Origin of the sequence: Nocardioides aequoreus (assembly GCF_000720335.1) — a bacterium.
Classification (GTDB): domain Bacteria; phylum Actinomycetota; class Actinomycetes; order Propionibacteriales; family Nocardioidaceae; genus Marmoricola; species Marmoricola aequoreus.
The window spans coordinates 1-57671 of the sequence record NZ_JOJN01000013.1; the positions used below are offsets into that span (position 1 = coordinate 1).

Consider the following 57671-nt stretch of genomic DNA (forward strand, 5'->3'; position numbering starts at 1 on the left):
ACAGGTTCCTCCAACCTGAGTAGCCAGATGCGCTCAACGCACCCTGCATGCTCAGGTTCGCTTCAAAACCGTCAATTTTCATGCGAACTTCTAACCTGCTCCTGTCATGCGTCCGGTGGTGTCGAAGAGTTCGAGCTCGGCGGGGTGCATCTGGTGCTGGACGACGAAGGAGCGGCTCTTGATCCGCCACAGTCCCTGGCCGGTGCCGAGGGTGGGGATCAGTGACTGCTCGGTGCCGGTGAGGCCGAGCGCGGCCGAGGTCGCGCCGAGTTGGTCGGCTTCCTGGCGGTAGACGATCCGGGTCTCGGCGTTCGCGAGCAGTGACGAGGCGAGCGCCCGCATGGCGGAGCCGGAGTCGCCGACGTTGTCGAGGTCGGTGAGCTTGTGGAAGATCAGCATGTTCGCGATGCCGTAGTGCCGCGCGAGGCGCCAGTGGGCGTCCATCCGCCGCAGCAATGCGGGGTGGGACATGAGCCGCCAGGCCTCGTCGTACACGACCCAGCGCTGGCCCCCGTTGGGGTCGAGGAGTGCCGACTCCATCCACGCCGAGGCGCAGGTCATCAGGACCGAGATGAGGGTGGCGTTCTCGGTGACGCGGGACAGGTCGAGGGAGATCATCGGCAGGCTCGGGTCGAACGCGACTGTGGAGGGTCCGTCGAAGAGCCCCGCGAGGTCACCCGCGACGAGGCGTCGCAGGGCATGACCGACCAGTCGTCCGTCCTCGGCGAGCCGGGCGTCGGGATCGTCGGCCGGGTCCGGGGCGAGGAGCCGGTCGACGACCATCGGGAGGACTGGTACGTCGGCACTGCGGACGGTGCGATCGATGGCGATGTCGACGGCGGTGTGCTCGAGCGGAGTAAGGCGGCGTTCGAGCACGGTCTCGGCCAGCGCTCCGACGAGGTCACGCCGACGGGATGCGATCTGGCTGGCCCACTGAGCGTCGTCGTATCCAGAGGGGCGATGGCCCTCATCGAGAGGGTTGAGCCGGTTGGGCATGCCGTGGCCCAGTGCGATGGCGCGGCCGCCCACCGCCTCGGCCACGGCGGTGTGCTCGCCCTTGGGGTCGCCGGGGACGTAGACGCGTCGGCCGAACGGGATCGAGCGGGTGTAGAGGCTCTTGGCGAGGCAGGACTTGCCGGACCCGACGATGCCGGCGAGGACGAGGTTCGGCGCCGTGATGAGGCCACGGGCGTAGAGGATCCACGGGTCGTAGACGAAGGAGCTGCCGGAGTAGAGGTCCTGGCCGACGAAGACGCCTTCGCTGCCGAGGCCGCCTTCGGCGAGGAACGGGTAGGCGCCGGCAAGGGTTGCGGAGGTGTCTTGATGCCGCGGGAGCCTGAACCTGCCGGGCGTGCGGAGAGCAGCTGGTCCAGGCTCGCCGGCCCGCGGGAGCGTGACGGTGGACCGTTTCTCCGCGTTGAGGGCGTCCGCCTTGCACTTTGCTTCGGTGCGTCGGGCCTCGCGGTTTTCCGACATCCGTGCGCGCGCGGCGGCCTTGCGCAGCTTCCGGTCCCTGCGCCGCTCTAGCCCGGGGGAGACGAGCACCGCTGAATGGAGGCGGCCGTCCTGCCAGCCGGTCACAGCGACAGCCCGCCCTCCGGCCTCGGGCGCGGCACCGGGGCGAGGGACGGGTAGTCCGCGATGTCGTAGGCGATGCTCGCCTCGATCTCGTGAGCCCTGTCGACGCACTCCGCGACCTGGTGGATCATCTCGGCCGCTCGGTGAAGCTCCCACGAGACCCTGTACGACGCGGCACGGCCCGCGTTCGGATCGCCGTTCATCCACGCCTGCTTGCGGGTCGGCCCGTCGTGGAATTCGCCCAACTGATGCAGCGACTGGCTGAGTGACGCGAGTGCCGAGCTGACGGCGCCCAAGACGGGGTAGACCGAGGTGGGATCCTCGATCGAGCGCGTGGCGTGCGCGAGGCCGCGTACCGCCTCGCGAAGTTCGTCCGCGTCTGCGACGGCATCGTTGAAGGTCGGCATCGGGTCCTCCTCGATGAGTGGGTGCTCATCGGGAAGGTGCGCGGGGCGCCCCGTCGTGTCGACGGAATCCCTGTGGCCCCAGACCTAGGCTTGGGACATGGCCGATCTGACGGAGCCCTGTCCGAACTGCAGCACGCTGATGCGGTGGGAGACCTCCCACGAGCGATGCGACGGATGCGGCTACATCCGCCCGTGCTGCGAAGGCGCCCCCTGCAACTGAGTCGGCCTACTCGTCAGCGGCGTCACCGAGGTCGCGGCGCCGAACCCGGCGCTTCTTGCCGACCGTGCGGAGGACCGCCCAGGGCTCACGCGCAGCGCGGCCGTTGCGGCGGTTCTTGTGAGGCTTACAGAGCCGACAGCCCTTGTGCTGCCGGTGAGGTGAATGAGCCACAGTGGCTCCGATCCGCGACCAACACCCGCCACGGAGGGCGGGGTGGGATGGCCTCGGCTCGCATGACGCTGAGAGTACGACGCGGGTCCGACATTGACCACGCAAATGAAGATCCCGCAGGAGTCTCGGGTCTCCTGCGGGATCTGAACTAGATCTCGCAGCGCCTGAGCGCTGCTGTCTCGAGAATCGTGAAATCCGCACCGCTGGCGCTCAATGCCCGTCGCGGTTGCGGCTAGCCGGGGTCGTCGTTCGTGTAGACCAGCCGAGCCGTTCCGCTCTCCTCGTCGAATGTGGCGATGCGACCATATTCGGCGTTGACGTAACGGACGACTTCCTCCGCAGCCTGTGACCAATCGTCGAACTCGTCTTGTGTGACCGCCGCCGACCACTCGGTGCTCACGTAGTCGAGTTCAAGTCCATGCTGAAAGGCTCGGCAGTTTGGCTGACGAGCGAGTGCTGTCGCGAGATCCTCACGCTCGTCCTCGGGCGGGTCGGCCCAGCAGTATCCGTCGAGGAATGATGAGCAGACATCGTCGGGCAGATCTTCCAGGGCCATGCCTGTCTCCTTCTTGTCGGGTCGAATGGCCGCGGTTCGAGGCCGATGCGTCAGAGCTGACGACTGACGGGAAGTGCCGCGGCGGCGAATCCTTGGGCCTGCTGACCCCACAGCCGGCGGGTCTCACACGACGCCTGGATGGCGGCCTGCTCGATCGCTGCGACAGCGCGCTCGAGTTCGTCGGGATCACCGGCGCTGACCGCGACGAACCCAGTCGCTCGCAGGACGCCGTGCCCGGCGGTGAGGTCGGCTTCCTGCTGGAGGACGTCCTGGTACTCGGCGGTCTGCTGGGCGTCCTCGATCTGGCCGATCTTCTGCCGCTGGGCGGCGTCGGAGATGTACTCCGTCTTCTTCTTGCGGATGTCGCGGGCGGCGCGGTCGGTACGCATGGGCGTGTAGAGCAGAGTGAAGGTCCGCCGGATCCCCGAGGACAGCAACAGAGGCGCAAGGAACCCGGGGTACACGAGGGATCGCGGCCACTCACTGATCCAGAGCACGCAGTGGTGCGCGGAGTCGCTGCGCAAGGAGCCCCACGATTCGGTGACCGCCACCGGGCCGGCCGTCGCGAGATCCCGGCCGATGTCGCCTTGGCGCTCAAGTGCACCCGCGACAGCGGGGTCGTACGCCGACCGCAGGATCAGCGCAAGGTCGCCCGGATTGAGCCACTCGCCGGGGGAGAGGTCGGCGGACCGGAGGGCCGCGAGCATGGTCGCCATCTCCTGCCGGAGTACGGCGGCTGCCCCTCGTTTGCCTCCGCCGGCAGCCCGGATCGCTCGCCCGGCCACCTTCATGTCCAACGAGATCGAGACGGTCGACGCATGGCGCTCGCCCGCCGGGCCGGCGCGGTCGACGAGCTCGCCGTACGTCGTCGACGCCCAGGAGCCGGATCGGTCGCCATGCTGCTCCCACCAGTCCGCCAGGCCCTTGCCGGAGTCGGGCAGCGTCCGCTCCATCACCTGGACCGAGGCGATTCGCCCGGAGCGGCATGCGGTCGCGAGGACACGGCCCCACGAAGCGACCCGGCGCTGCTGCTCAGCTGGGTCGAGCAGGACGAACGCGGGGTGGGAGACACTGATGACTACGGTCAGGGTCGCGGTGTGCGGGTCGTGGACCATGACGGCGTCGGTCTCGGGGTCGACCCATTGGCGCAGTCGAGCCGCATCGCCGGGCAGTGCCAGCGTTCCGGCTGGCCGCGGCTTCACGATCCGCCGGCGATACAGCAGTTGTCCGCCCGCAGATCGCCATAGCCACCGGGCACCGATCGGCGCCCACTCGATGAGCTTGCGTCCGCCGACGCCAAGGAACGCAAGCGCGACGAAGAACAGGATGATCGGAAAGGTCATCACCACGGCGCCGACGTACAGACCGATGATCAACGTGCCCGACGCCAGGCTCGCCATCGCGAGTTGGGGGCCGGAAAGTCCGAGCAGGACGCCGCGCCGGGTCAGGCGAGAGAACTTGATCGGGGTCAGCTCCGGCTCGCCGGTCGTGGTGGCCACCGCCGATCACTTCTTCCCGGCGGTGTCGACCAGCGTCGAGTCCGCGACTGGCGGCGGGACGGACGCAGGAGCGGCGGACTCATGCGCCTGTGCGTGTCCGGTCGCCTGGGCGGCGACGAAGTTGCCGAGCCGGGGACCGGCCGCTGCCGCCTCCTTCGCGACCACGACCCCGGCAGCAACTGCGCCGCCGGCAGCCGCAGCTCCTCCTGCGGCAGCGCCGGACCCGGCGCTGCCGCCGCCAGCTCCGCTCGACGGTCCGCCAGTGGACGGTCCCGCGGTCGCGGGCGAGCCGCCGGACGTCGTACCGCCGCCCCCACCGCCACCGCTACCCTCGCCGAGGACCTTGGCCGGCTCGCTCCCGGTGCGGCGCGACAGCGGGATCGGCATCGGCCGGTTGAGCGATGCCTTGGCCTCCTGCTCGGCCGACATCGCGTGGTACATGTCGAAGCCCATGAAGGCGATCGCCTTGTAGGTCAGGTACGGCGCGAACCCGGCCATGAGCATGAGGACGACGCCGGCCATCGGCTGGCTGACGGACTCCAGGTCGGCGTCGATCGGGGCCGACACCTGCGCAGTCGCGAGCAGGAAGATCACCACGAGGACGACCTTGGACAAGATCATCGCGATCACGAAGGTCGCCCAGCGGCTCACCCACGTGCGGGTGTGGTCCCAGCTGGCGCCCGCGAGCGCGATCGGCGCGAACACGATGGCGATCAGAAGCAGCGCCTTGCGGATCAGCAGGCTGATCCAGACGACCATCGCGCCGATGATGGCAAGGCTGGCCAGGAAGATCGTCAGGATCGCGCCCGCGCCCGGAGCGCTCAAGTTGATGGCACCAAGGCCGGCGGCGAGTACGGCGACCTTGTCACCCATCTCGTTCATGTTGGTGCCGGCGGCGTTGACGATGCCGACGCACAGCTGGTCGGTGATCTCGAGCGCGGTCGCCAATAGCGCGAGGGCGACGAAGGATCCGAGAATCGACTTGGCCAGCCCCAACGCGGCTCTGGACAGAGCTGCAGGTTCGCGGCGGATCATGCCGCCGATGACCTGGAGCATGAAGAACCCGAGCATCACGAAGACGCCGACCCCGAACATGATGTTGTAGACCTTCGTGTACTCGACGCTGGTCACGTCGACGAAGGTCGTGGTGTCGATGACCTTCCAGACGGACTCGAACATCCACTCCGCCGCGCCGCCCATGCCCTGAGCGAGCCAGTCGAACGGCGCGGTCACAACAGCCCCAGCGGCGTCGCCAGCGGCGTTGCAGACCTCGTGGATCACCGGTACATCGCAGACACCCATGACTGGCCGCCTCAGACCTGCTGGCCGACGTTCCAGAAGAAGTTCACGAGCGTCACCGAGGCGCCGCAGACGATGGCCGCGCCGAGCGCGACGAGTACGCCGAGCTTGCCCCGGCCCGCCAGGTGCGGGTTCGACGAGTTGGCGCCGAGCGCCCACACGATGGCCGAGATGATCAGCGCGAGGACGGCGAGCACCAACCCAACCGTCATCGAGGCGCCGACGATCTTCTTAAGTTGGCCGATCCCAGGCAGGCCGTTGGAGTTGGGATCGATCTCGATGTCGAGGGGAAGCAGCAGCACGGCTGTGAGAAGGTCCATCGGAGAGGCTCCTGACGTCGAACGGGCGGACGTCTTAGAGGTGTGGGCCGATGTCCAGCAGCCAGTTGGCCCAGGTGAGCGCGGCCCCCGTCAGTGCCGCTCCTCCGATTGCGACGAAGCAGCCGAGCTTGGCCTTCTGAGCCGTGTGCCAACTGCCCGAGCCCGACGCGACCGCCCAGGTCGTGGCCGAGATGACGAGCATGAGCACAGCGACGATCAGTCCGTAGGTCAGCAGAGCACCGACGATGGCGCGGAGATCACCTGAACCGCCGACGGCGCCGAAGTCTGGACCGACCATGGGCTCCGAGCTTTGAAGAGGGGCCATGGCGACTAGGTACTCGGCCGCATCCCGCAGCGCTCATCCACCAGGACTCTCCAGACGCCTGTCCTTCAACACCCTGAGCGGTTGACGCGTCTGGCTACGTTCAGGCAGTTAGCGTCTGCTCGTGGCTAGGTTCACCCCCAAGGTTCTCCGCCTCCTGTCGGTGTACTTGGCCGACGTTGTGATCCGAGACATTGACGCGCTGTTCGGAGACAACGACATCCGACTTGGACCAGAACAGCCAGACCCGAGCGACCCGAGCGAGCGCCGCGAGAGGATGCGTCGGTACCTGGCGACGCTGGACCTCAGCAATCCCGGAGACCACGCGAAGCTGGTCGCCGTCTACAGCGATGTGATGCAGGACATCGGCGAGCGGGCCAAACACGGCGGCGACTACTACGACCTGATGCCGCTGAAGACCAGATGGCTGAACACGCTTGCCGGCGCCGGCTTTGAAGTGGATCCATGGTCGTTCGTCGTGACCGACCGTTCGCGCCCGGCGATCTCAATCAGGTTCTCTGCGGAGGCCCTCGCGGCTCTATCTGATCCGGCAGTGATCCAGGTGGTCAACGTCAAGGGTGACTGAGGCCGGTGCTCACGACCACCTGGGACGCTTAGGCGACACGGTGGAGTCGGATCCCCGACTGGCGGTCAGCACGGCCAAGGCGCTGATCGAGTCCACCGCGAAGTGCGTGCTGTCGGCTCGCGGAGTCGCGTACACGAAGTCAGACGACGTCACTCAGTTGGTCGCCCGATCCCAGCAGGCCCTCGGGCTCGCGGCCAAGGGAGTGAGTGGCGAGGATCAATCGCTCAGGCGCGTGCTGGGGTCACTCGCCACCTTGGCGCAGAACGTGACCGAGATTCGCAACAAGGTCGGCGTCGATCACGGGGCCGAGAGTGTGCCGACATGGGTCCGTCCGCGTCACGCCAGGCTCGTGGTCGGCGCTGCGCAGGTCTGGTGCCAACTCATGCTCGAGACCCTCGGCGACCCCGATGCGCCCTGGCGCCCTGCCGATGTCGCTGATGCAAGCCGCTGAGCGGCCGCACAGCAGCGGCACGGCCCGTATCACTCGCGAAAACCGTTGGCAAGCTCCCGTGCTCCGTTGATCTTCTGACGGCCGATCCTGAGTTCCGACGACGGAGGAGTCGCTGTGACCGCCCATGACGTGCCCGGCGAGGTGTATGAATGGCTCATCTCCGATGAAAAACTTGGTCCGGCTGAGTTCGCTGCGACCTTCGATGACGACCTCAGCCTCCTGCCCCCGAACGCCGACGTCCTCGACTGCTCGTGTGGAACCGGACAACTGGCGGTTGGCCTCGCGGCTCGCGGCATGCGGGTTGCAGCAACCGATGCGAGCGCCGCGATGGCGCGCAGGACGACAGAACTGGCTGGAGAGTTCGCGGTCTCAGTCCGGACACTGCAGGCAGCCTGGGAAGCACTTCCCGAACACTTCGACGACGGGACCTTCGACATGGTGTTCTGCGTCGGCAACTCGTTGCACCACGCCGTGGGAGCTGAAGGCAGGGCGGATGCACTGGAGTCGATGGCGCGGGTCCTACGTCCGGGTGGGCATCTGGTCCTCACCTCCCGCACTTGGGAAGTCGTAAGAGCTCGAGGTTCCCGGCTCGATATCTGGGACCGGCTCGTTCGACGCAACGGGCGTGATGCGGTCGTGGTCTATCGGTGGGAGATTGCTCCGGCCTGGGAAGATGAGCATCGCATCGAGATTGCGATCGCCCAGGTTGATACGCCTGGGTCGGTAGTTGCCCGCTCGGAGCTTCTTTCGTGCTGGCCGTACCGATACGACGACCTTGCGGCGGACTTGCAGCGGGCGGGTCTTCGGATCGAGGGGAGCACATTCGACGGTAAGTCAGACAACTACAAGGTGGTCGCGATCAAGGCCTAGGGCCAGGGCAATCTCTTTTCGGTTTGTGCGTTCGCCTCAGCCGAGTCTCCGCACCGTCATGACCTCGCCCGAGAACTCGCCGATCGTCCCGTAGCGGACAACGTCACCAGTCCGCGGCGCGTGCAGGATCCTGCTGCCGCCGACATAGATCGCGACGTGGTGGGGGCCGCCGGCACCCGGGTAGCTGAAGAAGATGAGATCGCCGGGCCGCTTGTCGGCCCAGGCGACGCCTTGGCCTGCGTGGATCTGGTCGCCGGAGTAGTGGGGGAGTCGGATGCGTCCACCGGAGGCTTGGTAGGCCGCGTATAGGACAAGGCCCGAGCAGTCGAAACCGCCGCCTGTCGGCCCCTCGAAGTTGCCACCGCCCCAGACGTAAGGCTTGCCGAGCTGTGACGCGGCGGCCTTGATGGAGCCGCCGGCGATCCCGGGCGGGAGGTTCAGCGGCACATCGCCTGCCGGCTGAGCACACGCGAGCTCGCTCGAGAGCGAGACGCCACTCAGCGTCGCTAGGACCTTCTCCGCGATCGACTGGTTCACGGCGTACCGGTCGGGATAGGCGGAGACCTGTACGGCCTGGGCCGCGGCTCCGGGGTCCATCGATGCCCATCCATCGATGTCGAGCAGGCCCCGCGGCGAGCCGTGGTTCGGGCCGCTGGTCCCGCCGTAGAAGGCACGGGATGACCAGACGGGGTCCATCAGATTCTCGACGCTGCCCCATCCCGCGGCGGGGCGTTGCTGGAAGAGGCCGACCGAGTCGTGGTCGCTGCCGTCCCCGTCGTTCGGGATGTCTGCCGACCCCGGGTAGGCGCCGGTGTTGGACAGCACTCGCAGGGTCGACTCGGTCAGTGCGGTCATGATCGCGATCATCTGGCCGCGGGCGGGGATGTTCTCGCTCTTCCCGGTGGCGATGATGCTGGCGGCGCGGGTGAGCTGCTGGCGGCTGAGCGTGACGGTCTCGCCGTTGGTCTTGGTGGCACTGAGGTTGTCGGGGACCGGGCCGTTGACGCCGAGGCTCTCGGTCGCCTGGCCGTCCCACATGCAGCTGCCGGAGCCCGCGGCCGCCGGGCTGATCAGCGTCGCGACGCCGAGGACAGCTGCCCCGGGTGCGAGGAGGACCGCGGTCGCCGCCCCGACGGCGAGCATCTTGGCGCCCATGGCCGCGTCACCTGAGCGGCTTGTCGAGCTGTGAGAGCCGCAGGACGTGGCAGCGGTCGAGCGACGGCTCGCAGGCGACGAAGACGGTGAAGGAGACCGGGTACGACGACTCGGCGGTCTCGCCGTTCCACACGCCGGTCCGGTGTCGGATGCCGGTAATAGTCACGGCTGTCGTTCCCGGACGCAGATGGCCGTGGGCCTGGTCGACGGCGGCAGTCCAGGTCTCAGGAACGTAGGCGTCCTCGATCGCGACGGTCTGTCGCACTTCCATGGCTCCGAGATCGAGCCACTGCTCGATAGTGGGGAGGTAGGTTGCGACGTCGGAGATCAAGCCCGGGGTCTCCTCGCCCGATGGATCCGCGTCGGCCAGCACCGCGGCGGTGTAATCGGTAGGCAGGAAGCCGAGGCTGGTGTCCCAGTCGAACAGCGCGGTCGCGACAGCTCGGGCGTAGGTGACAGGATCGCTCGTCCGGGGGAGGGCACGGTCCTCGAGCGTGACGACAGGTGCCGCCGCTTCCGGGATCGCTTCGGCCGCTCCACCCGACTGAGGGCCCGGTGTCGGCACTGTGGGGGCCGGGCCTCGGACGAGTCCGTAGATGCCGACGGCGAAGGTGGCGAAGGCGAGGACAGCGCCGAGGATGACGGCGATCTGGCGCCAGGTGAGGTTGCGCATCGAGGCTCCGAGGTCGAGGTGGCGGACACTCGGGAGGTACGCCGATCAGGCCGACGCGGCTGCCGTGCGTGCTTCGCGGAGCTGGTCACGCAGCTCGATCGTCTCGGCGACGACCCGCTCGAAGCGCGTCCATTCCTCGTCCTTGAGTGCACCTGCGAGTTCGCTGACGTCGTACAACTCGGTCCATCCCTCGAGCTCGGACCACATCAGCACGAACGACCGCGGACTGTGGTGCTTCGGCGCGCGTTTCGCCTTGCTCCGCAGAGCGCGGAGGCGCTTGGCGTTCTCTTCCTCCTGGACGCGTTTCAGTGCCTCGCCAGCGAGCCGTGCGACCTCGTCCTGCTCCTGCTGTGACGGGGAGGGCGACTGGCTCGCCAGTTCGACGGCGGCCTTCACGCGCTTGTACGCCGGAGCGACCGGCGCGTCGTTGTCGATCTCGCGCAGCATGTTGGCGGCCAACTCGCGGACGGACTCGCCGAGGCTGTTGTCCTCGGAGACAGATCTGATCCAGTTGATCCGCTCAAGGCGCTGGGACGCGTTGGTCCCTGTCACGATGTGCGCGGCGATCGAGCGGGACTTTCCGTGCGGTGGTGATGACTCATCACCACCGGTGGCTTCGCCATCACTGCCGGTGCGGCCGAACCACGTCGCTGCCTGTCGCCGCTGCGAGTCTTCCTTCTCCAAGACCTTGATCTCGTCGTACAGGCGTGCGGCCTCGATGGGCGAGAGCGGCTTGCGCTGCTCGTTCTCGTCCTGTTGAGCCAGCAGGTGCGAGAGTTGGTCGGAGATGCCCGAGCGGACCCACACGCTCAAGGTGCGCCGGCCGAGCCGACGCAGCGCCTCGAGGCGGCGCCAGCCGCATACGAGGACACCGTCGGGGGTGACGGTGACGGGCTGGAGGAGGCCGACCTCCTCGATCGACCGCATCAGGGCGCTCATATCGCCGAGGTCGCGCCGATGGCGTACCCCGACGATGATCGAGTCGATCTGGCGCTCAAGCTCGATGTGGCCCTTGTCAGACATCGATCCTCCTCGCGACCTTCGGAGCCGAGTCGCGGATCTCCACCACGACCCCGTCGTCGGCGAGCAGGTCGACGACCTTCCAGTCGCAGACGAGCATGGCGAGCGCGCCGACGCCGGCACGCGTGGCGGCCGTCGCCTTGTCGGGGTTGCCGAGCACGATCCGGAGGACCGTGGCCCAGGAGTCGCGGTCCAGGTCGAGCGCGGCACGGCCGGCCTGGTCGCGTCGGAGATAGGCGTGGGCGACGTGCCTGTTGCCCGCCTCCATCAGCCTTGTTGCGATGTAGTCGAGCGTGCAGGTCGCGCTGTTGGCGGGCCATCCCAAGGCGACGAACATGCTGATCACCAGGTTGAGCGCCCCGAACGCCGTTGTCGGGGCCGTCTCACCGGGCTTCCGCCTCGGCGCGGCCGGGGCCGGATCGACGGTCGAAGGGCCGCGGCTCTCGGCGAGGAGTTCGAGGAAGCCCGTCTCGTCCTCGCCGAAGCGGCGTGCGTCGTGGTGTCGCATGACCTCGCGACGGCGCGCCTGAGCCGTTGAGCAGAGCAGCCCAGCTGCACGTTCCTCGGCGATCAGGCTGACCTGCACGGCGCGGGTGATGACCGCCCACGGGTCATCGGCGCATCTGACTGCGCGCGTGCGCATGGCCTCAAAGGCGGCGTACGCCGAGTCCTCCGGTTCGCAGTCGTGGGTGCGCGCGAGCGATCGGTACTTGCGGATCGTGAACTGCATGAGCCGCTCCGCCTCAGGGTCGTGGCGCCATGCCCAGTAGCCGACGCTGTCTCGGTCGTGGAGGCGTTGGAGGAGTGCGCGGAGTCCATCAGGGGTGGCGAACGAGGCACTCACAGTCCCAGTCCTTCCTGGCTCACGGTGGGCGTCGTCGACCGCTCCGGTCCGCTGTGGCGAAGCGTTCGGGTCGTCGCAGTCGGCGTACGGCGTGCTCGTCGTACGAGCTCGGCCTGGAGGTCGATCCCGCGGCCGACCATCGGTCCGAGGTACGAACCCAGCTCGGTGGGGCGGACCCACGCGACTCGCCTCTGCGTCTGCGCCTGTGACGGCCGGGTCGAGTGGAGTGAGGGGTCGCGATGCCGTGCGAGCTCGTCGCCGCCGGCCGCGCCGCCCTCCGGGACGGCGGGCTGCTCCGGCGGGCAGTAGCTGTGGCGGCGGTACTCGGCGTGCGTGTTCATAGGTGGATCCCTTCACTCGCTGGGGTAGGGCCCGGGCGGCTCCCGGGGCCGAGCCGAGAGGCGATGCGGAACGCGGAGTTGACGGTGGTCTCGATCTCGCGGTCCGGGAGCCCGGCGTACTGGGCGGCCGGCATGAGCCAGCTCAGGGCGTCGGCGTGGCTGAGCCCGTTCTCGGCCATGCGGCACGACGCCCAGAACAGGGCGTGGTTGCGGCCACCCTCCGGGGTCAGTGCGACGGTTCTGGCGAGGGCCTTGGGCCGGCACCCGGTCGCCAGCATGCCGACGGGCGGCCGCTGCGGCGCTGGGCGGGGTGGCTCCAGGAATCGGCGAAGTCCGACTGCATCGATGGGCTTCGGGGCATGGGTGGCGACGGCGATGACCTCGTACGACCGCGCTGATCCCTCGACCGCGATCCGGGACGGGGGAGCGATGACGTAGCCGCCATCGCCCCGGAAGTCGACGTGCGCGGCGGGCACCTGCCAGCTGCGCTGCTCTTGGCCGCGGACGTTCGGGCAGTAGGCGTGAAGACCGCCCGACGGCGTACGCACCAGCCATGCCCACGCGTCTCCGAAGCCCTCGCTGCGTGCTCGCTCGAAAGCAGCGAAGCCGCTGGCCGAGGAGTGGATGTCGACGTCGACCACGAGCACTCCGGTGGGACCGCCGGTGGGGAGTCCGATGTTCGCGTCAGGGGTGCGCTGCCACCACGCGTGGACGACACGGGCGACCGACGTCGCGTCGTGGAAGCCGTTCGGTGTCAACGGTTGCTTCCCGCCGGGCGCGCACGGGAACACTGGGATGCCGAGGTTGGCGTAGCGGAGTGCCGCGGCCGCAAGGGTGGGTTCCTGGGCGACTCGCTGCATCGTCGAGACCGACCACGTCGGGATCCGGTTGTTGGGGTCGAACATGCCCCCGACGATGCGCCGTCAGGTATCCACGATTTCGGGACACCTGCCCGGATTCGAGAGGGGGATACCTGCGTTTGCGCAGGTCAGCAGGTATCCCTAAGTCGTTGCGATCAGCCCGTTGACGGGGCCATCTCCGTCACCCCGTCGCCGTGTCGGCGTCTCGGTGGTGGCTCAGGCCGTTGGCATCGTCGTAGTCCCACAGGGCCCACTCGTACCCGGCGACGTACGCACTGTCGGCCCCGCGCTGCTCCGCGAGCCAGCGCCGCCCGGCATCGACCGAGCCGGTCGTCAGTGCGCTTGTCCGGCCGGCGTTGTAGCCCGCCACGTACTGCTGCTCCCCACTCGTCGCCACACCCAGAGTCGAACATATGTGCGAACGTCGGTCAAGATGGAGTTGTGTCCGCGAATCCGCCGAAGAACGACGCCTGGCCGCAGCCCAGGCGTTGGCGGCACTGCTGGGTTCGCTTCGACCGCCGGAACTACCCGCCGCCCGCACCGGGGTTGATCCTTGACTGGCGGTGCGAGCGTGGGCAGTGGTTCGCCTGGGTGATCTGGATCGACAATGGCAGTCTGCGGGAGGGGGTGCGGCAGGCTTGGCTGCCACTCTCCGTGTTGCGCCCTGCACGGAGCGACATCAACGTCTGGAACGACGGGCCGTGGCGCTAGGGCCGACAGTTCCGACCGGCCGCCTCTGGCTTAGTCCTCCGGCTCGTCGGGGATCTCGACGCCAAGACGGTCAGCGATCTCGTCAAGGTCCACCTCCTGTAGGTCCTCGTCCGTCAACTTCTCCAGGCTTGAGCGCAGTAGGGCTTCAAGTTGGCGTCGTTTCCGCGACTCGTGATGCATGGCCACTCCCACGGCTGCGGCGAGGCCGACCGGGGCCGCGAGGCTCGACACGACAGGCCCTCCACGGATTCCCAAGGTGCCCGCGATCGTGCCGGCACGCAGTGTCGCCATGCTCGCCCCCGCTGATGCGAATGCTTCCCAAGCGCTGGCTCGGTGGGCGAGATCTGGGGGATCGATCCCGAGGCCGGATGCGAGGGCGGCCAAGCTTGCCGCTGAGGGCGCCTTCCGGCCTTGTTCGATCTTCGCGAGCATCTCGACGCTGATCTTGGCTGCGCTGGCTAGGTCTTGGCGGGCCTGGCCTTGCGCCTCACGAAGGGTCCGAACTGTAGCGCCGATGCTCGCGCGCCTCTGGTCGTCCATATGGACACTCTAGTACCAGCTTGGTACTTGTGCGGTACCACTTCGGTCGGGCACACTCTGCGTACCAGATGGGTACTCAACTAGTACTCAATGCGCCGGGAAAGAGGAAGCACGATGACCCAGAATCAGGTTCCAGACCGCTCAAGTAGTGAGCCAGTCCAGCGGGGCGGTGCCATGCGCCCCGTTATCGCCGTCACCTCAGTGTTGGGGCTGGGGATGCTGGCCCTGCACGTAGGGCAGCAGTCCGCTGTGCAGAGTTCATGGCAGCAAGCAGCAACTGACTGCACGAGCGCAGCAAGAGCACTCGGAACGGCTACGAAGGCTGTGTCGAAGGCTGGGCGTTCCGTGATGAGGGCCAGCCAGGAGACAGCGACGGCCTGGAGGCAGTTCGCGAACTGAGGTCGGCCGCCCTGGTGCCAGGGCTACGCCGAGTCGCCGTCGGATCGGTCCGCGGACGCGGTTGCTATCGAGCATTCGGATCCGCGTACTCGCTCGCCGGTGACTCAACCCGTGCGGCGTCGGCCCGCCCTACGATCGCTCTCCCCCTCCACGACCTCTGTCGTCCGAGGAGGCATCTGGATCGGTCCGTAATCGTCATCGCTCCGGTTGGAGACTGCGTTGCGCATCCGCGCGTCGGCTTCGTTGACGTTGCCGATGGCTCGGTCGACCGCGACGCGGTCGAGGTTCGCAACTTCGTCGTACGGCGACGCGGCGAGGGCGACGTTCGACGCGAAGTCGGCCAACTCGAGGTCACCGGTGGCGAGGGCGTGGGTGGTGACGATATGCCCGACGTCGACGATCGCCGCGGTCATGATGTGGTCGAGTCGGTCGCCTTCGAGGAGCCAGCCCCAGCCGTCCTTGCGAAGGTCGGTGAACGGTTCGCCGGTGACGAGGTGCAGCGCGGAGATGAGGTCGGCCATCCCCTCGGCGCCGCGACTCTGGCCGCGAGCCCGCAGCCGCCGGAACAGATCGAGATCGCAGAGCACCCCTTCAAGGGCATACGTCGCGGGGACGCCGTCCTGATGTGTCTGCTGCGCGCGCGGGAGGTAGGGATTGCCAGCCCGGCTCTGCCCGAGCCATTTCCGGATGATGCTCAGATCCGAGCGCGCCTTCTGGGGACGGATGCAGAGGTCCTCGGCAAGCTTTTCGGCGGTGACTCCGTTCGGGTGGAGTGCGAGGTAGGCGAGGAACTCGGCGTAGTAGGGCCGTCGGTGGGCCGTGGCTGTGGCGTCACCGAGGGTCCTGACGGTGACCGGACCAAGCAGGGTGATCTTCGGTGCGACGGGAACCGGGGAGTCCCATCGGGCGAGCTCCTCGTCCAGGTCTGGGTCGACGCCCTGCACAGCCGACGCGGCTGCCGGAGTTGCGTTGGGGGCGAGAGTCTCGACGTCATCGACTGTCGTGGCCGCCCGGTCGGCGTACACATGGGCATCGAACGGCAGGAGCGACGAGGTACCCGCCGGTTCCTCCGTTGGCCGCGGTTCGGTCAGCTCGTCGACGAGCGCCCCAGCGCAGTCCGTCACCGTCCCTTCGCCGGCGGAACGAGGTACTGGCACCACCTGGGCCTCCGTGGTGAGGTCGATGAGCGCGGCGCATGCCTCTGCCTCGGCGGCCGTGAGCCCCGAGGCAGCGAGGTCGAGGTTGAGGGAGGGGATCCGCAGTCGGCCTTCGGCACTCAGGTGGACGTCGACGTACGCCGGGGACGGTTCTCCTCCAACGGTCACCAGCGTCACGCCGGCGCGTCCCGGGAAGCCGACGAGAGCGCGAGCCAAGCGCACCAGATCCGGACCGCTGTCGCCGCCCGCGATGATCGCCGCGCGGAACTCGTCCGGCTCGGCAGCCGGACTGGCAGTCGCGAGCTCGTCGGCCATGGCCCCAAGGAACGCGTCGTCTCCGGAGTCGTGGACGTGGACGAAGTCGCGGTTGATCGCGGCGAGCTCTCCGCCGATTCCCAGCGCTTCGATGTGCACCGGTGAGGCCCACGGATTGACGACCAGTTCAGCCATGAGATGGCGAGCCAGTGCCGCGCTGCGATCGCCGTCGCCGCCCAGCGCCAGTGCACGAAGCTCTTCGAGATTGAGCAGGACGAGCGCTCCGTCCTCTGCCTGGCCGACGCTGACCAGCATCGGGTACGGCGACAGTGCATCCGACGGTGGAGTCCTCCCCACGTCGACCGAGAGCTGCCACGCAGCGCCTTCTCCGGTCCATGGCTGGGGGAGGTCGGCCGGCTCCGCGAGCGTCATGACGATCCGGCTCGTCGAGAGACGGACGGAGAGCAGGCGAGGTGCAGGGTCGAGGCCCCGGAGGGCTGCATCGAGTTCTTCGATCGGGTGGGCGGTGACGGATCCCGACACCTGCACCGACTTCTCGACCGCGAGCAGCTCGTCTGGCGGTGGCGCGATGATCCTGCCGGGCTGGCGATAGCGCAGCTGTGTACGCCGGTGCTGCCGGAGCACCAGCCAGAGCGACCCAGCAAGGAGTGCGCCGGCGCCAGCGAGTCCGGGGAGCAGCCAGGTCGGGGTGATCTCGTCCTCGGCAGATTCGGGGGCAGCGTGCTCGGGGGCCGAACCAGCTACTTCGGGAGCGGGGGGAGTCGCGCCGTCGGTCGGAGGAGTCGTCTCGTCGACAGGTGGCTCCTGTGCGCGCTTCGGCCTCTGCGGGTCAGCGGGGCCCGGCTCTCCCGGGATGGTGAGCTTCCAGCCGGGGAGGATGAGGTCCGGGTCGGAGAGGTGGGCGCCGTTCGGCTGAACAGTGTCGCGCGATGCTCGGAAGATCGACGGGTACTCGTCGGCGTCGCCGAGCTTGTCCTCGGAGATCTCGGAGAGGGTGTCGCCCGGCCGGACGACGTATGAACCTTCGGAAGAGTCGTCTGCGAGGGGGACCTTGAGCACGGTTCCGGGCAGGAGGAAGTCGGGACGCCCGTCGAGGACAGCCTGGTTGAGGGCGACGAGCTCGACATACCGCGTGCCGTCACCGAGGCGTTCCTCTGCGATCTTCCAGAGGCTGTCGCCGCGCTTGACCGTGTAGCGCTCGGTTTCCGGCTGCACAGCCTGCACCTGGACTTCTGCTTGAGTCTCCACGGGCGCCCCCACGGCGACTGCTGCCCGCGGTTCCTGCGGCATGGGTTCTGCGACCGCAGCATGTGCGCGCGGTTGGGGAAGCGCGGCGCTCACGGTCGGGACTGCGACGAACAACAGCGCCGCGGCCGCTACCAGGCGGTCGGCGGCGAGCTGAGGAACGGTGAGACCTGGAAGGCGCGGCGTACGGATTCCGCGAGCCTGCGACACGATCGACGCAAGGAGCTGGCACGTGAAGACGGCCCACGCGACCCAGCAGACCGCGGTGATGACCTGCAGAGCGAGCGTGCCGTCGTCCTGCGCCGTCAGCCTGGACCATGTGAACGCGCTGGGATCGGGCAGAGCATCGATGACGATGAGCACGACCGGCACGCCGACCATGAACCCGACGAGCGTGAGAGTGGCCAGGAGGCCGCGCAGCCTGGAGTCGGTCCTGTTCATTGCTCGCTACCTCCGAGGGTGCGGACGAGTCGCGCGGTCGCGGTGCCGGTGACGCCGAGACGGTTGATGCCGATGAGACCGAGGAACTGGGGGTCGTAGGAGTCCGTCACGGTCACGGTGATCGTGGTCCCGTCTGTGATCGCGACCGTTCCGCTTACTCCGGCCGCGTCGAGATAGCGCTGCGCGGCGGCGCGCGCGGCGGCGGGGGAGATCGCGAGGTCGTGGCCCTGGATTGCGGAGCTTCCCTCGACCTCCTCCCCACCGGCCCGTGCGGCCTGCGCGGCAACGTCGTGGGCTCGCTCATGGGCGTGAACCTGGCCTCCGAGGTCGACCGCCAGACCGACGAGGAAGATCATCACGAAGCTGGACAGAGCCAGCCATATCGTGACGGAGCCGCGCTCGTCCTGGCGGCTCATCGTTCCCTCCACGTATCAAGCGGGCTGGACATGGTTGCCCGCATCACGCGGGACCCAGGGACTCCCGGAACAGCGAGATCCGACAGGTCGAGTCGGCATGAGACAGTCACGCTCGCCGACCCAGGAACGCCCGGTTGCTTGCCGAAGTCACTCGTGTCGACGGCGACGTCGATGGACGAGCAGCCGATCTTCTGGTTGGCGATGCTCGATGTCGCTGCCTCGCGAGCATCGGCTCGGGCGACATCCGCGTTGCGCGCGAGCGAGGCTGACCGGGCGGCATCGGCGGCAGCGGACTGAAGCGCCTGATGGGTGGTTGCCGTACGGCCTCCGAAGATGACCAGGCCGACGAAGAGCGCGAAGGCGGGTACGCCGAGCGCCGCCTCGAGTGCTGCTGAACCTCGTTCGTCCCGGCGGATCACGGTGCCGACACCCTCTCGACCGGCACGCTCGAGCTCTGTGTGATGCGGACCTTCCACCCCGGAATGACGCTCAGGGAAAAGCCGCTGACTGTCACGGTGGCGGTGGTGGCGGTCCGGTTCGCGCTCGTCGAGGTCGAGGTGAGGACGTCATCGCCGCCGGCTTCGGCGAGGAAGTCGTTGGCGGCGCCGACGCCGTCGGACTCCCGGCCCTGCTCGGCCCCAGCGGCTCTGGCGCCCTGCTGCGCTGCGGCGATGGCGACGGTCTTCGCGTGGTAGTAGAGCGCAGCCTGCATGCCCAGGAACATGACCGCGAAGAGTGCGGGCAGCAGAACGACGAGCTCGATCGAGACCGAGCCCCGTTCGCCGCGTGGCTGGCGGCGACTACTTGATCTTGCCCGCTTCTGAGGTGACATAGTTCGTGACCGCGAGGACCACGATCCCGACGATGCCGATGACTGCGACGGCCCAGAGGACGTGCTCCATCGTCACCGACCCGCGTTCACCGCGGCGGGATGCTCGCAGGTCGTCGTACTTGCTGAGTGCTGCGATCTGCAGCAGGACCAGAACCTTCAACATGTGTTTCCTCCTGTGGATGTGTCCTTCCGTTTCACGAGTTCGTGAACATGCGAAGCAACGAGGGCGCGACGAGCAGCGCCATGAAGATCACGCCCAGCAGCGAGCCGGGCATCGACATGCGCTCACCGACGGCGTTGGCCTGTGCGAGCTCGTCGTTGAGCATCGCCGTGCGCATGGCGGCGGACCGGGCGCGCAGGGTCGCGTACACGCCGGCTCCTTCCTCGCCCGAGAGGCGCATGATGTCGGCGAAGTCGTCGAGCTCGGGCAGTCCGAGCTCCTCTGCCAAGGTGTGCAGCGCGTCCCAGGGCGGCAGTCCCGACCACCGCGACCGGGTGAGCTCCTCGGACAGCCGCGTGAACACCCACGAGTCGCCGACCTCAGCCGCAGCCTCCATCGCCTGCCGGTGGCCGATGCCGTTGTTCCGCTCCAAAGCCACGAGGTCGATGTAGGCGCCGAGCGCTCGGGCGAACTCGGTCCGCGCCTTCTTCGCGTCGTCGAGGGCGTTGTAGTTCGGGATGAAGAACATGACGGCGGCCAGCGCGAGCGATGCGACCGCCGGAAGTTGGAACGGGATGCTCAGCCCGAAGGCGTTGAAGAGCGTGACGAGGACCGGCGGGATGACGAGGCCGAGCCCAGCGAATATCAGCTTCTCGCCGTAGAACTGCGCGACCGGGATCCGCAGGAGCGCGAGTTCGCGAGTCGGCGTACGAACCCAGAGCCCGGGCGGCAGGACACGCAGGCCCCACAGGCCGAGCCGCTCCTTGCTCGACCGCGCGGGATCGGAGGCGGTTGAACGCGGACGAGACGAGGAGACACGCTCGAGCGCATCGGCGAGGTCGGGCTCCGCGGGCAGGAGGCGGGCGACGAGAAGCACGAGGCCGAGGCCGACGAGGCCCCCGGCAAGGATCGCCAACTGCAGCCCGGTGATCATCGCGGCGCCTCCGCGACTGCGCGGGTCGCCAGGAACCGGGGGAGAGGCTTGCCTGCGGCCATGCGTCGCATCCAGACCAGGGTCGCGACGTACGCCGACAGGAGAAGCACGAGGAGCACCTGGCCCACCGGGGTGCGGTACGGCTCGACGTACGTCCCGGACAGCGCAAGTACGACGAGCACGCTGGCGCTGATCAACGTGACCCACCGCGCGGTCGCTCGCGGCTTGGCTCGGTCTGCCTCGACCTGGCGCCGAGCACGCACGTCGGCGCCGACCGACTCGGCGAGCCCTTCGAGCACACTCGCGAGCCCGGCGCCGCGTCGACGGGCGCCCAGGATCAGGTTCGCTGCGATCAGGTCGCCGGTCGCGTCGTCGAGTTCGTCGGCGAATGCTCGCAGAGCCTTCTCGGTGTCCCACCGTGCCCGCAGCCGGGTCACCAGTCGGTGGACCTCATCGGCGATCGGAGCAGGTGTCGACCGCAGAGTCGCGACCAGCGCTTGTTCCAGGCCGATTCCGACGGTGAGGACTCCGGAGAGCGATCGAGTCCATTCCTCCATCGCTTCCAGGCGTGCGATCTGCGTTGCGGCCGGCGGCGCGCTGAGCAGGATGGGCAGCCCGATGACTGCGACCGGCGCGATGACGAGCGCCAGGACCCAGCCGGTGATGAGCCATCCGACGAGGCCGAGCGCGCCACCGGCAAGAAGCAGGACTCGGGTTCGCCGGTTGAGGCCGCGGCGCCGATGGGCTGCCGTGGGTTCCCGCGGCGGAATCGCGGTCGGGCGAAGGCCGACGACCACCCCGAGGAGCCCCGAGGCGACGAGTCCACCCGCGAGTGCGGGAAGGATCGTGGTCATGTCCGGGCTCCCAGCGGTTGACTCGCGAGGTACGCCGGGAGGTCGAAGCCGTGCTGCGCGAGCCGTCGGTACTCGTCAGGGAGGACGTCGGGGACTGCGACTCCCGTGGCATCGGCGCGGAACACGTGCGTGGTCGCGTAGCCGGGCTCCTTCTCGCCCGGGGCCAGCGCGATGACCTCCGCGACCCGCCTCGCCCGCTGAGCCCCGCCCGGCGCGACCTTGGTCTCCAGGCTCAACTGGACGATCAGGTCGACGGTCGCGGCGAGCTTGCTGGTGGCCAGACCCTGTGTGACGTGCGGCCCGGCTTCCATCGCGCAGGTCACGAGCTTGCGTACTGCGGCCACCGCATCGGCTGCATGCGTTGTGGAGATGGATCCGGTGCCGGACTCCATCGCCTTGATCATCGCCCAGATCTCCTTGCCGCGGACCTCTCCGACGATCTGCCGCGACAGGTTGAAGCGGAAGGAGTCGACCAGTGCCTCGTCGAGCGTGAACTCACCCGACTGTCGCCCTTCGGGACCGCGTTCACCCGATCCCGGCCGGGCCTCCCATGGAATGACCACCTTGTGCCGACCGAGCTCGTGGAGGTGCAGTTCGTACTCGGTCTCGAAGGTGCCGATGGCCTCGAGCTCGTCGATCTCGGCGCAGAGGGCGCGGACCAGCGTGGTCTTACCCGCCCCCTGCGCCCCGGCGACCACGATCGAGCACCGAGCCCGCACCGCGGCCCTCAGAAATGAGGCGACGACGGGCGTCATCATGTCGCGCTTGACGAGGTCGTCCAGGGTCACCCGCATCAGCCGGTGCCGACGGATCACGACGGACGGCCGGGTGGTTACCCACGCCACGGCCGCCAGCCGGGAGCCGCCGTCCAGCCTCATGTGGAGACTCGGTTGCGCCTCGGAGAAGGACCGCGCATTCACCTCGCTGCGAGAGGCAAGGAAGACGAGGAAGTCGATCAGCTCCTGATCGGAATCGGCCACCGACGGCCCGGGAACGAGCGTCCCGTCGATCAGCTCGAGCTGCACGTTGTCGTGGCCGACGATGACGATGTTCTCGATCCGATCGTCATCCACCAAGGGCTGCAGGCGGCCCAGGCGGAAGAGTGAGTCGAACACGGCCTGCGCGGTCGCCTGCTGCTTCGCGGGACTCCACGACCCGAGCCCGGCGTCGACGGCCTCTGCCATCGCAGACTCGATCAGGTCCAGCACGATCGATCGGCCCAGCTCCTGCTGTGCCTCCTTGCCGAGACGGGCACGCCCGGACTGCACGGCCTGGCTCAGCTGCTCGGAGGCCTGGGCGCGCAGTGTCGAGACGAGCGCCCAGTCGACATCGGAGGTGGCCGGGGGCGGCGATGCAACGGTCGTGTCGAGACCGCTCGGCACCTCGTGGGGGACGCCGTTGGTCGTCTGGCTGAAGAGCGGCAGGCGCGTCAGGTCGCCGTCCTCGTTCGAGAATCGGTAGGTCTCGGTCATGGCCGCGCCTCCTCGACCAGCGCGAACCGACCACGGGCGATGTGCGCCTGGACCGATTGGACCGTGGCCTGGAGCGCGCGGATGTAGGGGCCGGTCTCGAAGTGCTTCGGAGGCGCCGCGCCGCGGTGATACACGGCCGCGGCTGCCGGATCGTCCGGCAGGTCGGCGACGACGGGCATGCCGAGAACCTTGGCGACCTCGGTGGCTCGATAAGGCCGGCCCTCGGCGATGAGAAGCAAGCAGGGGTGACGCCATCCGGTGGCGGGCTGCCGGACGGTCTCCGCCCACGATCGAGCTGCCGAGATCGCCGGCAGGGTGGCTCTGGTGACCAGGAGCGCTGCGTCGGCGGCGTCCAGCAGCGGGGTCGGCGAGCCCATGAGGCCGAGCCTGCCGGCGTCGACGATGACGTCCTGGCCGTTGTCATCCAGTTCGCGAAGTGCGGCCGCCAACGGCTCCCAGATGTCACGGAGCGCCGAGGCCTGAGCGTGCGATCGGATGCCGGCGACGAGCGAGACGTTCGGGCTCAAGGGCCGTACGACGTCCCGCAGCGCGTCTGCTGTGCCGAGGGGTGAGAGGGCGAGCTCGATCAGCCCGGCGTCGTACGGCGTGGTGCCGCGGAGGAACCCGGCGAGGACGCCGGATCCGCCGGTCGGGTCGGCTTCGACGAGGAGCACGGGCCGTGGCCAGCTGAAGGCCATGCCCACTGCTGTGGTGGTGACGCCGGGCGAACCGGAGGCCGAGGTCAGGCACACGACCGCCATCACTGGGCTCCCGAGTCGAGGATCAGCGCGACGTTGCCGGTGGCAGCGCGGGCCGCGAGGACGCTCGCGTCGGCGTACGGCACCAGGACGTTGACGACGGTGTTGCCGGTTGTCTCGTCGATCGCCGTGTCGACGACCTCGGCAGCGGTGAACTGGGGCGCGCCGTTCGGGGCATCGCCGTTCGCAGCAGGGGTGACGATGATGCGGACCTTATCGCCGCCGTGCATCGGGAGCGCTGGAACCTGGGCCGGAGTCAGCGAGATGCCGACGATCGACTGGCCCTCCGGTGGCATCGGCGCATCGGTCGTCGACTCCGTCGTGATCAGCCCGCCGGCAGAGATGTCGAGCGCGGCGCGCTGGCCGACGATCTCGTCGTACGCCGACGCCGGGAGTGGCTCCAGAGCCGGGTCGCCGCTGATCCGGATGCGCCGGATGTCGTCGGCGGTGATGACCTCGCCTCGATGAATCGTGTTCGTCGCGGCGAGGACCTCCTCGGTGCTGGTCGTCGCGTTCCATGCCCACGCACCGAGCAGGCAGCCAAGGGCGGTGACGACGACGGCGGCCACGACGAGACCGGGGCGCCTGCGAAGCTTCGGCGGGGGAGTGACCGGCGGGCCGGCGCCGGGCGCAGTGCGGTGTGGGCCGGGCTTCCGGTCCTCTCGGGCAGTCGTGGTCACTTCGTCCCTCCCCACGCAGCGCTCGTCAGTTCACGAGCACCTGCGCTTCGCCGATCCGGATCTGGGTCGAGCGGTTGAGGCCGTCGAGGCGGATCGTCCCGGTCTGGCCCGCGCCCAACCAGGTGATGACCCAACTCGAGGTTGCGGTGACGGTGTACGCATCGTACGTGTGCCCCGCGCTCGACTTCTTGTAGGTGTGGCCGCAGTCGGGGGAGTCCTTCCGCCCGAATTCCGGCTTGTACGGCGAGCCCGCCGTATCGCAGACGACCTCGGTTCCGTCGCTCATGTCCCAGGTGATGTGGAGGACCTTCGCGGTGGCTGTGACTGTGATGCCGCCGGCGGAGGCGCTCTCAGTGATGGGGCCGACGGTGTGGGCGTTCGGGTCCTTGGCCCACATCCAGACGGGCATCCCTACAAGGCCGACGCTGTTCGGAGCCGGCTCGGGCGCGATGCCGATGTTGATGGCGGACAGATGCATCTCCTCGATCGCGATCTGCGCCACCTCGCGCGGAGTTGGTCCGGTGCCGGAGTTCGGCGGCGGTTCCTGCGACCAGATCGTGATGAGCAGGCCGGTCTGCGGCTGGTAGCAGTTGTAGACCGCACCGTCTCCGGGTTCGTGACCCTGCCGGCTGGGGTCGCCAGCGGGCGGTTGGGGCTCGACTGGACTGATGTAGCAGTGATAGTTGTTCGACCAGTAGCCCGCGGGCGATGAACAGGGCACCGGCCCTGGCGGAGGCTTTGTGATGCCTTGGCTGGTGCCGTCCCAGTAGCAGGCGGCTCCGCTGCCGGTGTCCTGTGGCCCGTCGTCACCGGGCTCACCTGGCGTCCCCGGCGTGCCCGGGACCTCGATCCAGATGAGGCACTCGCCCGTGGCCGGGTCGGTCTGCGAACACACCGTGTCCGCGTATGACGGAGCGTGGACGAGGACGGAGAGGCCAGCGGCGGTCAGCGCAGCCAGGAGGAGGCGGGTCAGGATGCGGCACATGGCGTCTGCTTGAGGTCCTGGCCCGTCGCCACCCGCCAGCCGAGGGTCGGGTCGGCGGCGTACTTGTAGTTCGCGATGGTGTAACGCGTCCACCCGGTGTCCGGGCGGTCGGGGGAGACGATGGACTCGCCAGTCTTGTCGAGGACGTCGACCCTGCTGACGTCCCAGCAGACGTCGATGACGACGGTCGGCACCTTGCCGGCCTTCGGGTCGGAGTTGTCGAGATTGACCGACTGGACCTGCAGCTCGTTGATGGCTGTCGCGCCGGTCTGCCGCTGGCCCTCGTCGCGCGACCGGTCGATGTGGGTCATGATGGCGTTGAGTTGCGCGCTGGTCGCGACGGACTTCAGCTTCTTGAGGTCGGCCGCAGGATCGCTGCGGAGCTGGTCGACCACCGTGAAGTAGCTTCGAACCGCGTCGCTTGCACCGGCGCTCGCCTCGTCCGAGGGGGAGCTCGGCGAGGCGCTCGTCGGCGCTGAGCTCGACGTTGTTGACGACGGCTCGGCGGTCGCCGGGGGATCGGTGTCGTCGCCGCCACAGGCGGAGACCGCGGCCAACATCAGTGTGCCGGTCGCCCAGGAGATCATCCCGAGTCGAATCTTCATAAGCGCTGGTCCTGCTTCCTCTCGCCAATCGGCTTGAGGCACAGGCGACACCCCGCGGGCGGTGCGTGCATCGTCTAAGCCTCATCGTAAGCCCGATTTCCGGTTTCGCACCCGGTCACTTTCGCCGTCCCGGGTTGTCGCTCAGGTGCTCTCCCTCCTCCAGCCCTCCCGACTTCAAGGCCTTCCCCATCCGCTGCTTGTCTCCACTGGATCTCCGCAGCCTGCCTCGCTCTTCGCTCAACTCCGCCGTTCCGCCTCCACGACCCGTCTCCTACACCCCAGCCCCTTCTTGCCTTCACACGGTGTGCAGATCGAGGGGGTTGTGGAGAAGGACGCACACCTGAGCGCTGTGGGACGGAAACGGCCGTGACGGTCTCGGTGCGCCGGATGTCCGCGGGCAGCGGCTATCAGTACCTGCTGCGCAGCGTCGCGGCTGGCGACGGCAACCGCGTCCTGTCGACGACGCTGACCCGCTACTACTCCGAGGTCGGTACGCCGCCCGGCCGCTGGCTTGGTTCCGGTGTCGGCGCATTCGGCACCGGCCAACTCCGCCAGGGCATGCAGGTGAGTGAGGAGCAGCTCGCCCTGCTTGTCGGCATGGGCCGAGACCCGATCACGGGAGAGCAACTCGGCCGGGCTTATCCGTCGTACAAGAAGCTCTCGGACCGAATTGACGAGCGCGTCGCCGCTCTCGATCCGGAGATGACTCAGGACGACTGCGCCGCCGAGACGAGGCGGATCGAGGCCGAGGAGACCGCGGCCGGGATGCGGCGAGCGGTGGCAGGGTTCGACCTCACCTTCAGCGTCCCGAAGTCGGTCTCCGTGCTCTGGGGTGTCGCCGACGCCGTCACCCAGGAGCGAATCGTCGCGGCCCATCATGCGGCGGTCGCAGACGTCGTTGCGCTGTTCGAACGCGAGGTCGCCGCTACCCGTGCGGGCATCTCCGACGCTGACGGCGCCGTCGCCCAGGTCGACGTGGCGGGTGTTGCGGCCGTCGCTTACGACCACTTCGACTCCCGCGTCGGCGATCCGCAGCTCCACACGCACGTCGTCGTCGCAAACAAGGTCCTCACCGTCATGGACGGCCGCTGGCGAAGCCTCGACGGGCGCCCGGTCTTCGCGTCGCGCACCGGCTTGTCTGCGCACTACGACGCGCTCCTGGCGGACCGGCTGTCGCGTGACCTCGGCATCGAGTGGGAGCTGCGACAGCGCGGACCCGACAGGAATCCCCGATGGGAGATCGCCGGCGTCACTGACGACCTGATCACCGAGTTCTCCAGCCGCACCCGCGAGATCGAGCTCAAGAAGGACGAGCTCATCGCGCAGTACGTCGCTCGCCACGGGCGGATGCCATCGGCGAGGACGATCGTCGAGCTCCGGGCCCAAGCCACGCTCGCCACGCGCTCGCCGAAGCAGGTCCGGTCGCTCGCCGATCTCACCGCGGGCTGGCGGCAACGAGCCGCCAATTGGTTGGGCGCCGAGCCCACGGGCTGGTCGCAGAAGGTGATCGGCCGAGTCGGCGACCTCCTGACAGCGGAGGACGTGCCACTGGCTGCCATCGAGGCGATCGGCGCCGAGGTGGTCGCGGCGGTGGCCGTGAAGCGGGCTGTGTGGACGCACTGGAACCTGATGGCCGAGGCGGCGAAGCAGACGATGGATCTGAGGTTCGCGACGACCGAAGACCGCGAGGCCGTCCTCGGCCTCGTCGTGGACGCTGCCCAGGCGCGCTGCGTCGTCCTCACTCCGCCGGAGCTCGCAGTCAGCCCAGTCCGGTTCCAGCGTGAGGACGGTACGAGCCGGTTCCGCCCACGGCATGGTGAGAAGTACTCCTCCATCGCAGTGCTCGAGGCCGAGGGGCGGCTGTTGGCACGCGCCGAGAAGGTGACCGCGCCAACGGTGTCCGTCGGCGTCGCTGGGCGAGCGTGCGGCAATGGCAAGGTCTCAATGACCGATCAGCAGCGCGGCGCGGTGGAAAGCATCTGTCGCTCAGGGCGCCAGGTCGACCTCCTGGTCGGACCGGCCGGGGCTGGCAAAACCACGACCATGAGAGCGCTCCGCGCGGCCTGGATCAGTGAGCACGGGCGGGGGAGTGTCGTCGGGCTAGCGCCGTCCGCCGCGGCCGCCCAGGCCCTGGCAGACGACCTCGGTGTCGCCTGCGACAACACCTCGAAGTGGCTCCACGAGTACAACCGCGGCCGCACCGAACTGCGGCGCGGTCAGTTGGTGATCGTCGACGAGGCGACGCTGGCCGACACGGTGACGCTCGATCGGCTCACGGGGATCGCCGCAGGCGCGGGCGCCAAGATCCTGCTGGTCGGCGACCCCCACCAGCTCCAGTCCGTCGACGCCGGCGGAGCGTTCGCGCTCCTCGTGGACCGGCATGCGGACGCACCGTGGCTCAATCAGATCCACCGGTTCGCCAACGAGTGGGAGAAGGAGGCCTCGCTCGCGATGAGCCGCGGTGACGTCCAGGTCATCTCGACGTACGGCGGGCACAAGCGGATTCGCGAGGGTCTCACCGACGAGATGGTCGACGCGGCGTACGTCGCCTGGCGCGCTGATTGCGCGGCTGGGCGCGCGAGCATCCTCGTGACGGAGTCGGCGCGGGACGTCCGCGCGCTAAACGAACGCGCCCGGGCCGAGCGGCTGCTCCTGGATGGTGCGGTCGACCACCGCGAGGTCGGCCTGGTCGACGGCTGCCGAGCCTCGGTGGGCGACATTGTCATCACGCGTCAGAACGACCGCCGGATCCGGACAATGCGCGGGTGGGTGAAGAACGGCGACCGCTGGCTGGTCACCGACATTCGGCGTGACGGCTCTGTCCTGGTCAAGCGCCTCGACGCCCGCGGTGGGCGAACGGTCCTGCCGCCGGAGTACGTCGCCGAGCACGTCGATCTCGGATACGCGGTCACCGCGCATCGCGCTCAGGGCGTCACCGTGGACACGGCGCATGTCGTCGTCACTGCATCCACGACCCGAGAGAACCTCTACGTCTCCATGACTCGCGGCCGCGAGTCCAACATCGCGTACGTCGCCCTCGACCAGCCCGACGACAGCCACTCCACCCCCGGGGCGGATGACGTCACTGCCAGGACGGTTCTGTATGGCGTCCTCCAGCACAGTGGCGCCGACCTGTCGGCCACCCAAACGATCGAGGCCGAGTACGAGCTCCACGGGGGCATCGACCGTCTCGCGGCCGAACTCGAGACGATCGCCGCCGAAGCTCAGCACGACCGCTTCGCCGACCTGCTCAGCCGCTCCGGGCTGACCGCGGAGCAGCACGCCGCGGTCATCGAGTCGACAGCCTTCGGCCCCCTCGCTGCGGCACTTCGTCGCGCCGAGGCATACCACCACGACCTTGAGCGTCTTCTGCCTCGAGTCGTCGGGCGGCACGGTCTCGAGGACGCCGACGAAATCGCCGCGGTGCTCCGCTCCCGAGTCGACAAGCTTGCAGCGACTCCGCCGCGCGGCTGCCGGCTCCGTCCACGACTGATCGCCGGCCTGATCCCCGAGCCGCTCGGCCCGATGTCAGCTGAGGACCGGGAGGCGATCGACGAACGGAAGGAGCTGATCGAGTCGCGGGCTCGTGCGCTTGCCGAGGACGCAGCTGCCAGCGGGCAGGCTTGGGTTCGGCGAATTGAGCTTAGGCATGCCGAAGCACGAGTTGGCGAGGCCTGGCTCGACGCGGCGGCGACGGTCGCTGCATATCGCGATCGCTACAAGATCACCTCGGACCTGTCGGTAGGCGGTGGCGTCAAGAACGAAGCCCAGCGCGCCGACCGTGACCGCGCCGTCGCCGCCATCCGGTCCCTTGGGGCGGTGGGCGCGAGTGCGCGTACCGCGCCTCACCTGAGAGTCGCAGTTGAGGCCGTTTCGCCTTCATAGGCCGTCGCAGGCGGCGCTTCTCCACAGGTGACCTCGCTACCGCCACGATTCGTCTCGAGTAGCGCTACGGAGTGGAGGGTTCACGTGACTCACAGAGGAGCCCCGATGTTGCTATTGCTGTCACTTCCGATCGTCGCCGCGGTCGCGGCCGGACACCGCTACCTCCAGATCTATGCGCCGACCAACGTGTTCGTCCGCCGCCTGAGCGCCAAGGAACGATGGCGCACCGCCGCCGTGCTTGGTGTGGTCGGCTCGACTCTCTTGATGGCAATGCACGCCGCTGCGAGCGCTGTCGCGAATGGCGCGCCCGGGTGGCTCAATCTCTTGGTTCTGCTCCTTGCCTGGGACGCGATCAAGCTCGAACTTGCCGCGCTGGGGTCCGCGGCTCGGTGCCTATGGTCCGGTCGGCGGGGCCTGCGATCCGCGACGTTGGGAAGCTGACCGTGCTGGCACAGGGCTCCGCGACGGCCCAGTCCTCATCCGCGTCGAACAGAGGGGAGGATGCGAGCTACGACATCGTCGGCAGGCTCGTGTTCCCAAACTCGGATGACGGTCCAACCGGCATCGCGGAGCAATCGATCGGTCTCGGCGTCGCGCTCTCGGTTTCGAGTCACCTTCTGGGCCCAGAAATCGGCATTCGACTTCGCGACCGTGTGGTGGGTCGGGCACCCGTGCCAGAAGCACCCGTCCACGAACACAGCGACCTTCGCGCGCGTGAACACCAGGTCAGCCCTGCGATTGAGCTCTTGGATCGGCCGGTAATCGACGCGGAAACGCAGTCCGGCTGCATGCGCAGCGCGCCTCACGGCCATCTCCGGCTTGGTGTCTCGTCCACGGTTCGCCTGCATGCCGCGCCGGACCCCCGGAGAGGACGCCCATGACTCGTTCACACTCACAGTGTCCCGGCGTACTCCACCAGTTCGTCCCAGTCGCGCAGCCGCCGCTGTGCGACGAGCCGCTTGAAGGTCTCGAGCGTGGCTCGACGCCGTGGGTTCCCGACGCACGTCTCCTCGATCGCTGCGGTCAGGGCCGGGAGGTCAAGGTGGTAGACGCAGTCGACCTCACCGGAGCCACCGCCGAGCAGATTGAGCATGTACGGGCGCGGTTCCATCGTGACGACGGCGAAGTGAGGCATTCGACCGCGCCGAAGCGCGGCCATCTTCGCTCCTTGCGACCGACAATCCTGTGCTCGGTCGGTGCGGAGGGACCACTTGAGAGAGAGGCCGATCTCCAGCGTCGGCGACCTGGATCCCGGCCGTTGCTGGGATGTTGTCACGTCGAGTTTCAGGAGGGACTCCTGGCCCACCTCCTCAAGAAGGAGGCGCCGCGTCTCGGTCTCGTGGGTCGTGGCCGCGTCGACTGCCACGGCCAGCTGGTCGAAGCGTGCCAGATCCCTCGGATTGCTGAGCTTCCCACGGACGAATCGGCCGACGGCGCGCCATGCTTTCTCGTACTCGCGCGACGGCTCCGGTCGCATGTCTCGCAACGCACCGACGTGGCGAAACTGCTCGAACGCATTCAGTGCTCGTTCCGGCTCGACGGTCAATCCGCTGCCACGCGTCTGCAACTCCGACTTCAGCGCAGTAGCTACCTCCCGCGAGAACGGATCGCCCGTCGGCTCGCCCCCACGTGCGTCTGGCTGTACGCCAAGCGCTCGAAAGAGCGCCTCGCCAAGTTCGACTGAGAGGGCCTCGCTTGCGTCGGACGTGTTCGGCTTGCCGTTCGACGAACGAAAGACGCACAGGTCGTTGGCGAATGTGGCAGGCACGGACGGATCCCTTCGTGTCAGTCGGGCACGAACCTACCTGGCGCGAACCTCACGGGCTGTCGGTCGGGTACGCCACACCAGCCACACTGGCAACGTGGCGGCGAGGCTGCGAGAAATGTCCGTGCCGAGACCTACCATCTGATGTCATGACCAAGCCCACCGTGATCGATCTCTTCGCCGGCTGCGGTGGCATGACGGTCGGCTTCGCCAGCGAGGGCTTCGAGCCGGTGCTCGCCGTCGAGTGGGATCGCTTCGCTGCCGCAACCTACGCGGCCAACTGGGGTGAGGACCACGTCATCCCTGGTGACATCGCAGAGGTGAAGGGAAGTCAGATCCCGACCGCGGATCTCATGATCGGCGGCCCTCCGTGCCAAGGATTCTCGAACCTGGGTCTCAAGGCGCTCGACGACCCGAGGAATCAGCTCTGGCGTGAGTACATGCGATTCATCCGAACTGCCCGGCCGCAGGTATTCGTGGTCGAGAATGTCGATCGCTTCGCAAAGTCGCCCGAGTTCCAGATGCTTGTCGGGGAGGTCGAGCACGGCCTACTGAAGGACTACGACATCTCGTACGGCGTGTTGAATGCGGCCGACTACGGCGTGTCCCAGCGCCGGCGTCGCACGATCGTCATCGGCTCGAGGGTCGGCAAGATCGAGCTGCCGGCACCCACCCACGCTCGAGACGGTGCCAATGGGTTGAAGCCTTGGCAGACGGTGCGGGATGTCATCGAGGGACTTCCGACCCGACCGGACTCAACCGAACTGCCTGACTCGCTCACAGAGTTCTTCGGTGAAGCGATGCCCGGAGTGTTCAAGGGGCTCGACGTCCACTTCCGGCGGAACCCGAATCCGCTGTCGCTTGAGCGATACTCGTACGTTCCGCCGGGCGGCGGCAGGTTCGACGTGCCGACGGAGCTCCTTCCTCGCTGCTGGCGAGAGAAGCCGACCGGCACCACAGACGTCATGGGCCGCATGCGCTGGGACTTCCCGTCGCACACGATCCGTACCGAGTTCTTCAAGCCTGAGAAGGGTGCCTATCTGCATCCGCAGTGGGTGCCGGGCAAACAACGTCGCGGTGACGACCCGAGGTTCATTCAGGGAGACCCGAAGATGTCGGTCAATCGGGTCGTGACGCATTACGAGGCATCACTGATCCAGGACTTCCCGACGGACTACCTGTGGGTCGGATCGAAGATCGCCATCGCGAAACAGATCGGCAACGCCGTCCCGTCGGGCCTTGCCCGCGCGATCGCACGTCACGTCAAGCCCTGCATCTCCTGAATGACAAGGCGGAACAATCCGCGGCGCCTACTGCTCGATCAGTTGCCCGTCCGCTCCATCATCGCTTTGGCTGCTTCGTAGTCGGCCCCAAGCGTCTCCGGGCGAATCGCAACCCACGCGTCTCCTGACAAGTCGAAGCCGTGGCGGGCAGCGAGTTCGCGCTGAGGTGTCCAGGTCCCCATCAGGACCACGAGCTCGTGGCTGAAGAAGACGTCCGGTTTGGCCTGTCGCGCGCGCCGAAGAGGGTCCTTCGCCATGGCGGCGACGGTCTCGATCGCGAAGCGAGGGATGACCACTTCGGGAAGAAAGCCGAAGAGCGCAGTCACGCGTCGTTTGATGCCGACTCGTGGTTCGAAAACGACGGCGAGTTGTTCGGGCGTCAGATCCTTCAGCGGATTGCGGGGGAGGGGCGTCCAGTCGAGTACGACGGTTGCGAAGGTGTCGCGAGCGTCTGCGCGGATCGTGCGCTTCGCGTCCTGGTTCTTGCCCTCGTTCAGCCACCGCCGGTGGGTGCGCATGAGGAATACCCGGAAGCGGTCTTTCTTGGAGTCGACCTGCGTTAACAGGCAGATCTCGCATTGGCCCTCCCGTGGAATGGCCCAGTTTCCGCCGATTGTGGCCTTCAACTCGACGGGAATGCCGACAATGGTGGTGTCGAGCGGCCGCTCCTTCGGAAGTCCGAAAGCCTCGAGTATCCGGTACTGGAGCTTGACTCCGACCGTGCGTCTTTCGTCGGAATCCACCTCCGGCGAATCAAGGTCGAACCGAAATGTCCTGGCACCGTCCAACACGTACTCGATCGCCTCGACGACTGCACCGGTCATCGACTGGTCGAGGGGTGTGCTCTGGAGCCACGCGAGAACCTGCTGGATCTCGACATCGTCGTCGGGATGGGCGATTTTGTGGGGCGCGCCCGATCGATCAGAGACACACTCGTCCCCTGGGTGGGCGAGTGGTGGCTGCGGAACTCGGGGCATGCCCGAAACCTATCGATCGAGACCCTGGGGTGACGGCGAATGCCGGAACGAGCCGTCTGAGACCTGGCGGGACGTGATCTCCACAGCGGACGCACCAGTCGTTGGCCGTACACGCGCGCGCGGGGACACTTGCTCCATGGAGCGGTCAGAACCCATCGGCACGTTCAGAGCGCGTGTCACCCGTGACGCAGCCGCGCTCGAACGGGACGGTGATCAGTATTTCGCCATGAACCGCCTGGAGGAGCTACGCGGCCGTCCCGACGATCGTCCCCTTTACGAGATCCAGTTCGCGGACGGGGTGTGGATGCTTGTGCGGGAGAACGACCTTGTCGCCGGGACTATCGGTTCGGTGAACTGCGAATAGCTGCTGACGTGCCAGCGTCAGCGCGGTCACAGTCACGGACGAGCGGCTGCGCCGGGGCGACAAGGATTCGAACGAATTAGTGCGCGCCTACAACCGCGACGACAAGTATCGCCTCAACATCGACGCTGGTCGGGACATCTCCTGGCTGTGGGGTGGGCTGTCGTCGCCGTCCCTTGCCGAAGAAGCTCACGCCGTAGCGGAGACGAGTTCACCCTCCACGTCAGCGGCCTCGCCATCCGCCGGCTTTGGCTTCGGACGCGGTCGCTTACCCCCGCCGTAGAAGTAGGGCTCCAACACCTGGCTGCGAGAGCGGTGCTTGAGCTTATCGAGGGTCTTGGACTCGATCTGGCGAATGCGCTCCCGCGTGACGCCATAGACCTTGCCGATCTCGTCCAGCGTCATCTGTTCGCCTGTGGTCAGTCCGAAACGCATCGAGATGACGCCGGCCTCGCGCTCACTGAGTGTGTCGAGGACAGCGCTCAGCTGCTCCTGCAGCAGCAGGTACTCGACCTGGTGCGAGGGGTCGAGCTCCGGGTCGGCCATGTCGAGCACGTCCGCCAGCGTCGCCTCGCCATCGCCGATCTTCATATCGAGCGACGGCAGATCCGGTGGGCCGAGCCGGAGGCATTCGAGCACCTGCTTCTCGTCGAGCCCGCAGGCTCGAGCCAGCTGGTACAGGTTCGGCGGTTCGCCGCCGACCATCAGACGCGCCCGAACGCCCCACACCTTATTGAGCTTCTCGACCATGTGGACCGGCAGCCGGATCAGCCTCGCCTCGTTGGCGATGCCTCGCGTGATCGACTGCCGGATCCACCACATGGCGTAGGTCGAGAACTTGTTGCCCTGCGCGGGGTCGAACAGCTCGACGGCGCGGATGAGGCCAGTCATGCCGTGCTGGACGAGGTCGTCGTAGCTCATGCCGGTCTGCGGGTACTTCTTCGCCACCGAGTGCACCAGGCGCTGGTTGTGCAGGAACAGGCACTCAGCCGCTTCGCGCGACTCGCCTGTCAGGGAGGCGAACTCACCCTGCTCCAGCGGTCTACCCTCACGGCCCCGGATGAGGATGGCGAGGCCCACCTCCTGCTGGGCCGTCAGCAGGATCGACGCGTGGTTGGCGACATGGCGATCCGCCGTGATGCGGTTCCAGGCAGCCTTCACCGCCAACTGGCGCTCGCTCCAGTCGAGGGGCCCGCTCCGCCCCGCCTCAGGGACGGGAGGACCGTCGACTGAGTCCTCTTCGGGCTCCGCCTGGCGGGGCTGCTCAGGAGCTGGTGGCGCGACCGGGGCCGGCGCCTGGACCTGGTCCTCGTCGATCCGGATCCTCGCCTTGGCAAGCAGGCGCTCCACCTCTGGCCGGATTACGTCGGAGGGTGTCTCTAGGGTTCCGAGCACTCGCTCAAGGCGCGTGCGGCGGATGACTCCGTCGCGCACGAAGGGGCGGAGGCGCATGAGAACACGAGACAGGTACTCGATGTCCATATTGGCCCCACCTCCTTCCGAAACGCCCCAGCAGCGGACTCACACCGGCATTATTGGCGTCACACGAACGTTACGGAGCAGATCATTGCGGATGGTGCCGACAGAACTCGGGACGGAGGAGATCACCACCTCCGAGCGCCGGGCATTTGAAGCCTTGGCGGGCAGCCCGCTCTGTGGTGCTGCATTGCACTCGCTGAACCTGCCGGACCACGAATACAAGCTGACGGCCGAGCTCGACTTCGTGCTGATCCTCGACGACCTGATCCTCGCGGTCGAGGTCAAGGGCGGGCAGGTCTCCTGCCGTGATGGTTTGTGGACCTACAGCGACCGAGCCGGTCACCGGCGGACGTCGCGCGAGGGCCCGTTCAAGCAGGTTCAGACCGCGATGTATGCCCTGCGCGAGCGCCTGAAGGAGCGTCTTGGCGTCGAGATCGACGACGTGGCGTTCGGCTATCTCGTCGTCACGCCCGACGTGGATCTTGCGAGCAGCTTCGAGTGGGACGACGAGACCTACTGCGGCAGAGGCCCGTTCAACCGTGGCATCGGCAAGGCGATCGACCGAGCGCGCAAGTACTGGCTCGGCAAGCAGGCGAACAAGTTCCCGATCGGCAAGGAACTACACGCTCGGCTCATGCAGGATCTGCGGCCGTCGTTCGACCGCTCGCCGCTTCTCGACGCTCGGGCGAACCTGCTCGACGCGGCGATGGTTCGACTGACCGATGAGCAGTACGCCCGCCTCGACCTGATCAGCGATGAGCCCCGGGTCATCTGCAGCGGTGGAGCAGGAACCGGCAAGACCTTCCTCGCGGCTGAGGTGGCCCGACGGCAGGCGCTACTCGGTCAGCGCGTGATCTTCACCTGCCGCAGCGAGGTCCTGGCGGCGTTCGCCACCCGCACGCTGGAAGGCACAGCGGTCGAGGTCAGGGCGGCCTCGAAGCTGGGCGACGTCACTCCGTACGACGTGCTGGTGGTCGACGAGGCGCAAGACCTCATGACCTTCGACATCTTGGAGGATCTGGAGCAGGCGGTCGTCGGCGGCTGGGCCGACGGCCGCTGGACGATGTTCCTCGACCAGAACAGTCAGGCGCACCTGTACGGCGACTTCGACCCGGACGCGCTGGCCTACGTCCAGTCGTTCGGACCCGTGAAACCGTCGCTCAAGTTCAACTGTCGGAACACTCGTGAGATTGCCTTCCAGACCCGGGCGTACACCGGCGCCGACACCGGAGTGGCAACCGCCGGCACCGGCCCCGAGGTCGTCTTCGTCGCGGTCGACGACCAACAGGCGGAGCTGGCCGCCCTTGAGAAGCACCTGCGTTCCCTCGCGGAGCATGAGGTAGCCCCGGAGCACATCACCATCGTGTCGCTGCGCGGCGAGTGGGAGACCTCAGTCGCCAAGGGTCTGCGTGCTGCTCGCAAAGGACGCCTGACGCGGATGTCGCCAGCTCTCGCCTCGGTGTGGCCCGGTGGAGGCATGACCTGGTCATCGGCCGTGGACATCAAGGGGATGGAGAACCGCTTCGTCTGCGTGGTCGACATCGACTCAGTCACCACCGCGACAGAGCTGGATCTCCTGTACGTCGCCCTCAGCCGCCCGCGGGCGGGCCTCTGGGTGGCGACCTCGCCCCACGTCAAGGAGCAGCTTGGCGAGCTGTTCAAGCAGCACCTCGACGGTGCAATGGACGCATACAAGAAGGCAGCCGTATGACCGACCTGACTCAGACCAGAGACGACTTCGTGGCCTACATCAGGCGGCAGCTCGTCGGCCCCTTCGACGGGCCGGCAGAGATCATCTTCGATCCGCCGAACCGTCGTTACCTCATGGGCATCCTGTTCCCGCGTCAGGTCGCCTTCGAGGGTTACGTGGAGGCTGAGGGAGAGGAGCGCGACGAGACCTCCGCCACCGACACGGGCGAAGAGAGTCAGTTCAGCGACGACCCGGTCTCGGCGGCCAACGACTTCCTGCCTGCCTCTCAGGGGTTGTCGTTCTTCACGACGGCGCCTGAGCTCACCGTGCGGGCCCGCGCCGCCGAGTACGAGACGCTCAGTGGCGCCCTCGCCGGGGAAGCCCTCAAGGAGCTGTCGGTTCAGGGTCGGGCGACGGAGGAACTCGAGGAAGAGGATCCACGCCAGAAGGCCAAGGGCTCCTCGAAGATCTGGCGTCGTCACCAGTTGGATGAGGCCACCGTCAAGGTGAGCGCCACCGACAAGGAGCCCACCAAGGTCTGGGGCGACAAGGCAGAGGTGCATGTCCGCTGGCGCAGCTACCCGCATGGCTCGCTAGTCACGATCACACTGGTCAACGCGCGCAAGGCGGATGACGAGCGGCCGGAGCGTCACTGGGACGAGATGCTTATGCAGGTCGAGTTCGACGTGACGGTCCCGGCGGGGTTCCAGGTGCTGGAGTACCCGAGCGTCGCACTGGCGTCTCATGACCCGGAGGAGGACGAGCTCCGCCTGATCCACCGCGACGCCACGGTCTACGCGATCGGGCATGGTTGCTCCCCGGAGTGGTCGAGCACTGACGGCGTCGTGTCCTCGGTGCGCTCCGAGGTGATGCCGTCACATGTCGTGCCGCGGGTCAGTGCCGACGGTGACGCTGCGCAGGCGTTGGACGTCGCCTGGCTGGCCGACGAGGCGATCTCGGCGGATGTCCTGCAAGCCGAGCTGAACGCCTTCATCGATCCGTACGAGGACTGGATCGGCAAGGTCAAGAAGAAGGCAGCCGGACTCGACGATCGCTATCAGGGAGCCACCACCCCGATCATTCAGCGCCTGAAGCGTGCGCTGGAGCGCATGCGCGACGGGGCCCGCGTCTTCACGGACCATCCAGATCGGGTCAAGGTGCTCCAAGCATTCCGTCTGGCCAATCGCGCCATGATGATCCAGATGCGCCACAGCCAGAAGGACATGGCGGGCTCCCGCCGACCCCTTGGCGCGGCTCCCGACATGCCTACGACCTACGGGGCGGGCGCGAGCTGGCGACCTTTCCAGCTCGGCTTTTTTCTTACGACGCTGCGTGGCCTGGTCGACGACCAACACGACGATCGCGAAGTCGTCGACCTGATCTGGTTCCCGACTGGTGGAGGCAAGACCGAGGCGTATCTGCTCGTCGCGGCATTCGAGATCTTCCGCCGCCGCTTGGTGCTCAGTGACAAGGGTGGTGGCACTGCTGTCGTCAGCCGGTACACGCTTTCGCTGTTGACCGCCGACCAGTTCAAGCGCACCGCTTCCACCACGGCTGCGTGCGAGTACCTGCGCCGCCAGCGCCCCGATCTGGGCGACGAGCCGATCTCGGTCGGACTCTGGGTCGGTGAAGCGACATCGCCCAACCGGTACGCCAAGGCACGCGAGCGCTTCGAGGAGTTGCGGGACGCCGGCGAGACGGACGAGCGGTTCCTGCTCGACCGCTGTCCCTGGTGCGGCACTGAGATCGTCCCGCGCGAGCACCATGAGAACGACGCCCTGTACGGAATCACGTCGACCGATCGCTCGTTCGCGTTCAACTGCCCGTCGACCAAGTGCGAGTTCCACGAGCAGATTCCCGTGCAGGTCATAGACGACGGGCTCTACGACGCGCCCCCGACGTTCCTGCTGGGGACGGTCGATAAGTTCGCGCAGCTCGCGTGGGTGCCTGAGTCCGGCGTGCTGTTCGGTCGCAGCGCAAGCAAATGCCCACCGACCCTGATCATCCAGGACGAGTTGCACCTGTTGACCGGACCGCTCGGCACCACCGTCGGTCTGTACGAGGCGGCGATGAATCTGCTGTGCGAGGTCGATGATCGTCCGCCGAAGGTCATCTCCAGCACGGCGACGATCCGACGCGCCTCCGCGCAGATCATGGGCCTCTTCGGGCGGCGGGTCGACCTGTTCCCGCCGTCGGGCATCGACGCCGACGACTCCTACTTCGCCCGTGCCGACGAGAAGACACCGGGTCGGCTCTACGTCGGCATGATGGCGCAGGGTCACACATCTGACACTGCCGTCGTGCATACCGGCACGGCGCTGCTGCAGGCGCCGGTGGATCTTGGTCTGACGGGGGACGCCCAAGACGCCTACTGGACCGTGGTGGCCTACCACAGCTCGCTCCGTGAGCTCGGCCGTACCGTCACCATCGCGCGCGATGACATCAACGCTCGGCTGGGAAGCCTGGTCGTCGGCCGGCCCCGCCGTGAGTACGACGTCGAGGAGTTGTCGTCGTCTGTGCCGCGTGCCTTGCAGCCCCGCCTGTTGGAGCGCCTCAACCTGCCGGTGTCGAGCGGCTCGGTGATCGACTTCCTTGCCAGCACCAACATGCTGTCGGTCGGTGTCGATGTGCCGCGTCTCGGTCTGATGCTCGTGAACGGGCAACCCAAGGCGACAGCCGAGTACATCCAGGCCACCAGCCGAGTCGGTCGCTCGACGGCCCCGGGTCTGGTCTTCGGGCTGTTCCGCTCAACCAAGCCGCGCGATCGCTCGCACTACGAGAACTTCCGTGCCTTCCACTCGGCGCTGTATCGCCACGTGGAGCCCACGAGCGTGACGCCGTACTCGCCGCCGTCGCGTGAACGCGCTCTCCACGCCGCACTGGTCATCCTGGCCCGCCACCGCCTGGCCATGCAGTCGGACGGGAGCGCGGGCAAGATCCTGGACCGACGGTCCGAGGTCGAGGACATGGCCGCCAAGCTGGTCGACGTCGTCGAACGCGTCGAGCCGCGTGAGAAGCAGGGCGCCAAGCAGTACCTCGACCATTTCATCGAGGACTGGGTCGAGCGCGCTGAACGGGCTGACGAGGAGAGCAAGCTCCTGTACTACAAGCCCAACGGCAAGGGTCAGATCAACCTGATTCGTCAGTTCAACACCAAGGCGGTCGGCTGGCAGACGCTCGGATCGATGCGCAACGTGGACATGGAGTCGCTCATCGAGGTCGCGCGCAGCGGCGGCGGCGCGTCCGCCAAGGGGGATTGATGCAACGCAAGATTCGGCAGTCGCAGACCATCGTTCCGTTCGGTGTCGGCGCCATCTTCGATCTCCAGGGTGAGTCGCTCGTCGCGTGTGACACCTTCCGCTGGGGTCCGCGCGGCGAACGGATCCAGAGTGATCGACTGGCCGCAGTCCTCGGTGTCTCGGAGTTCCGCGCCGCCCCGGCCGTCGCCAGCAATGCCTGGGCTGCTCCGTCTGCAGGTGTGCCCTACGCCCGCTTCCCAGCGTGGCTGTTCTGCCAGAAGTGCCGACGCATGACCCGCTGGACGCGGGCGCTCGAGCAATCGGACAAGGCGCCGACTTGCGGAAGCTGTCCCGGCAAGAAGCAGCTGGTGCCCATGCGCTGGATCCAGATCTGTCCGAACGGGCACATGGATGATCTGGACTGGAAGCGATGGGCGCACTCACGCAACACCAACCCCGAAGCGCGGCAGTGTCAGAAGGACAACCTCTTCTTCGAGTCCGTTTCGGGCAAGGGAGCCGGTGGTCTCGACACGCTCCAGGTCCACTGCCACAGCTGCCACAGCCGCCGGAACCTGATGGGCATCACGAGCAAGGGATCGCTCAAGTCGATCGGCGCGACCTGCATCGGCCGGCAGCCCTGGCAGCGCTGGGACGAGCGCGCGGATTGCGACGAGGTGCCGCTAGCAGTCCAGCGAGGCGCCTCCAATGTCTACTTCCCACTGGTGCACTCGTCGATCGAGATCCCCAACGCCTCACGGGCAGACTCCCAGAGCGAGAAGGCCCTCGCGATCAAGGCGGACGACTTCTTCCGGCCTCTGCTGGGCGTCAACGAGGACGCCCCGATGTTCGACATGATGGTCGAGACCCTGGTCAAGGCGCACGACGTCAAGCCTGACTACGTCAAGGGCCTGGTACGTGACGAGAAGCAGCGTGAGGCCGGCAAGGCCACCACGGTCGAGGCGACGCCGGGTGACCTCCTTGGGGAGGAATGGGCGGCCTTCCTGACGGAGCTCGACAACTCCGACGACCCGCACTTCCGTACTCGGCATGTCGACCTGGTGCCCACGACCAAGACCAAGGTCACCTCGCTCCTGGCTGACCGTGTCGACAAGGTGGTGCTGGCCGACCGCCTCCGCGAAGTGCGAGCCCTCGAAGGGTTCCACCGGGTCACCCCGGCGGGTAGCGACAAGCTGGTGCCCGTAGCGCTCAACCACAAGGCCACGGTCGACTGGCTGCCCGCCATCGACGTGCGCGGTGAGGGCATCTTCCTCTCGCTGGACGAGGGACGCCTGGCTGTCTGGGAAGAGCAGGGCGCGGTTCGCGATCGCGTCCTCGAGCTGGAGAAGAGGCTCAACGCGTCGTTCATGGAGCCGCGACTACGTGAGCGGACCGGTGCGATCCTGGCGCCCCGATACGTCCTGCTGCATACGTTCGCCCACCTGCTGATTCGTCGGCTCGCGTTCGAGTCCGGCTATGCCGCCACAAGTCTCCGTGAGCGCATCTACGCTCGGAGTGCGGCGGAGCCAGGCGTCGCTTCCAAGCAGGCGGGCATCCTGATCTACACCGCCGCCGGCGACTCGGAAGGCACGCTGGGCGGTCTGGTGCGCCAAGGTGAGCCGCCGCAGTTGCAGGGCACCGTGCTGGAAGCCCTGCAGGACGCCATGTGGTGTTCGTCCGATCCGCTCTGCAGCGAGAACCTTGCCTCGACGTTCGCCAGCCTCAACTTCGCGGCCTGCCACGCCTGCACCCTGGTCGCAGAGACCAGCTGCGAAAGCGGCAACTACCTCCTCGACCGGGTCCTCGTCGTTGGGAGTGACAAGGTGCCCGGCTTCTTCCAGGACGTGCTCGACGCAGCCGTCGAAGCAGCCGGAGAAGGGATCCGAGGGATCTCGTGAGACTGCCGGCCTTCGAGGACCTCTCCAAAGAGCAGGACCTCATCTACAACCTCGACCTGGATGGCAACTACCTCGTGTCCGGCCCACCTGGCACAGGTAAGTCGGTCATGGCGCTCTACCGAGCGCAGGTGCTGACGTTCGACGACCGTGAGCCGGCCCTGCTCATGTACAACAACGTGCTCCAGCAGTACACCGCGCAGGCGGCCGACACCCTCGAAGTCGCCGGCTTCGTGCGGACCTTCCACAGCTGGATCTGGCGTTTCTGGCGCGAGCACTTCAAGCAGCAGCCACCGACGCTGGAGGGCAACTCCTACGCGCACGACTGGGCCGAGATGACCAGCCAGTTCTTCGCGTCGCCACCAGACCCCGGCACCCTCGCCGACCTCCTCGTCGACGAGGGACAGGATCTTTCGCTCGGCTTCTTCAGGCTGGCGCGGTTCTTCACCAAGAACATCACCGTGTTCGCCGACGAGAACCAACAGTTGTCCGACCAGAACACGACGCTCGACGAGATCGCGAAAGCCATCAGCGCCGACGAGCAACTCGAACTGAAGCGGAACTACCGCAACACGGCCGAGATCGCTGCCGTGGCAGCCAAGTTCTACTCGGGCACACCCACGGGCATCCCGGAGTTGCCGACTCGGCACGGCGAGAAGCCGACCCTGCGTCGCTACGACTCGGACGCCGACCTGGCCGACTTCGTCGCGCGCTACGTCAAGGCGCGCAGCAACCTGACCATCGGCATCGCCTGCGAGAACAAGCGTATGCAGTACCGACTCCTGCGCCTCCTCGAGGAGCGCAGGCTTCCGGTGCCGGTGCAGATGTACGCCTCGGGCAACAAGCAGCACAAGACGCTCGATTTCGATGTCCCCGCCGTCACCATCGTGAACTTCCGTTCGCTCAAGGGTCTTGAGTTCGACACGCTCTTCGTGCCGGAGCTGCAGCAGCACTCCGCTGACCCGACGTCGGCGGCAACGAGGATGATGTTCTACGTGGTGATGTCCCGCGCCCGGGACGAACTGCATCTCTCTTACAGCGGGAGTGGGGGACTCCCGTCGATCCTGAGCGACGTGAAGGGCCTGGTGCGCGAACTGTGACCGAGGACGATCAGCTTCCATTCGACGGTCCGAGCGACGACCAGCAGAGCCAGGCCACGCTTGACGCCGCGAAGGCGCCCGACGCAGCGGAGGCTACGTCGAGCGTCAGCGACGGTGACGACTCCGTCGATGACTCAGTGGACCCGACAGCTCGGGCGCTCGATGAGCCGGTCGCTGAGCAACGCGATGAACCGCTTACGCTCGGGGAGCGCGAAGTCGCAGCGGAACTATCAGCGCCGGGGGCTGGCCTGGTTGAGACGAGCGAGTCATCGCCTGCTGGGGTCGCACCCGTAAGCGACGCTGTCGCCCCCACTCCGACGCTGTACTTCCTGACCAACCGCATGAACCTCAACGGCATCTTGAGTTCTCGGCTCGTCGCGCCCCGTGCGTCGTTGCAGAAGTACTACACCGACCTGCTGCAGCAGACCCCCGGCTGGGTTCCGCTACTTCGTGATGCGCCGACCTCCGCGCAGATTGAAGCGGTAGCCACCGAACGCGGCGCGGGAGCCCCGGTCATAGTCGAGTTCCCGCTCGGCGTGGCCGGAAAGTTGAAGCCGGGCGACCCGGTCGTCTTCGTGCAAGCGGTCGCCCTCTCGGAGGCTGTTGCGATTCACCTCCCATCCGAGCGCGACCTACGCGAGCACCGAGCCCGGGGCTATAGCAACGTTCACGCGCACGACGAGCTGCTGCGGGTGACTCCTGAGCTGTTCGACTCGGAGGCAGCAGACCTGCACGCCTTCATTCCGCCCGGGGCTGCTCCCGTCGTGGATTGGCGCCGCATTGATCGAATCCGTGGAGCCGTTAACGCTGCGGTCAGGTCAGCCAGTTCCGGCGAGCAGTTGGCCCTGGTGGCGGCGCTGGTCGGCGCCCCCAAGTTGCCGGCCGCATTGACTGTGCTGCCGTGGCTCGCGTGGTCCGATGTCGATGATCACGCCGCTCGTGATACTCGCCCCCCGCCCGACAGTGCGGTGCCGGACCATGTTGTCTTCCAAGCCGCCTATGAGGTACTGGGCGAACGAGACGTAACCGAGGCATGGAGCCCTAATGCGGTGCTCGACGCAGTAGAAGCGCGAGTCCGCAAGGCTGGCTTGGCCGACGACGCAGCCGACGCGATGATCCGGAATCTCGGCCGAGTCCGTTCGATCGTCAATGTCGAGGTCGACTTCGAGCCGTTCCGCCCATCGGCTCGTGCGCTTGTCAGTGCCAAGGCGCTACTCCTGGTACTGCTCCGTCAGGAACTCGATCAACTGCTCGCGTGGTCGGACGAGGAGACCGGCGCCGACGATGCCACCCGAATCGTGGCAGCCGTGCTGGCTGGCCGGCTTCGCGGTCTGTCGCGAGAGTCGACCGAGCTCCGCTCACTGGAGCTGGATGACTTGACCGCAGCATGGGCCGTACGCGTCGCTAGCGGAGGATCCGCACTACTCGGAAAGGGCCAGTTCGTCGCCAATAGCCGCGGAACGTCGCTGAAGATCGATGGCGTCGAGGTGGCCACGCAGAGCGCCCTGCTGCCGGACCTGCTGTCCAAGTATCAGAAGACCGCCGATTCCAAGAAGGAAGCGACCCGTATTAAGGTCTCGCGGGCGATGGGATGGCCTGTCGAGCACCGCGTTCAGATGCCCCCAGGCGCCTCGATTGAGACGGGCGACGAGTTCATCACCATTTCTTCTTCGGAAGAGATTGCAATGGAGGTTGCCGTCGACGAGCACGGTTTCGTTCGCCGCCTGGAGTCGCTGACAGGTGGGGAGCGTCGGCGCGCCACCGAGGCATTCGCAGCTCGACGGTGAGTCACTGGGCCGGCCAGTTCTGCAGCGTCTCGGCCTTGCCCCGAGCTGCTCTCCGACCCGACGCAGCGCGCCGGACCTAGTGGCTGGATCCCGCCGCGATTGATCGCCATCGGATCGGACTCTCACCCTTCCGTGGCCTGAGAGCCTCGATCAGACCCGGCACGCGACAGACGAACGCCTGCGGGAAAGCCGGTTGGGTCGTCATTCGATTCCGGAGCATCGGGATGCGCTCGCCGCTGCCCAAGAGATTGCGACGGCCGTTCGCTCCGGGTCAATGCTGCGACCGTACATCCGTCGGAGGGCACGGTTGGGGCACGGAGATGCCTGGCATCAGCCGTGGTGCCGACGTCGATGGGCCTCGAAGTAGACAGCGCGATTCGAGGACCAACCCGGCGCCCGAGACCCAAGCAGTGGCTCCATGAGGTCCTGGAGCGCTGCGGGGACCGGTGCCGGAGGACGCAGTCCGATGATCTGGCCCTCGTCGTTCACCCCCAGGTAGCCCTGCTCGAACAGTGCGTCGCAGCCAGCGACGCACAGGGCCCAGCCGACGTGGGGCAGGTCCAGGCGCTCCGCGTCCGAGCACATGTGCCGCGGCTTTATGTGCGCCGCGACCAAGAAGCCCTGAGGGAAGGTCCGTGCACACATTCCGCACGTGGCGACGGCGTTCGGATCACCGGTGGCGATGCCGAGCGCCCCTCGCAGGAATCGCTGCTCCCGTCTGCCCATGCGTCGGACGGCCACATCGGTGCCGCCAAGTCTCTCCGCCAGTCCGACGTAGTTCGCCGGGTCTGGTCCGAGTGGGCCTTCTGCCGGGCGACCGAGGTCCTCGACTCCGAATCCGAGCCGCCGCAAGGGGTCAGCGACGTTCTCGCGGTCGCCGCGCCAAGGCCCTTCCAGGTCGAGACCGGCAATGGCGCGGGCCCCGAGGATCAGGGCCATCGCATCCATCTCATCCTCGCCGTCGACCACGACGTACTTTCGTGCCGATGGGGCCTGGTAGTGGGCGAGGAAGGCATCCCTTCCCATTCGCCTCCAGTCGGCTATCGCTGCTTCGAGGTGAGCTTCTGACAGCCCGGCCGCCATCCCACTCCTTCGCTCCCGGGCACTCGGCTCAGTGGCGCTGAGAGCCTTCATGAGCTCCGATCGCGTCGTTGGAGTCGGGGACCGGAAGGCGAGCGTTGCTCGTTTGCGCTGGTTTCCGCCACCGACCGACCGAGCACTGCCGATGTCGCCCTGGGGTCGCGTGAGACCCCGGCGGAGTAGACCGAAGTCCTCAACCCCCGAGAGCCTGATTGGAAAGGGCTGCCCGTCGACATGGATCCTGCGTTCTGCTGTGGAGAGCTGCGCCACGCGTCGACTGTCGACGAGCGCGTCGATCAGTTCGACATCGAGGGAGCTGAGGCGGCGCAATGCCTCCTCCAGGAGCAGTGGATATTCGGGGTTTCGAACGTTGCCTGAGCCGGTCGCTCCACCCGAGCTCTCGATCGTCAGGCTGAAGGTGTTGGACCCATTGATCACGCTGATCTCGAAGTTGGCATCGATATCGTCGGTCGTATCGGCCCTACGAAGTCGCACAAGTTGAAGGTAGCAATGGACCCTCTCGCTGCCGTGGCCATTGGGCCAGATCGCCGAAGAACTGGGAGAACTGGGGGAACTGGTCGGTGGCGACGCTGAGCGGCTCCTGCGTGACGGTCCTGAAATCGGCCTCGGTTATCCTGCGGTGCCGAGTCCGGCCGTGAAGCGGAACTCGCTGGGATGCACCTCGGGCACTTTGTCGAAGTCGACCAAGAAGGCGGCTGTACGGATCGCCGTGTCGCGCGCCATCGGCTGGCCCGTGACCCATCGGCTCGCGGTGCTGGCCGGAGCGACCACCGGACGCTGGTGTTTTCACGGTCCTCACGGCCGGGGAGGTAGGGCTGTCGGTCTCGGTGGACGAGTAAGAGCTTCTTTCGGGGCTCGGTGCGCTCACCGGGGAGGGCAGGCGCTGGGCGCTCGCCGCCTTCGACCTGCGTCGGCGTTGGATCTCGCCTCAGCCGACGAGGTCGCTCACGACCTCGCCAAGGGCGGCTGCCATACGGACTGGCACGGCATTACCAATCTGCCGCTCGATCTGGTCATATCCCCCGGCGAACTGGTAGGTCGCAGGGAACGTCTGCAAAGTCGCCGCCTCACGAAGCGTGATTCCGCGAGGCTCGGTCGGGTGGATGAAGGACCCGCATGCGGGGGTCGTGCAGCGAGTCGTCATGGTGGGGGCAGGTTCGTCAAGTCGTATGCGTCCATACGAGCCCGTCGCGCTGCGGCTGCCGCTCAGGCGCACGTGGCAGTCGAGTTGAAGGTCCGCTGGGAGATCGAAGCGTGAACCGCCTACGGGAACGGCGCTCACGCGTCGCGCCACCTTCTCGCTCAGCGTCCGGTGTCGATTCAGCGGGTCGCCTGGCACCAGGTCCTCCGCCAACTGCTGAAATGCAGATTTCACGGACACGTCGGGCGGAACATCGCCATCCAATCCAAGGGGGGAGAGGATATCCGGCAACTTCGAACGACGGCCCCGGGCGGCGAGGATGATGAGCCGCTTGCGCCGCTGCGGAACTCCGAAGTCGACGGCGTTGACCTTGTACTGCTTGCTTGCGTAGCCAAGCTCATGCAGAGCGCCGAGCAGGCGCTTGGACCTAGCGTCTCGGCCCAGGCCGGGGACGTTCTCCAAGAGCACCGCCCGCGGGCGCAGAGCGCGAACGAACCGAATCGTATGGAGCACCAAGTCGTTCTGTTCCTCATTGACCCGTGCGCGGCCCTCGGCCAGGGAGGAGAAGCCCTGGCATGGCGGGCAGGCCTTGAGCAGTGACAATTCGCCCTGTCGGAGGTGGAGCTCGCGCATTGCCTGCATGGCAGGGAGCTTGCGGATGTCGGTGTCCCACAGACGCACCAACGGGTGGTTGAGTCGGTAGGAGGTGGCTGCAGCGGGATCGTTCTCGACGGCCCCGACAACGTCGAAGCCCGCGGCACGGAGACCCTCGGTCGCGCCTCCGGCCCCGGCGAACAAGTCCAGAGCCGTGCGCGTCATGCCCGCATCGTAGCGTCGCGCGGCGGGCAGGAGCCGGGGGATGGCGAGTATGTCAGACCGTCGGGGCCCATAAGCGCCACGCGCCCTCCATGTTGCCCCTAACGTGGCTGCCGTGACTGACGTGACCGCCGTGGGCGCGACCGGGGCCGAGACCGAGCAGGTTGCGACGTACAGCATGCGATTGTCGCGCCTCACGGTCGACAAGCTGGGAGTGAAGCTGTACGACAAGGCGAGCGCCGTGGTCGCCGAGCTGATCGCCAATTCCTACGACGCTGATGCCGAGGACGTGACGGTCTCGCTCCCTCTCGGGACGTCTCTGGCGACGAAGGACGACAACGGCACCATCGTCGACAGCGGCTACGAGATCGTGGTCTCCGATGACGGGCATGGCATGACCCCCGAGGAGGCACAGAAGTACTTCCTCTCGGTGGGCTCTGACCGCAGGACGCGCTCTGCCTCTGTCGGCGGCGCGAAGTCCCGAGAGAAGCAGCGTGCGGTCATGGGACGCAAAGGCATCGGCAAGCTCGCTCCATTCGGCATCTGCAAGCGTATCGATGTCCGGTCCGCAGGCGGGGAGAAGACGGATCAGGGGTACCTCGTCAGCCACTTCCTGCTCGACTTCGACAAGATCCTCACCGATGAAGAGGGCGAGGTGCCGATCGACGCTGGGGCCGACGACCGCACGTGGTCGCCCGTTCGCGGAACCACTGTGACCCTTTCAGGATTCCTGCCGAAGCGCGTGCCGGACAAGACGACCTTCACGCGTCAGGTCGCGCGCCGGTTCGCGCTCGCGAAAGACGACTTCACCATTCACGTCCACAACAGCCGCAAGGACGATCAGATCAAGGATGGGGAGCGGAACTTCACCATTCCCAAGTTCCAAGTCGCCATCAATGAGGCTACGAAGATCGACCTCAAGTCGCGGCCGGTCCCCTTCGGCGACCGTGAGCTGTCGGTCTCGGGCTGGCTCGCTTTCGGAAAGAGCGCCATCAAGGATGAGGAAGAGGCGGGTGTACGGATCTACGCTCGTGGGAAGATCGTCGCAACGACGCGCGATTTCGAGCAGCCTGCCGGATTCACGGGAGAGTTCACCATGCGGTCTTACCTCGTGGGCGAGATCCATGCTGAGTGGCTCGATGACGATGACGAGGAGGACCTCGTCCGGACCGACCGTCAGGGGATTCTGTGGGATTCTGACTACGGGGAGGCCCTTCGGCAATGGGGTGCCGCTCTCGTCAAGGAGATCGCGAAGAAGTCCGCCGGCCCGCGCCGGAAGTCCAAGGTCGAGATCTTCTTTAAAAACTCAAATCTCGAGAAGCGGGCGCAGGAGCGATACGGCGAAAACAAGGCCGTGATCGACGCGGTCATGGAGTTCGGCAAAAAGATCGGTGGCATGGCGCAGGAGGACGAACTCGAGGACCAGGAGTACGTCGATGAACTCGTCGATCTGGTGCTCTTGGTGGGCCCTCATCAGGCGCTCATTCGTTCCTTTCAAGCCATCTCGAAGCTCGGAGACAAGGGTGTCGACGAGATCGTGCCGCTGTTTACTCACACGCGCACCGCGGAACTCGCCAGCTACGCGCAGATCGCGCACCAGCGCGTGGACGCCATCGAGGAGCTGAACAAGGTCATCGATAACCCCGATGTTGTCGAAGCCGATCTCCAGAGCCTTGTCTCGCGCGCGCCGTGGCTAATCCGGCCCGATTGGTCAGTCATCAGCGAGAACCAGGGCCTGAAGACATTCCGTGACCGATTCACCGTCTTTGTGAAGGACCGCTACGGCCTCGATGTTGAGATCGCCATCGCGTACGAGAAGAAGAGGCCGGACTTCACGGCGGTCCACCTCGGACGCCAGCTTCACCTCGTCGAGTTGAAGAAGCCTAAGCACAAGTTTGGCGACGATGATTACGACCGGTTGCAGAACTACATCGTCGCCTTCACGGACTTCTTCGAGCAGCACAAAGAAGTCGCGGCGTTGTTCGCGGATGGCTGGGTCATCGACCTGATCACTGACGACGTCAAGATCAAGGACAAGACGCGTGAGATCGCGTTCAATGCCGCCGTCACGCAGAAGCAGGTCGTTCTCAGGACCTGGTACGACTTCATCACCACCGCCCGTGATGCCCACGCTGAGTTCCTCGACATTCACGATGAAGCTCAGAAGATGCTGGCCGGAGACGACGGCTGACGGCACACCGTGGTGGCAGGGGGCGGCAGGCACGGTCGACAGCCTTGCGGCGAGCCGCGTCAGCGAGGGACTTGTCAACCCGCGCGCCCCCGATCGGGATTCGATCGCCCTCCAACAACCCCTCCTTTCGGGAGGTAAGTTCGCGCAGCCCGATCCGCCCTTCGCGCGGGCCTGGCGGCGCCGCCGAGAGTGGGTGATGACGAACTCACTAATCCGCCTCGAAGAACTCCCGCTCGCCGACAGTCGAGTGGCCCTGACCGCTGGCGATGCCGAACGAATCGCCACCGCCATCGAAGCTGAACTCGCGGCGTCGACCCGCGCGACCTACGACTGCGCCTGGCGACAGTGGGACCGCTGGTGTCAGGGCCGGGGCATCAACCCGCTCCCGGCGCCACCAGAGGCGCTCGCCGCGTTCCTCGCCGAGCGCGCCGAAGCCGGACTCACCTTCGGGACCCTCGACGGCTACTGCTCCGGCATCGCCCACCGCCACCACCAGGAAGGCTTCGCCGACCCGACTGCCGCGGCCGTCGTACGGCGCGTGCGTCGCGGGCGAAGGATCATGGGCGTCGCGCCCCGCCACCAAGCCCACCCGTTGACGGTGGCCGAGCTCGGGCAGATCGTCTCGTCGATCGACACCGACACAGCCATCGGCAAGCGCGACCGCGCCATCCTCCTGGTCGGCTACGCCTCGGCGATGAGACCCGGCGAAGTCTCGGCGCTGAATGTCGAGGACATCCTCCGCAAGCCGAGCGGCGTCCTGATCCACATCCGTCGGTCGAAGACCGACCAAGACGCCCGCGGCCAGCTCGTCGGGGTGGCTCGTGGCGACAATCCGGTGACCGACCCGATCCGGGCACTCGACAGCTGGCTCAAGGTCCGGCCGTCGGCACCGGGCGCGCTCTTCACGCGCGTCCACTATCGGAACCACTTGACGAGCGAGCGGATCGGACCGCGGGCGATCAGTAGGACCGTCCAAGAGCGTGCCCATGCCGCGGGTTTCGACAGCATCCCTGTATCCGGCCACTCGCTGCGGGCCGGGCATGCCACGACGGCGGCCGTCAACGGAGCGTCGATCGACCGCATCGCCGCCCAGACGCGTCACCGTGATCTGGCGACCTTGCTGAACCACTACATCCGGCCAGCAGAGGCGATGATGACCACGACCAGCCGGGACCTCGGTCTCTGAGCACCCGACGAAATGAGAGAGCCGCATCCGATCTCGGGCGGCAGACTGTCCACGTGTCACTGAGCCCACCCGCTGCATCCGAGTTCGCCGAGGAACTTGCGCGCGCAGTCGTCGACGGCGCGACGGCCGAGTGGACGGCACTGGCGGCGAGGCTGGAGAACCTGTCCGGCCGCGAATGGTTGGTGCTGGATGCCGCGGCTCGCAGCTATCGGGTCCACTACTCGACGCCGGTCTCGGGAGTACGCGGGTGGCTTGGGCCCACTCTGGGTGAGCCGAGCGGCCTTGTCGCGACCGTCACCAGCCTGCACGTCGACGGACGCATCCGCGAACGAGCGACGCGCACACTCGCTGAGCTTGCGGGGCCCGTCGCCGTCACGGCGGCGGCGGTTCGTCTGCTCGACCACGTCGAGCAGGTCCGTGCCATCGCACGCCAGTCGCTCACGGCGCTTCTGGTCACGGAGCCGCGCCCGGACCATGTTGTGCGCGTCCTCGACGTAGTGCTCGCCGGCCGGGGTCGCCTCCAGGGACCCGGAGCTCTTGATGTCGTTGAAGAGCTCGCCCGCCGCCTGTTCAGCGAGACCGACTATGTCGATCTGCTGATGGCAGCAACGCCTCGCAACGTCCGGAGGCACGGCTTCAAGACCGCCAACCGACTGGGGATGCTCCCTGGTCCGCGACTCCTTGAGGCGGCGCAAGACGAGGAAGACCAGCTGATCGTTGCGTGGTGCGCGGACTGGCTCTACGAGCGAGGGACCCCGGAGGACTTCGCGGACCTCCTAGACGCCCGCTCCGCTCTTCTCCGCCAAGTTGCCGTACTGCGCGTCGATGGCGCTGCACTGCCTGACAGCACCCTCCTGCACATGGCAGCCGACCGCGCCCCACGGGTACGCGAGGCCGCGCGTCATCGCGCCCGGAAGCGGGGATTGGATATCGCGAGCTGGTACCGACGCGAACTTCGATCGGACGTGCCGGCCAACCGCACGGCGGCAGTTCTGGACGGCCTCCTCGTCTCCGGTGATGCCAGCGACCTGCCTTCCTTCCGAGCAGCGCTCGCGGATCCCCGGCCGCGGATCCGAGCGGTTGCCCTGCGCGGCGTCGCTGCCTGGACCGCGGATGCCGAAACGATCCTCCAGGTGGCGCCGCTGCTGACCGACCCCAGCAGCCGCGTGTCCGCCTCAGCGACACGAGTTCTGGCTCGCGCCGGGGCACCCACGGCGGTCGCTGCCGACGCGTGGGCGTCGCCCCTGACCGGCAGCCGACGGGCGGCCTGGTACCTCACGCGATCGACTGGCGGCTGGAACGCCGTGGAATCGGATCTACGGCTGGCTACCGACCCCGACGCAAAGCTCGCCGGCCTTGGTCGGACCCAAATCAGCAACTGGCTGACGACGCGGGCCGCGACGACCTGGCAGCCGCTCCCCGAGAGCCAGCGGTCCAGGATCGCTGCGCTCCTCGAGGAATGGGACGCATCGAAGGACGTCAAGCGAGCCTTGGCCTTCCACGCCGGAATCCGGCCGCTTCCCGTCGAGTATGTCCACCGCGACCTGCCTGCCGAGGTCGTCCCGATCAAGCGCAAGCGCAAGTGGTGGCGCGGATGAGCCACATGCGCTCAGGTACCCGCGCGCAACACGGCTCGCGTGGGGAGCGGTGGATCAGACCCACCGCCAGTGACGACGTTGGGCATCGATCGCCCACGCGCTGATCCGGTCCAGGTCCGCGGCCTCGGGTAGCGGCGAGCGGTTCTCGTCCAGCAACATCCGCACGGCATCTTCCAGACGGGCGATCTCCGATGACACCTCGTCGCGATCGACCTCTCCCCGCTTGACCGCGAGGACACGTTCGCGCTCGCGGTCAGGGAGCGGCAGGCTCAGGACGCCGGTGCTCGCGATCTCAAAGCCCTGGTAGGCGAGCCGAAGTGCGTGACTGCCGTACTTCACGTCCCACCCATACCTCTCGATCAACTCGGGCCGGTTGGGGACGTTGCGCTTCGACTGGCCGAGCATTCGCTCTTGCTGGGATCGCATGTACCCGAGGAACCTCTCGACCGCCAGGCGCGACATGAACGCCGAGCGCAGCTCGCGCAGTTCATCCCCGAGCGGCGTCACCACCACCAGCGATTCCTCGGGGGCGAACAGCGGCAGCATGACCGTCGGGTTGCCCTTGATCGCCAGCCGCAGGTACTTGCGCAGCGAGTAGAGGACCAGGTCTGTGTCGCCATGGCCGCTACGTACGCCCTCGGGCTGGGTACGCCAGATGTAGTCCTCGCGGTGCCGCTCCACACCGAGGATCCATTCGGGCGGCTCGATGTAGACGCCCATCTCGTCGTGGTCATCGGTGCCCTCGATGGCGATCCCGTGCACGCCGCTCCCGACGACCGAGCGGAGGATCTCGTTGGGGAGAGCCATGCTGGAGTCGCCGTACTCGACGTTGGGCAGATCGGACACCGGTTCACCGTAGGGCGCGGACGGACCACCGCCGAAGCGAATATCGAATGATTCGCGCCGCGGCCTCCGTGGAGTCGGAAACTCCTTCGGACTTCGTCGGGCCCCTACGGCAGACTTGCCCAGTGCTCCTGACCGTCACGACCACCCAAAAGCCGGCAACCGACCTCGGCTACCTCCTGCACAAGCACCCTGAGCGCGTCCAGGAGTTCAAGCAGTCGTTCGGCACCGCGACGGTCTTCTACCCCGAAGCCAACGAGGAGCGGTGCACCGTCGCACTGATGCTCGACGTCGACCCGATCCGCCTTGCGCGTTCTCGTGGGAAGAACGCCCCTGACTTCAGCCTGGCGCAGTACGTCAACGACCGCTCGTACGCAGCCTCGTCGCTGCTCGGCGTGGCGATGGCCGACGTCTTCAGCACCGCCCGCAGCGGTCGCTGCAACTCCCGGCAGGAGCTTGCTGACTCGGCGATCCCGCTGGAGATCGTGATCCCGGTCCTGCCGTGCCGCGGCGGCGCAGAGATCGCGCACCGACTCTTCGAACCACTCGGCTGGACGGTCGAGGCCGACTCCATCCCACTCGACGACGCCTTCGCAGACTGGGGCGACTCCCGCTACGTCCGACTCCGGCTGACGGGCGTCGTCCGGCTCGCCGACGCGCTGAACCAGCTCCACGTCTTGCTGCCTGTGCTCGACGAGTCCAAGCACTACTGGCAGGGCCCCGACGAGGTCGACAAGCTGCTGCGCTCGGGCGAGGGGTGGCTTGCTACCCACCCTGACGCCAACCTCATCACCCGTCGCTACCTCGGACGTCGCGGCGGACTCACCCGCGTCGCCCTCGCCCGGCTCGCCGAGCTCGGCGACGAGGTGGAGGAGGCGGTCGAGCCCGCCGAGGACGAGGAAGTCCTGCAGGCAGTCGAGAAGCGCGTCCCGCTGAACACTCAGCGGCACGAGGCGGTGCACCAGGTTCTGCTCGAACTAGGTGCACGGACGGTGATCGACCTGGGCTGCGGGCCGGGCCAGTTCCTCGACCGGCTCGTCAAGACCTCGGCGTTCACGCGGATCGCTGGATCCGACGTCTCGACTCGATCGCTGCAGTACGCCGCCCGACGCCTCCACGTCGACCGGATGAGCGAGCGTCAGGCCGAGCGTGTCCAACTCTTCCAGAGTGCGCTGACCTACGAGGACGACCGCTACACCGGCTACGACGCCGCCGTACTCATGGAGGTCATCGAGCACGTCGACCCGCCTCGCCTCGAGGCCCTTGAGCGGGTCGTCTTCGGCGCCGCCAAACCCGGTGCCGTCGTCGTGACCACGCCCAATGGCGAGTACAACGTGCTCTACGAAGGCCTCGCCGGCATGCGGCACCCCGACCACCGCTTCGAGTGGACCCGCGACGAGTTCGCCGAATGGTCCGACCGCGTTGCCGCCGCCCACGGCTACGGCGTCGAGCGCCGCGGGATCGGCGACCTCGACGACACCCACGGAACACCAACCCAGATGGCCATCTTCACCCGAAAGGAGGGGACCGATGACTGACGCAGCAACGAACAGGCAGCAGGTCACCGTCCCCGCCATGGGCCTGGTCGTCCTGGTTGGGGTCTCGGGAAGCGGCAAGTCCACCTTCGCCCGCACGCACTTCAAGCCGACCGAGGTCGTCTCCAGCGACTTCTGCCGCGGCCTCGTCGCCGACGACGAGAACGACCAGTCCGCGACCCCGGATGCCTTCGACGTGCTGCACTACATCGTCGGCACGCGACTGCGACGCGGGCTGCTCACCGTCGTCGACGCCACCAACGTCCAGCAGGCCGCGCGTGCCTCGCTCGTAAAGCTGGCCAAGAGCCACGACGTCCTTGTCGACGCCATCGTCATCGACGTCCCAGAGTCCGTCGCGATCGAACGCAACAAGCAGCGACCGCACCGCGACTTCGCCGACCACGTCATCTCCCGGCAGCACCGTGACCTCAAGCGCTCCTTCCGACGCCTCAGCAAGGAAGGCTTCCGTCGTGTACACGTCCTGCGTGGCACCGACCAGGTCGAGAGCGTCGAGATCCTCCGCGAGAGGCCCTGGAACGACCGGCGGGAGATCCTCGGCCCCTTCGACATCATCGGCGACGTCCACGGCTGCGCCTCCGAGCTCTGCACCCTGCTCACCCAACTCGGCTGGAACATCGAGTACGACGGCACCGCCGCCGTCGGCGCATCCCACCCCGAGAGCCGACAGGTCGTCTTCGTCGGCGACCTCGTCGACCGCGGCCCGGACACGCCGGGCGTCCTGCGCCTCGTCATGGGCATGGTCGCCGCCGGCAACGCCTTGTGCGTGGCCGGCAACCACGAGGCCAAGCTCGTCCGCGCCTTGCGCGGCTCGAAGGTCACCGTGTCCCACGGCCTTGCCGAGTCGCTCGCCCAGCTCGAGGAGGAGCCCGAGGACTTCCGCAAGCAGGCACTGGACTTCATGGACGGCCTCATCAGCCACTACGTCCTCGATGACGGCAAGCTCGTCGTCGCCCACGCCGGACTCAAGGAGGCCTACCACAGCCGATCCTCCGGCCGTGTCCGATCGTTCGCGCTCTACGGCGACACTACCGGCGAGACCGACGAGTACGGCCTCCCGGTCCGCTACCCCTGGGCGCAGGAATACCGAGGACAGGCCGTGGTCGTGTACGGCCACACCCCAGTGCCGAAGGCCGAGTGGATCAACAACACCATCTGCCTCGATACCGGCGTGGTCTTCGGTGGCGAACTCACAGCTCTGCGCTACCCGGAGCGAGACATCGTCTCGGTACCTGCCGAGAAGGAGTGGTACGAACCAGTCCGGCCCCTCGCGCCAGCCGCGGGCGACCGCGAGGCGTCCGTGCTCAAGATCGGCGACGTCGCCGGGACTCGATGGCTGGAGACCACCCACGCCGGAAAGGTCAAGATCCCCGAAGAGAACGCGGCAGCGGCCCTGGAGGTCATGAGCCGGTTCGCCGTCGACCCGCGGTGGCTGGTCTACCTGCCCCCCACCATGTCGCCGGTGGCCACCTCGAAACTCGAGGGCTATCTCGAGCACCCAGCCCAGGCCTTTGACGAATACGCCGGATGGGGCGTCACCCGCGTGGTCTGCGAAGAGAAGCACATGGGCTCGCGCGCCATCGCGATCATCGCCAGGGACGCCGATGCTGCAGAGCGCCGCTTCGGCGTAGGCGACGGCACCACCGGCGTCGTCTACACCCGGACAGGACGCCCGTTCTTCGCCAACACCAGTGAGCTCGTCGCCCGCCTACGCGTGTCCGCCGCGCCGCTGTTCGAGTCACTCGACACCGACTGGCTTGCTCTCGACTGTGAACTGCTGCCCTGGTCTGCCAAGGCCATCGACCTGATCAAGGCCCAGTACGCCTCCGTCGGTGCTGCCGCGCGCAGGGTCCTGCCCGAGGCGGAGACGGTTCTCCAGCAGGCCGCCGCGCGCGGTCTTGACGTGGCGGACCTCACGGACCGGATCAAGCGTCGGCGCGACAACGCTGAGGCGTTCCGGGACGCGTACGCCGCCTACGTCCACCCGACCGACGGCCTCGAGGGAGTGACCCTTGCGCCGTTCCACATTCTGGCCTCCGAAGGCCGTGCCCTCGCGCTGACCGAGTCCCATGAGTGGCATCTCGCCGAACTGGCCAAGCTCGAGGGAGATCTGATCACGCCGACCCGGCACCGTTTCGTGGACCTCT

The 57671-nt window shown here is 67.2% G+C and carries 50 protein-coding genes (1 of these 50 running past the window's edge); 17 read left to right on the forward strand and 33 right to left on the reverse strand.

Annotated features, from left to right (window positions below; translation table 11 throughout):
* Positions 1-90: 90 nt before the first annotated feature.
* The 7 genes from IG63_RS0117725 to IG63_RS0117755 form a co-directional block, all read right to left on the reverse strand.
* Complete coding sequence (locus IG63_RS0117725; protein ID WP_425411796.1) at positions 91-1689, reverse strand: ATP-binding protein; 1599 nt, start codon at positions 1687-1689, stop codon at positions 91-93.
* A complete protein-coding gene (locus IG63_RS0117730; RefSeq protein ID WP_051707117.1) occupies positions 1578-1985 on the reverse strand; it encodes a hypothetical protein in 408 nt (135 codons plus the stop codon). Before IG63_RS0117730 ends, IG63_RS0117725 begins: the two co-directional genes overlap by 112 nt.
* Before the next feature lie 623 nt (positions 1986-2608).
* Complete coding sequence (locus IG63_RS0117735; protein ID WP_030485685.1) at positions 2609-2932, reverse strand: hypothetical protein; 324 nt, start codon at positions 2930-2932, stop codon at positions 2609-2611.
* 50 nt (positions 2933-2982) lie between these two features.
* Positions 2983-4431, reverse strand: coding sequence for an SCO6880 family protein (locus tag IG63_RS0117740; RefSeq protein ID WP_030485686.1), 1449 nt, complete (start codon positions 4429-4431; stop codon positions 2983-2985).
* Between the two features lie 6 nt (positions 4432-4437).
* Positions 4438-5712: a TrbL/VirB6 family protein gene (locus IG63_RS22850; protein ID WP_051707120.1), complete on the reverse strand. Its 1275-nt coding sequence runs from the start codon at positions 5710-5712 to the stop codon at positions 4438-4440.
* Between the two features lie 32 nt (positions 5713-5744).
* Positions 5745-6050 (reverse strand): DUF6112 family protein, encoded by a 306-nt coding sequence (locus IG63_RS0117750; RefSeq protein WP_030485688.1) that lies wholly within the window; start codon positions 6048-6050, stop codon positions 5745-5747.
* Positions 6051-6084: 34 nt separating this feature from the next.
* On the reverse strand, positions 6085-6348 hold the full coding sequence (locus IG63_RS0117755; protein WP_030485689.1) for a DUF6112 family protein: 264 nt from the start codon (positions 6346-6348) through the stop codon (positions 6085-6087).
* Between the two features lie 148 nt (positions 6349-6496).
* Here IG63_RS0117755 and IG63_RS0117760 point away from each other — a divergent pair, with 148 nt between their 5' ends.
* From IG63_RS0117760 to IG63_RS0117770, 3 genes are all read left to right on the forward strand, one after another.
* Positions 6497-6958 carry a hypothetical protein gene (locus tag IG63_RS0117760; protein WP_030485690.1) on the forward strand — a complete coding sequence of 154 codons (462 nt, stop codon included), beginning with the start codon at positions 6497-6499 and terminating at the stop codon, positions 6956-6958.
* A 40-nt stretch (positions 6959-6998) separates the two neighbouring features.
* Complete coding sequence (locus tag IG63_RS0117765) at positions 6999-7409, forward strand: abortive infection family protein (RefSeq protein ID WP_169741825.1); 411 nt, start codon at positions 6999-7001, stop codon at positions 7407-7409.
* Between the two features lie 114 nt (positions 7410-7523).
* Positions 7524-8279, forward strand: coding sequence for a class I SAM-dependent methyltransferase (locus IG63_RS0117770; protein WP_030485692.1), 756 nt, complete (start codon positions 7524-7526; stop codon positions 8277-8279).
* Between the two features lie 36 nt (positions 8280-8315).
* Here IG63_RS0117770 and IG63_RS21795 read toward each other — a convergent pair whose 3' ends face one another.
* The 19 genes from IG63_RS21795 to IG63_RS0117865 all read right to left on the reverse strand — a co-directional run bounded on the left by IG63_RS21795 (position 8316) and on the right by IG63_RS0117865 (position 25619).
* Positions 8316-9434 (reverse strand): C40 family peptidase, encoded by a 1119-nt coding sequence (locus tag IG63_RS21795; RefSeq protein ID WP_051707125.1) that lies wholly within the window; start codon positions 9432-9434, stop codon positions 8316-8318.
* Positions 9435-9441: 7 nt separating this feature from the next.
* Entirely contained in the window at positions 9442-10107 is a 666-nt protein-coding gene (locus IG63_RS0117780; protein WP_030485694.1) for a hypothetical protein, read from the reverse strand.
* 45 nt (positions 10108-10152) lie between these two features.
* Entirely contained in the window at positions 10153-11130 is a 978-nt protein-coding gene (locus tag IG63_RS0117785) for a ParB/RepB/Spo0J family partition protein (protein ID WP_030485695.1), read from the reverse strand.
* Entirely contained in the window at positions 11123-11857 is a 735-nt protein-coding gene (locus tag IG63_RS0117790; protein ID WP_245604492.1) for a serine/arginine repetitive matrix protein 2, read from the reverse strand. The genes IG63_RS0117785 and IG63_RS0117790 overlap by 8 nt, the downstream gene beginning before the upstream one ends.
* A 451-nt stretch (positions 11858-12308) precedes the next feature.
* A complete protein-coding gene (locus IG63_RS0117800; RefSeq protein ID WP_051707126.1) occupies positions 12309-13217 on the reverse strand; it encodes a bifunctional DNA primase/polymerase in 909 nt (302 codons plus the stop codon).
* A gap of 136 nt (positions 13218-13353) precedes the next feature.
* A complete protein-coding gene (locus IG63_RS0117805) occupies positions 13354-13569 on the reverse strand; it encodes a hypothetical protein (RefSeq protein ID WP_030485699.1) in 216 nt (71 codons plus the stop codon).
* Positions 13570-13913: 344 nt separating this feature from the next.
* Positions 13914-14423: a helix-turn-helix domain-containing protein gene (locus IG63_RS0117810; protein ID WP_030485700.1), complete on the reverse strand. Its 510-nt coding sequence runs from the start codon at positions 14421-14423 to the stop codon at positions 13914-13916.
* 503 nt (positions 14424-14926) lie between these two features.
* The gene (locus tag IG63_RS0117815) at positions 14927-17941 is read right to left on the reverse strand and encodes a LysM peptidoglycan-binding domain-containing protein (protein ID WP_030485701.1); all 3015 of its coding nucleotides are present in this window, start codon (positions 17939-17941) and stop codon (positions 14927-14929) included.
* Positions 17938-18357 (reverse strand): TadE/TadG family type IV pilus assembly protein, encoded by a 420-nt coding sequence (locus IG63_RS0117820; RefSeq protein ID WP_030485702.1) that lies wholly within the window; start codon positions 18355-18357, stop codon positions 17938-17940. The genes IG63_RS0117815 and IG63_RS0117820 overlap by 4 nt, the downstream gene beginning before the upstream one ends.
* A complete protein-coding gene (locus tag IG63_RS22310) occupies positions 18354-18776 on the reverse strand; it encodes a TadE/TadG family type IV pilus assembly protein (RefSeq protein ID WP_084597303.1) in 423 nt (140 codons plus the stop codon). Before IG63_RS22310 ends, IG63_RS0117820 begins: the two co-directional genes overlap by 4 nt.
* Positions 18773-19189, reverse strand: a complete 417-nt coding sequence (locus IG63_RS0117825; protein WP_051707129.1) for a TadE family protein — start codon at positions 19187-19189, stop codon at positions 18773-18775. The genes IG63_RS22310 and IG63_RS0117825 overlap by 4 nt, the downstream gene beginning before the upstream one ends.
* Positions 19158-19352 (reverse strand): hypothetical protein, encoded by a 195-nt coding sequence (locus IG63_RS0117830; RefSeq protein ID WP_030485704.1) that lies wholly within the window; start codon positions 19350-19352, stop codon positions 19158-19160. Before IG63_RS0117830 ends, IG63_RS0117825 begins: the two co-directional genes overlap by 32 nt.
* A gap of 31 nt (positions 19353-19383) precedes the next feature.
* On the reverse strand, positions 19384-20283 hold the full coding sequence (locus tag IG63_RS0117835; RefSeq protein WP_030485705.1) for a type II secretion system F family protein: 900 nt from the start codon (positions 20281-20283) through the stop codon (positions 19384-19386).
* Positions 20280-21137, reverse strand: coding sequence for a type II secretion system F family protein (locus IG63_RS0117840; RefSeq protein WP_030485706.1), 858 nt, complete (start codon positions 21135-21137; stop codon positions 20280-20282). The genes IG63_RS0117835 and IG63_RS0117840 overlap by 4 nt, the downstream gene beginning before the upstream one ends.
* The gene (locus IG63_RS0117845; RefSeq protein WP_084597304.1) at positions 21134-22609 is read right to left on the reverse strand and encodes a TadA family conjugal transfer-associated ATPase; all 1476 of its coding nucleotides are present in this window, start codon (positions 22607-22609) and stop codon (positions 21134-21136) included. Before IG63_RS0117845 ends, IG63_RS0117840 begins: the two co-directional genes overlap by 4 nt.
* Positions 22606-23370, reverse strand: a complete 765-nt coding sequence (locus IG63_RS0117850) for a CpaE/TadZ family protein (RefSeq protein ID WP_030485708.1) — start codon at positions 23368-23370, stop codon at positions 22606-22608. Before IG63_RS0117850 ends, IG63_RS0117845 begins: the two co-directional genes overlap by 4 nt.
* On the reverse strand, positions 23370-23936 hold the full coding sequence (locus tag IG63_RS0117855) for an SAF domain-containing protein (protein ID WP_051707130.1): 567 nt from the start codon (positions 23934-23936) through the stop codon (positions 23370-23372). Before IG63_RS0117855 ends, IG63_RS0117850 begins: the two co-directional genes overlap by 1 nt.
* Positions 23937-24072: 136 nt before the next feature.
* Entirely contained in the window at positions 24073-25032 is a 960-nt protein-coding gene (locus IG63_RS0117860) for a hypothetical protein (RefSeq protein ID WP_030485710.1), read from the reverse strand.
* Positions 25017-25619, reverse strand: a complete 603-nt coding sequence (locus IG63_RS0117865) for a hypothetical protein (protein WP_157210284.1) — start codon at positions 25617-25619, stop codon at positions 25017-25019. The genes IG63_RS0117860 and IG63_RS0117865 overlap by 16 nt, the downstream gene beginning before the upstream one ends.
* Before the next feature lie 384 nt (positions 25620-26003).
* Here IG63_RS0117865 and mobF point away from each other — a divergent pair, with 384 nt between their 5' ends.
* Complete coding sequence (mobF, locus tag IG63_RS0117870; protein WP_245604494.1) at positions 26004-29522, forward strand: MobF family relaxase; 3519 nt, start codon at positions 26004-26006, stop codon at positions 29520-29522.
* A gap of 105 nt (positions 29523-29627) precedes the next feature.
* Positions 29628-29963: a hypothetical protein gene (locus IG63_RS0117875; RefSeq protein ID WP_030485713.1), complete on the forward strand. Its 336-nt coding sequence runs from the start codon at positions 29628-29630 to the stop codon at positions 29961-29963.
* Between the two features lie 35 nt (positions 29964-29998).
* Here the strand turns inward: IG63_RS0117875 and IG63_RS22315 are convergent, their stop codons facing one another.
* Entirely contained in the window at positions 29999-30370 is a 372-nt protein-coding gene (locus IG63_RS22315) for a very short patch repair endonuclease (protein ID WP_084597305.1), read from the reverse strand.
* Between the two features lie 44 nt (positions 30371-30414).
* The gene (locus IG63_RS0117880) at positions 30415-31290 is read right to left on the reverse strand and encodes an NgoMIV family type II restriction endonuclease (protein WP_211249382.1); all 876 of its coding nucleotides are present in this window, start codon (positions 31288-31290) and stop codon (positions 30415-30417) included.
* 146 nt (positions 31291-31436) lie between these two features.
* Between IG63_RS0117880 and IG63_RS0117885 the strand changes: the two genes are divergently transcribed.
* Positions 31437-32570 (forward strand): DNA cytosine methyltransferase, encoded by a 1134-nt coding sequence (locus IG63_RS0117885; RefSeq protein ID WP_030485715.1) that lies wholly within the window; start codon positions 31437-31439, stop codon positions 32568-32570.
* A gap of 38 nt (positions 32571-32608) precedes the next feature.
* On the opposite strand, the gene IG63_RS0117890 is transcribed toward IG63_RS0117885, so the two are convergent.
* Positions 32609-33547: a NaeI family type II restriction endonuclease gene (locus IG63_RS0117890; protein WP_030485716.1), complete on the reverse strand. Its 939-nt coding sequence runs from the start codon at positions 33545-33547 to the stop codon at positions 32609-32611.
* 136 nt (positions 33548-33683) lie between these two features.
* Between IG63_RS0117890 and IG63_RS0117895 the strand changes: the two genes are divergently transcribed.
* Positions 33684-33911, forward strand: a complete 228-nt coding sequence (locus tag IG63_RS0117895; RefSeq protein ID WP_030485717.1) for a hypothetical protein — start codon at positions 33684-33686, stop codon at positions 33909-33911.
* Between the two features lie 186 nt (positions 33912-34097).
* Here the strand turns inward: IG63_RS0117895 and IG63_RS21800 are convergent, their stop codons facing one another.
* Positions 34098-35390: a sigma-70 family RNA polymerase sigma factor gene (locus IG63_RS21800; protein WP_051707134.1), complete on the reverse strand. Its 1293-nt coding sequence runs from the start codon at positions 35388-35390 to the stop codon at positions 34098-34100.
* Between the two features lie 91 nt (positions 35391-35481).
* On the opposite strand from IG63_RS21800, the gene IG63_RS23115 reads away from it, so the two are divergent.
* From IG63_RS23115 to IG63_RS0117925, 5 genes are read left to right on the forward strand one after another with little or no spacing between them, the layout of a single operon-like run.
* Entirely contained in the window at positions 35482-37098 is a 1617-nt protein-coding gene (locus tag IG63_RS23115) for a nuclease-related domain-containing DEAD/DEAH box helicase (protein WP_051707136.1), read from the forward strand.
* Entirely contained in the window at positions 37095-40337 is a 3243-nt protein-coding gene (locus tag IG63_RS0117910; protein ID WP_036196171.1) for a helicase-related protein, read from the forward strand. The genes IG63_RS23115 and IG63_RS0117910 overlap by 4 nt, the downstream gene beginning before the upstream one ends.
* The gene (drmB, locus tag IG63_RS0117915) at positions 40337-42211 is read left to right on the forward strand and encodes a DUF1998 domain-containing protein (protein ID WP_030485721.1); all 1875 of its coding nucleotides are present in this window, start codon (positions 40337-40339) and stop codon (positions 42209-42211) included. Before IG63_RS0117910 ends, drmB begins: the two co-directional genes overlap by 1 nt.
* Positions 42208-43308: a 3'-5' exonuclease gene (locus tag IG63_RS0117920; protein WP_030485722.1), complete on the forward strand. Its 1101-nt coding sequence runs from the start codon at positions 42208-42210 to the stop codon at positions 43306-43308. The genes drmB and IG63_RS0117920 overlap by 4 nt, the downstream gene beginning before the upstream one ends.
* Positions 43305-45095, forward strand: coding sequence for a hypothetical protein (locus tag IG63_RS0117925; RefSeq protein ID WP_030485723.1), 1791 nt, complete (start codon positions 43305-43307; stop codon positions 45093-45095). The genes IG63_RS0117920 and IG63_RS0117925 overlap by 4 nt, the downstream gene beginning before the upstream one ends.
* Positions 45096-45425: 330 nt before the next feature.
* Here IG63_RS0117925 and IG63_RS22865 read toward each other — a convergent pair whose 3' ends face one another.
* Both IG63_RS22865 and IG63_RS0117945 read right to left on the reverse strand, forming a co-directional pair.
* Positions 45426-46670, reverse strand: coding sequence for a ScoMcrA-related endonuclease (locus IG63_RS22865; protein ID WP_157210286.1), 1245 nt, complete (start codon positions 46668-46670; stop codon positions 45426-45428).
* Between the two features lie 454 nt (positions 46671-47124).
* Positions 47125-48156: a DNA cytosine methyltransferase gene (locus IG63_RS0117945; protein WP_051707139.1), complete on the reverse strand. Its 1032-nt coding sequence runs from the start codon at positions 48154-48156 to the stop codon at positions 47125-47127.
* A gap of 112 nt (positions 48157-48268) precedes the next feature.
* On the opposite strand from IG63_RS0117945, the gene IG63_RS0117950 reads away from it, so the two are divergent.
* The 3 genes from IG63_RS0117950 to IG63_RS0117960 are packed head-to-tail and all read left to right on the forward strand — an operon-like array spanning position 48269 to position 53128.
* The gene (locus IG63_RS0117950) at positions 48269-50344 is read left to right on the forward strand and encodes an ATP-binding protein (protein WP_157210287.1); all 2076 of its coding nucleotides are present in this window, start codon (positions 48269-48271) and stop codon (positions 50342-50344) included.
* Positions 50277-51530 (forward strand): tyrosine-type recombinase/integrase, encoded by a 1254-nt coding sequence (locus IG63_RS0117955; protein ID WP_245604496.1) that lies wholly within the window; start codon positions 50277-50279, stop codon positions 51528-51530. The genes IG63_RS0117950 and IG63_RS0117955 overlap by 68 nt, the downstream gene beginning before the upstream one ends.
* A gap of 53 nt (positions 51531-51583) precedes the next feature.
* Positions 51584-53128 (forward strand): hypothetical protein, encoded by a 1545-nt coding sequence (locus IG63_RS0117960; protein ID WP_030485728.1) that lies wholly within the window; start codon positions 51584-51586, stop codon positions 53126-53128.
* 54 nt (positions 53129-53182) lie between these two features.
* On the opposite strand, the gene IG63_RS0117965 is transcribed toward IG63_RS0117960, so the two are convergent.
* On the reverse strand, positions 53183-53974 hold the full coding sequence (locus tag IG63_RS0117965; protein ID WP_051707142.1) for a nucleotidyltransferase domain-containing protein: 792 nt from the start codon (positions 53972-53974) through the stop codon (positions 53183-53185).
* A gap of 122 nt (positions 53975-54096) precedes the next feature.
* Here IG63_RS0117965 and IG63_RS0117970 point away from each other — a divergent pair, with 122 nt between their 5' ends.
* Entirely contained in the window at positions 54097-55509 is a 1413-nt protein-coding gene (locus IG63_RS0117970; RefSeq protein WP_030485730.1) for a 3' terminal RNA ribose 2'-O-methyltransferase Hen1, read from the forward strand.
* Positions 55502-57671 carry the 5' portion of a polynucleotide kinase-phosphatase gene (locus IG63_RS0117975; RefSeq protein WP_030485731.1) on the forward strand. Its footprint extends 353 nt past the window's final position, so the window shows 2170 of its 2523 coding nt (coding positions 1-2170); its start codon is at positions 55502-55504; its stop codon lies off the right edge, out of view. Before IG63_RS0117970 ends, IG63_RS0117975 begins: the two co-directional genes overlap by 8 nt.

What these genes read in the sequence shown, in the direction of transcription:
- IG63_RS0117910 (WP_036196171.1), top strand. Translation starts at nt 37,095, where the DNA reads ATGACCGACCTGACTCAGACCAGAGACGACTTCGTGGCCTACATCAGG.
- IG63_RS23115 (WP_051707136.1), top strand. Translation starts at nt 35,482, where the DNA reads ATGGTGCCGACAGAACTCGGGACGGAGGAGATCACCACCTCCGAGCGC.
- IG63_RS0117840 (WP_030485706.1), bottom strand. Translation starts at nt 21,137, where the DNA reads ATGACCACGATCCTTCCCGCACTCGCGGGTGGACTCGTCGCCTCGGGG.
- drmB (WP_030485721.1), top strand. Translation starts at nt 40,337, where the DNA reads ATGCAACGCAAGATTCGGCAGTCGCAGACCATCGTTCCGTTCGGTGTC.
- IG63_RS0117810 (WP_030485700.1), bottom strand. Translation starts at nt 14,423, where the DNA reads ATGGACGACCAGAGGCGCGCGAGCATCGGCGCTACAGTTCGGACCCTT.
- IG63_RS0117815 (WP_030485701.1), bottom strand. Translation starts at nt 17,941, where the DNA reads ATGAACAGGACCGACTCCAGGCTGCGCGGCCTCCTGGCCACTCTCACG.
- IG63_RS0117895 (WP_030485717.1), top strand. Translation starts at nt 33,684, where the DNA reads ATGGAGCGGTCAGAACCCATCGGCACGTTCAGAGCGCGTGTCACCCGT.
- IG63_RS0117790 (WP_245604492.1), bottom strand. Translation starts at nt 11,857, where the DNA reads ATGCAGTTCACGATCCGCAAGTACCGATCGCTCGCGCGCACCCACGAC.
- IG63_RS0117890 (WP_030485716.1), bottom strand. Translation starts at nt 33,547, where the DNA reads ATGCCCCGAGTTCCGCAGCCACCACTCGCCCACCCAGGGGACGAGTGT.
- IG63_RS0117850 (WP_030485708.1), bottom strand. Translation starts at nt 23,370, where the DNA reads ATGGCGGTCGTGTGCCTGACCTCGGCCTCCGGTTCGCCCGGCGTCACC.
- IG63_RS0117875 (WP_030485713.1), top strand. Translation starts at nt 29,628, where the DNA reads ATGTTGCTATTGCTGTCACTTCCGATCGTCGCCGCGGTCGCGGCCGGA.
- IG63_RS22315 (WP_084597305.1), bottom strand. Translation starts at nt 30,370, where the DNA reads ATGCAGGCGAACCGTGGACGAGACACCAAGCCGGAGATGGCCGTGAGG.
- IG63_RS0117825 (WP_051707129.1), bottom strand. Translation starts at nt 19,189, where the DNA reads ATGTCACCTCAGAAGCGGGCAAGATCAAGTAGTCGCCGCCAGCCACGC.
- IG63_RS0117820 (WP_030485702.1), bottom strand. Translation starts at nt 18,357, where the DNA reads ATGAGCCGCCAGGACGAGCGCGGCTCCGTCACGATATGGCTGGCTCTG.
- IG63_RS0117735 (WP_030485685.1), bottom strand. Translation starts at nt 2,932, where the DNA reads ATGGCCCTGGAAGATCTGCCCGACGATGTCTGCTCATCATTCCTCGAC.
- IG63_RS0117955 (WP_245604496.1), top strand. Translation starts at nt 50,277, where the DNA reads ATGCCCACGCTGAGTTCCTCGACATTCACGATGAAGCTCAGAAGATGC.
- IG63_RS0117785 (WP_030485695.1), bottom strand. Translation starts at nt 11,130, where the DNA reads ATGTCTGACAAGGGCCACATCGAGCTTGAGCGCCAGATCGACTCGATC.
- IG63_RS0117750 (WP_030485688.1), bottom strand. Translation starts at nt 6,050, where the DNA reads ATGGACCTTCTCACAGCCGTGCTGCTGCTTCCCCTCGACATCGAGATC.
- IG63_RS0117885 (WP_030485715.1), top strand. Translation starts at nt 31,437, where the DNA reads ATGACCAAGCCCACCGTGATCGATCTCTTCGCCGGCTGCGGTGGCATG.
- IG63_RS0117860 (WP_030485710.1), bottom strand. Translation starts at nt 25,032, where the DNA reads ATGTGCCGCATCCTGACCCGCCTCCTCCTGGCTGCGCTGACCGCCGCT.
- IG63_RS0117945 (WP_051707139.1), bottom strand. Translation starts at nt 48,156, where the DNA reads ATGACGCGCACGGCTCTGGACTTGTTCGCCGGGGCCGGAGGCGCGACC.
- IG63_RS0117835 (WP_030485705.1), bottom strand. Translation starts at nt 20,283, where the DNA reads ATGATCACCGGGCTGCAGTTGGCGATCCTTGCCGGGGGCCTCGTCGGC.
- IG63_RS0117780 (WP_030485694.1), bottom strand. Translation starts at nt 10,107, where the DNA reads ATGCGCAACCTCACCTGGCGCCAGATCGCCGTCATCCTCGGCGCTGTC.
- IG63_RS0117845 (WP_084597304.1), bottom strand. Translation starts at nt 22,609, where the DNA reads ATGACCGAGACCTACCGATTCTCGAACGAGGACGGCGACCTGACGCGC.
- IG63_RS0117755 (WP_030485689.1), bottom strand. Translation starts at nt 6,348, where the DNA reads ATGGTCGGTCCAGACTTCGGCGCCGTCGGCGGTTCAGGTGATCTCCGC.
- IG63_RS21800 (WP_051707134.1), bottom strand. Translation starts at nt 35,390, where the DNA reads ATGGACATCGAGTACCTGTCTCGTGTTCTCATGCGCCTCCGCCCCTTC.
- IG63_RS0117830 (WP_030485704.1), bottom strand. Translation starts at nt 19,352, where the DNA reads ATGTTGAAGGTTCTGGTCCTGCTGCAGATCGCAGCACTCAGCAAGTAC.
- IG63_RS21795 (WP_051707125.1), bottom strand. Translation starts at nt 9,434, where the DNA reads ATGGGCGCCAAGATGCTCGCCGTCGGGGCGGCGACCGCGGTCCTCCTC.
- IG63_RS0117865 (WP_157210284.1), bottom strand. Translation starts at nt 25,619, where the DNA reads ATGATCTCCTGGGCGACCGGCACACTGATGTTGGCCGCGGTCTCCGCC.
- IG63_RS0117800 (WP_051707126.1), bottom strand. Translation starts at nt 13,217, where the DNA reads ATGTTCGACCCCAACAACCGGATCCCGACGTGGTCGGTCTCGACGATG.
- IG63_RS0117730 (WP_051707117.1), bottom strand. Translation starts at nt 1,985, where the DNA reads ATGCCGACCTTCAACGATGCCGTCGCAGACGCGGACGAACTTCGCGAG.